Source organism: Streptomyces sp. NPDC020983 (genome assembly GCF_044333485.1).
Taxonomy (GTDB): Bacteria; Actinomycetota; Actinomycetes; order Streptomycetales; family Streptomycetaceae; genus Actinacidiphila.
The window spans coordinates 20,339-77,522 of sequence record NZ_JBIRRA010000017.1; the positions used below are offsets into that span (position 1 = coordinate 20,339).

General features: G+C 74.6%; 47 protein-coding genes and 1 pseudogene (1 of these 48 only partly in view). 33 read left to right on the plus strand and 15 right to left on the minus strand.

Annotation, left to right across the window (positions count from 1 at the left end; genetic code table 11):
- Window positions 1–82: 82 nt before the first annotated feature.
- From ACH4SE_RS31140 to gndA, 10 genes and pseudogenes are all read left to right on the plus strand, one after another.
- A pseudogene (locus ACH4SE_RS31140) lies at window positions 83–697 on the plus strand (extracellular solute-binding protein); the annotation flags it as partial.
- A gap of 219 nt (window positions 698–916) precedes the next feature.
- Window positions 917–2,014 (plus strand): ADP-ribosylglycohydrolase family protein, encoded by a 1,098-nt coding sequence (locus ACH4SE_RS31145; protein WP_398546877.1) that lies wholly within the window; start codon window positions 917–919, stop codon window positions 2,012–2,014.
- Complete coding sequence (locus tag ACH4SE_RS31150; protein ID WP_398546878.1) at window positions 2,011–3,519, plus strand: ADP-ribosylglycohydrolase family protein; 1,509 nt, start codon at window positions 2,011–2,013, stop codon at window positions 3,517–3,519. Before ACH4SE_RS31145 ends, ACH4SE_RS31150 begins: the two co-directional genes overlap by 4 nt.
- Window positions 3,503–4,648 (plus strand): ADP-ribosylglycohydrolase family protein, encoded by a 1,146-nt coding sequence (locus tag ACH4SE_RS31155; protein WP_398546879.1) that lies wholly within the window; start codon window positions 3,503–3,505, stop codon window positions 4,646–4,648. Before ACH4SE_RS31150 ends, ACH4SE_RS31155 begins: the two co-directional genes overlap by 17 nt.
- Before the next feature lie 238 nt (window positions 4,649–4,886).
- Window positions 4,887–6,431: an ADP-ribosylglycohydrolase family protein gene (locus tag ACH4SE_RS31160; RefSeq protein ID WP_398546986.1), complete on the plus strand. Its 1,545-nt coding sequence runs from the start codon at window positions 4,887–4,889 to the stop codon at window positions 6,429–6,431.
- Window positions 6,428–7,348 (plus strand): ribokinase, encoded by a 921-nt coding sequence (locus ACH4SE_RS31165; protein ID WP_398546880.1) that lies wholly within the window; start codon window positions 6,428–6,430, stop codon window positions 7,346–7,348. The genes ACH4SE_RS31160 and ACH4SE_RS31165 overlap by 4 nt, the downstream gene beginning before the upstream one ends.
- A gap of 53 nt (window positions 7,349–7,401) precedes the next feature.
- Window positions 7,402–8,622, plus strand: a complete 1,221-nt coding sequence (locus ACH4SE_RS31170; RefSeq protein ID WP_398546881.1) for a CaiB/BaiF CoA transferase family protein — start codon at window positions 7,402–7,404, stop codon at window positions 8,620–8,622.
- A 17-nt stretch (window positions 8,623–8,639) separates the two neighbouring features.
- A complete protein-coding gene (locus ACH4SE_RS31175) occupies window positions 8,640–9,530 on the plus strand; it encodes an HpcH/HpaI aldolase/citrate lyase family protein (protein WP_398546987.1) in 891 nt (296 codons plus the stop codon).
- A 114-nt stretch (window positions 9,531–9,644) separates the two neighbouring features.
- Window positions 9,645–10,448, plus strand: coding sequence for a thioesterase family protein (locus ACH4SE_RS31180; protein ID WP_398546882.1), 804 nt, complete (start codon window positions 9,645–9,647; stop codon window positions 10,446–10,448).
- A gap of 136 nt (window positions 10,449–10,584) precedes the next feature.
- Entirely contained in the window at window positions 10,585–12,075 is a 1,491-nt protein-coding gene (gndA, locus tag ACH4SE_RS31185) for an NADP-dependent phosphogluconate dehydrogenase (RefSeq protein ID WP_398546883.1), read from the plus strand.
- Window positions 12,076–12,294: 219 nt separating this feature from the next.
- Here the strand turns inward: gndA and ACH4SE_RS31190 are convergent, their stop codons facing one another.
- The gene (locus ACH4SE_RS31190) at window positions 12,295–13,527 is read right to left on the minus strand and encodes an ROK family protein (protein ID WP_398546884.1); all 1,233 of its coding nucleotides are present in this window, start codon (window positions 13,525–13,527) and stop codon (window positions 12,295–12,297) included.
- Between the two features lie 244 nt (window positions 13,528–13,771).
- Here ACH4SE_RS31190 and ACH4SE_RS31195 point away from each other — a divergent pair, with 244 nt between their 5' ends.
- The 4 genes from ACH4SE_RS31195 (at window position 13,772) to ACH4SE_RS31210 (ending at window position 20,102) form a co-directional block, all read left to right on the plus strand.
- Entirely contained in the window at window positions 13,772–15,130 is a 1,359-nt protein-coding gene (locus tag ACH4SE_RS31195) for an extracellular solute-binding protein (RefSeq protein WP_398546885.1), read from the plus strand.
- On the plus strand, window positions 15,127–16,038 hold the full coding sequence (locus ACH4SE_RS31200) for a carbohydrate ABC transporter permease (RefSeq protein WP_398546886.1): 912 nt from the start codon (window positions 15,127–15,129) through the stop codon (window positions 16,036–16,038). The genes ACH4SE_RS31195 and ACH4SE_RS31200 overlap by 4 nt, the downstream gene beginning before the upstream one ends.
- Window positions 16,038–16,934: a carbohydrate ABC transporter permease gene (locus ACH4SE_RS31205; RefSeq protein ID WP_398546887.1), complete on the plus strand. Its 897-nt coding sequence runs from the start codon at window positions 16,038–16,040 to the stop codon at window positions 16,932–16,934. Before ACH4SE_RS31200 ends, ACH4SE_RS31205 begins: the two co-directional genes overlap by 1 nt.
- Before the next feature lie 81 nt (window positions 16,935–17,015).
- A complete protein-coding gene (locus tag ACH4SE_RS31210; protein ID WP_398546888.1) occupies window positions 17,016–20,102 on the plus strand; it encodes an alpha-mannosidase in 3,087 nt (1,028 codons plus the stop codon).
- Window positions 20,103–20,173: 71 nt separating this feature from the next.
- On the opposite strand, the gene ACH4SE_RS31215 is transcribed toward ACH4SE_RS31210, so the two are convergent.
- The 3 genes from ACH4SE_RS31215 to ACH4SE_RS31225 form a co-directional block, all read right to left on the minus strand.
- Complete coding sequence (locus ACH4SE_RS31215) at window positions 20,174–21,037, minus strand: DMT family transporter (protein WP_398546988.1); 864 nt, start codon at window positions 21,035–21,037, stop codon at window positions 20,174–20,176.
- A gap of 235 nt (window positions 21,038–21,272) precedes the next feature.
- Window positions 21,273–22,235 carry an SDR family NAD(P)-dependent oxidoreductase gene (locus tag ACH4SE_RS31220; RefSeq protein ID WP_398546889.1) on the minus strand — a complete coding sequence of 321 codons (963 nt, stop codon included), beginning with the start codon at window positions 22,233–22,235 and terminating at the stop codon, window positions 21,273–21,275.
- A 74-nt stretch (window positions 22,236–22,309) separates the two neighbouring features.
- Window positions 22,310–22,753, minus strand: coding sequence for a hypothetical protein (locus ACH4SE_RS31225; RefSeq protein WP_398546890.1), 444 nt, complete (start codon window positions 22,751–22,753; stop codon window positions 22,310–22,312).
- Window positions 22,754–22,912: 159 nt separating this feature from the next.
- Between ACH4SE_RS31225 and ACH4SE_RS31230 the strand changes: the two genes are divergently transcribed.
- Genes ACH4SE_RS31230 through ACH4SE_RS31240 form a run of 3 tightly spaced genes read left to right on the plus strand, consistent with a single transcriptional unit; the run spans window position 22,913 to window position 26,384 of the window.
- A complete protein-coding gene (locus tag ACH4SE_RS31230; protein WP_398546891.1) occupies window positions 22,913–24,589 on the plus strand; it encodes an FAD-dependent oxidoreductase in 1,677 nt (558 codons plus the stop codon).
- A complete protein-coding gene (locus tag ACH4SE_RS31235; RefSeq protein WP_398546892.1) occupies window positions 24,586–26,031 on the plus strand; it encodes an ATP-binding protein in 1,446 nt (481 codons plus the stop codon). The genes ACH4SE_RS31230 and ACH4SE_RS31235 overlap by 4 nt, the downstream gene beginning before the upstream one ends.
- On the plus strand, window positions 26,028–26,384 hold the full coding sequence (locus tag ACH4SE_RS31240; protein ID WP_398546893.1) for a UBP-type zinc finger domain-containing protein: 357 nt from the start codon (window positions 26,028–26,030) through the stop codon (window positions 26,382–26,384). Before ACH4SE_RS31235 ends, ACH4SE_RS31240 begins: the two co-directional genes overlap by 4 nt.
- Before the next feature lie 280 nt (window positions 26,385–26,664).
- Here ACH4SE_RS31240 and ACH4SE_RS31245 read toward each other — a convergent pair whose 3' ends face one another.
- Genes ACH4SE_RS31245 through ACH4SE_RS31255 form a run of 3 tightly spaced genes read right to left on the minus strand, consistent with a single transcriptional unit; the run spans window position 26,665 to window position 29,953 of the window.
- Entirely contained in the window at window positions 26,665–27,441 is a 777-nt protein-coding gene (locus ACH4SE_RS31245) for an ABC transporter permease (RefSeq protein ID WP_398546894.1), read from the minus strand.
- Window positions 27,438–29,036 carry an ABC transporter permease subunit gene (locus ACH4SE_RS31250; RefSeq protein WP_398546895.1) on the minus strand — a complete coding sequence of 533 codons (1,599 nt, stop codon included), beginning with the start codon at window positions 29,034–29,036 and terminating at the stop codon, window positions 27,438–27,440. The genes ACH4SE_RS31245 and ACH4SE_RS31250 overlap by 4 nt, the downstream gene beginning before the upstream one ends.
- Window positions 29,033–29,953, minus strand: a complete 921-nt coding sequence (locus ACH4SE_RS31255) for an ATP-binding cassette domain-containing protein (RefSeq protein WP_398546896.1) — start codon at window positions 29,951–29,953, stop codon at window positions 29,033–29,035. The genes ACH4SE_RS31250 and ACH4SE_RS31255 overlap by 4 nt, the downstream gene beginning before the upstream one ends.
- 168 nt (window positions 29,954–30,121) lie before the next feature.
- On the opposite strand from ACH4SE_RS31255, the gene ACH4SE_RS31260 reads away from it, so the two are divergent.
- Both ACH4SE_RS31260 and ACH4SE_RS31265 read left to right on the plus strand, forming a co-directional pair.
- Window positions 30,122–31,333, plus strand: coding sequence for a sensor histidine kinase (locus ACH4SE_RS31260; RefSeq protein ID WP_398546897.1), 1,212 nt, complete (start codon window positions 30,122–30,124; stop codon window positions 31,331–31,333).
- A complete protein-coding gene (locus ACH4SE_RS31265; protein WP_398546898.1) occupies window positions 31,330–32,028 on the plus strand; it encodes a response regulator in 699 nt (232 codons plus the stop codon). Before ACH4SE_RS31260 ends, ACH4SE_RS31265 begins: the two co-directional genes overlap by 4 nt.
- Window positions 32,029–32,054: 26 nt before the next feature.
- On the opposite strand, the gene ACH4SE_RS31270 is transcribed toward ACH4SE_RS31265, so the two are convergent.
- The 3 genes from ACH4SE_RS31270 to ACH4SE_RS31280 form a co-directional block, all read right to left on the minus strand.
- Window positions 32,055–33,347: a chloride channel protein gene (locus tag ACH4SE_RS31270; protein WP_398546899.1), complete on the minus strand. Its 1,293-nt coding sequence runs from the start codon at window positions 33,345–33,347 to the stop codon at window positions 32,055–32,057.
- 331 nt (window positions 33,348–33,678) lie between these two features.
- Window positions 33,679–34,866 carry a PP2C family protein-serine/threonine phosphatase gene (locus ACH4SE_RS31275; protein ID WP_398546900.1) on the minus strand — a complete coding sequence of 396 codons (1,188 nt, stop codon included), beginning with the start codon at window positions 34,864–34,866 and terminating at the stop codon, window positions 33,679–33,681.
- A gap of 92 nt (window positions 34,867–34,958) precedes the next feature.
- Window positions 34,959–35,981, minus strand: a complete 1,023-nt coding sequence (locus tag ACH4SE_RS31280; RefSeq protein WP_398546901.1) for a LacI family DNA-binding transcriptional regulator — start codon at window positions 35,979–35,981, stop codon at window positions 34,959–34,961.
- Window positions 35,982–36,123: 142 nt separating this feature from the next.
- Between ACH4SE_RS31280 and ACH4SE_RS31285 the strand changes: the two genes are divergently transcribed.
- Genes ACH4SE_RS31285 through ACH4SE_RS31300 form a run of 4 tightly spaced genes read left to right on the plus strand, consistent with a single transcriptional unit; the run spans window position 36,124 to window position 41,583 of the window.
- Complete coding sequence (locus tag ACH4SE_RS31285; protein ID WP_398546902.1) at window positions 36,124–37,422, plus strand: ABC transporter substrate-binding protein; 1,299 nt, start codon at window positions 36,124–36,126, stop codon at window positions 37,420–37,422.
- 14 nt (window positions 37,423–37,436) lie between these two features.
- A complete protein-coding gene (locus ACH4SE_RS31290) occupies window positions 37,437–38,393 on the plus strand; it encodes a carbohydrate ABC transporter permease (RefSeq protein ID WP_398546903.1) in 957 nt (318 codons plus the stop codon).
- Complete coding sequence (locus tag ACH4SE_RS31295) at window positions 38,393–39,211, plus strand: carbohydrate ABC transporter permease (RefSeq protein WP_398546904.1); 819 nt, start codon at window positions 38,393–38,395, stop codon at window positions 39,209–39,211. The genes ACH4SE_RS31290 and ACH4SE_RS31295 overlap by 1 nt, the downstream gene beginning before the upstream one ends.
- Window positions 39,208–41,583: a glycoside hydrolase family 3 N-terminal domain-containing protein gene (locus ACH4SE_RS31300; RefSeq protein ID WP_398546905.1), complete on the plus strand. Its 2,376-nt coding sequence runs from the start codon at window positions 39,208–39,210 to the stop codon at window positions 41,581–41,583. The genes ACH4SE_RS31295 and ACH4SE_RS31300 overlap by 4 nt, the downstream gene beginning before the upstream one ends.
- A 215-nt stretch (window positions 41,584–41,798) precedes the next feature.
- Here the strand turns inward: ACH4SE_RS31300 and ACH4SE_RS31305 are convergent, their stop codons facing one another.
- Entirely contained in the window at window positions 41,799–43,562 is a 1,764-nt protein-coding gene (locus ACH4SE_RS31305) for an FAD-dependent oxidoreductase (protein WP_398546906.1), read from the minus strand.
- 326 nt (window positions 43,563–43,888) lie between these two features.
- Here ACH4SE_RS31305 and ACH4SE_RS31310 point away from each other — a divergent pair, with 326 nt between their 5' ends.
- From ACH4SE_RS31310 to ACH4SE_RS31350, 9 genes are all read left to right on the plus strand, one after another.
- The gene (locus ACH4SE_RS31310) at window positions 43,889–45,016 is read left to right on the plus strand and encodes a SchA/CurD-like domain-containing protein (protein WP_398546907.1); all 1,128 of its coding nucleotides are present in this window, start codon (window positions 43,889–43,891) and stop codon (window positions 45,014–45,016) included.
- Window positions 45,017–45,111: 95 nt separating this feature from the next.
- Entirely contained in the window at window positions 45,112–45,573 is a 462-nt protein-coding gene (locus ACH4SE_RS31315) for a cupin domain-containing protein (protein ID WP_398546908.1), read from the plus strand.
- Window positions 45,570–46,835, plus strand: coding sequence for a beta-ketoacyl-[acyl-carrier-protein] synthase family protein (locus ACH4SE_RS31320; protein WP_398546909.1), 1,266 nt, complete (start codon window positions 45,570–45,572; stop codon window positions 46,833–46,835). Before ACH4SE_RS31315 ends, ACH4SE_RS31320 begins: the two co-directional genes overlap by 4 nt.
- Window positions 46,832–48,094, plus strand: a complete 1,263-nt coding sequence (locus tag ACH4SE_RS31325; protein WP_398546910.1) for a ketosynthase chain-length factor — start codon at window positions 46,832–46,834, stop codon at window positions 48,092–48,094. Before ACH4SE_RS31320 ends, ACH4SE_RS31325 begins: the two co-directional genes overlap by 4 nt.
- Window positions 48,095–48,149: 55 nt before the next feature.
- Window positions 48,150–48,407 carry an acyl carrier protein gene (locus tag ACH4SE_RS31330; RefSeq protein WP_398546911.1) on the plus strand — a complete coding sequence of 86 codons (258 nt, stop codon included), beginning with the start codon at window positions 48,150–48,152 and terminating at the stop codon, window positions 48,405–48,407.
- A gap of 3 nt (window positions 48,408–48,410) precedes the next feature.
- Window positions 48,411–48,881, plus strand: a complete 471-nt coding sequence (locus ACH4SE_RS31335) for an SRPBCC family protein (protein ID WP_398546912.1) — start codon at window positions 48,411–48,413, stop codon at window positions 48,879–48,881.
- Between the two features lie 109 nt (window positions 48,882–48,990).
- Window positions 48,991–49,332 carry a TcmI family type II polyketide cyclase gene (locus tag ACH4SE_RS31340; protein ID WP_398546913.1) on the plus strand — a complete coding sequence of 114 codons (342 nt, stop codon included), beginning with the start codon at window positions 48,991–48,993 and terminating at the stop codon, window positions 49,330–49,332.
- A gap of 183 nt (window positions 49,333–49,515) precedes the next feature.
- Window positions 49,516–49,947, plus strand: coding sequence for a hypothetical protein (locus ACH4SE_RS31345; protein ID WP_398546914.1), 432 nt, complete (start codon window positions 49,516–49,518; stop codon window positions 49,945–49,947).
- Window positions 49,948–50,131: 184 nt separating this feature from the next.
- The gene (locus ACH4SE_RS31350; protein WP_398546915.1) at window positions 50,132–50,842 is read left to right on the plus strand and encodes a class F sortase; all 711 of its coding nucleotides are present in this window, start codon (window positions 50,132–50,134) and stop codon (window positions 50,840–50,842) included.
- Window positions 50,843–50,911: 69 nt separating this feature from the next.
- Here ACH4SE_RS31350 and ACH4SE_RS31355 read toward each other — a convergent pair whose 3' ends face one another.
- The 4 genes from ACH4SE_RS31355 to ACH4SE_RS31370 form a co-directional block, all read right to left on the minus strand.
- Window positions 50,912–51,910 (minus strand): methyltransferase, encoded by a 999-nt coding sequence (locus ACH4SE_RS31355; protein WP_398546989.1) that lies wholly within the window; start codon window positions 51,908–51,910, stop codon window positions 50,912–50,914.
- Between the two features lie 178 nt (window positions 51,911–52,088).
- A complete protein-coding gene (locus ACH4SE_RS31360; RefSeq protein WP_398546916.1) occupies window positions 52,089–53,306 on the minus strand; it encodes a nitrous oxide reductase family maturation protein NosD in 1,218 nt (405 codons plus the stop codon).
- Between the two features lie 252 nt (window positions 53,307–53,558).
- Window positions 53,559–54,911 carry a cellulose binding domain-containing protein gene (locus ACH4SE_RS31365; RefSeq protein WP_398546917.1) on the minus strand — a complete coding sequence of 451 codons (1,353 nt, stop codon included), beginning with the start codon at window positions 54,909–54,911 and terminating at the stop codon, window positions 53,559–53,561.
- Between the two features lie 192 nt (window positions 54,912–55,103).
- Window positions 55,104–56,699, minus strand: coding sequence for a cellulose binding domain-containing protein (locus tag ACH4SE_RS31370; RefSeq protein WP_398546918.1), 1,596 nt, complete (start codon window positions 56,697–56,699; stop codon window positions 55,104–55,106).
- A gap of 220 nt (window positions 56,700–56,919) precedes the next feature.
- Between ACH4SE_RS31370 and ACH4SE_RS31375 the strand changes: the two genes are divergently transcribed.
- Window positions 56,920–57,184, plus strand: the 5' portion of a protein-coding gene (locus ACH4SE_RS31375; protein ID WP_398546919.1) for an AraC family transcriptional regulator. It continues 848 nt past the right edge of the window; 265 of the gene's 1,113 nt are visible here — the first part of the coding sequence; the start codon lies at window positions 56,920–56,922; its stop codon lies beyond the right edge, outside the window.

Consider the following 57,184-nt stretch of genomic DNA (forward strand, 5'->3'; position numbering starts at 1 on the left):
GCTGCCCGGGGCCCCCCCCCCGGGGGGGGGTCCCCCCCCGGGGGGGCCCGGGGGCGCCCCGGGGGGGGCCCGGGGGCCCCCCGACTCCGCCTTCCCCGAACTGGTGCGCCGCCAGGTGCACGACGACCACTCGGCCCCGGCGAGCGCGCTCGGCATGAGCGGCGGCGACGCCCTCCCGGGCTTCTTCGCCGGCCGCTACGCGATGCTGCCGCTCAACCTGTCCTACCGCCAGCAGATACAGCAGCAGGCGCCCAAAGGCTTCGACTGGGTGACGCTGCCGCTGCCGGTCGGCGCCGGAGCGCCGGACGGCGGGCGCGCGCAGGGCGTCAGCCCGCAGACGCTGTCGGTGGCCGCGAGCTGCAGGCACAAGGAGGCGGCCGCCGCCTTCATCGACTTCATGACGCAGACCCCGCACCTGGTGCGGCTGGCCCGCGGCGACTGGATGGCCCCGACCGGCAGCGACGCGCTGCGCGACCCGTCGCTCACCACCGACGCGCTCGGCTGGCGCACGGGCATGGCGGCGGCCGCCCACCTCGTGGCGTCGCCCGCCCTGGGGCGGCGCGGATACCCGGAGTGGTCCGACAAGGTGGCCACGCCCGCGCTCCAGCAGTTCTACAGCGGTGCCATCGGCCTGGACGGGCTGCGCGGCAAGCTCGTGCGCGACGGCAACCGCGTCTTCGACCGCTACCGCACCTGACGCCCCGCCGCCCGCGGGGCCGTGCCGTCGTCCCCGCGGGCGGCACGGCCCCGCACCGGACGGCGGTGCGCGCACCCGCCAGGAAGGAGCACCGGCCCGTCCTCCCGTCCCCCGCCCCTTCCCGTGCACCGCCCCACTCCCGGCCGCCACCCGCGGGCGCGGCCGGCGCACGGCGCGCACCGGCACCACCCCGCAGGAACCACCTGGAAACGGCACGACATGAGCACAACTCCCCCGCCCACCGCCGCCCCCGGCACCTATCCCCTCTCCCCCACCCCACCACCCGCCGGACCCCGGCAGCCCCCGCCGCTGCCCGGCTCCCCCCGCGACCACGCGCGCGGCGCGCTCACCGGCCTCGCCGTCGGCGACGCGCTGGGGGCGCCGGCGGAGAACATGAAACCGTCGCAGATCCGCAGGCGCTGGGGCCGCATCGAGGACTTCGTCACCGACGACCCCACGGGTACCGACGACACCGAGTACGCGATCCTGTCCGGCCTGCTGCTCGGCCGGTACGGCTCCGCCCTCACCCCCGCCGACGTCGAGACCGCCTGGCACGTGTGGATCGCCGACCGCGACGAGGGCGCCTTCCGCGGCGCCGGGTTCAGCGAGCGCGGCACCCTGGAGAACCTCCGCCGGGGCCTGGCCGCGCCGATCACCGCGCAGCACCGGCACGCGTGGAGCGACGGCCTGGCGATGCGGGCGGCGCCCTGCGGGGTCTTCGCCGCCGGGCGCCCCGCGGAGGCCGCGCGGCTGGTCGCGATCGACGGCACGGTCAGCCATGAGGGCGAGGGAATCTACGGCGGCCAGGCGGTCGCCGCCGGGATCGCCGCGGCGATGGGCGGCGGCGACACCGCGGCCGTGATCACCGCCGCGCTGTCGGTGGTGCCCGAGGACTCCTGGACCGCGCGCTCGCTGCGCCGGGCGGTCACGGTCGCGAGCCGGCTGCGGCGGGAGCCGCGGCTGGCGGTGCTGGACCGCGAGCGGGCGCTGCGGGCCGCGGTCGTCATCGGCGGCTACCCGTGGACGGACCTGGCGCCCGAGGCGGTCGGGCTCGCCTTCGGGGCGTTCGCGCTGGCCGGCGGCGACTTCACCGGCTCGGTGCTCACGGCGGTGAACATGGGCCGGGACGCCGACACCACCGCCGCGGTGGCCGGCGCACTCGCCGGCACCCTCGGCGGCTGGTCGGCGATCCCCGACCGCTGGTCGAAGGCCGTCAAGGAGGTACGCGGCAGCTGCCTGCCGGCGATGGCCGGCTACCACGTCCTCGACATCGCCGACCTCCTCTCCCCGGACACGCCCGCCCCGGCGGCGTCATGACGGCCCCTCACCGCCCCGCCGGGGACAGCCCCGCTGCGGCGCCCTCCGCGGACGGCCCGGCCCCCACCCCACCGCCGTCCGGCGCCCCCGCCCGCACCACGCCCGGCGTGCAGCCGGACGGCCCAGCCCCCGCCCGCACCACGCCCGGCGCGCCGCCCTCCGCGGGCGGTGCGCCCACCGCTCCGGCGGCCGGCGGCGCGGCCGCCGCGTCCGGCCGCGGCGCACCGCCCGGGCCCGCCGCAGGCACGCAGCGCACCCCCGCTCCCGCGGCCGCCGCGACCGGCGGCGCGGTGCTGCCCGCCGCGAGGGCGGGAGCGGCGCCGGAGGAGGACGCGCGCTCGCGCGTGGAGGGCATGCTGCTCGGGCTCGCGGCGGGGGACGCCGCGGGGTGGCCGGCGGCGCGGCACCGCGCGGTGCGGATGCCGGAGTGGACGCGGCGCCTCACCCGCGAACTGGACACCTTCGCCGAGCAGAACGAGACGACGACCCTGCCCGTACCGATCGCCCTCAACCAGCCGCCCGAGCCGCTCCGGCTCGGCCCCTCGGACGACGCCGAGTGGGCGGCCTTCACCGCCGAGGCGGTCGTCGCCTCGCGCGGCGCGCTGCTCAGCGACCTCAGCCGGGACCGGCGGGTGCGCGCCTCGGTGGACCTCGCGTGGATGTCGCTGGCCGCCGAGATCTCGTCGGCGGCGGCCCGCGCACCGGAGGTGGAGTCCGCGCAGATCCCGCTGCGCGCCCGTATCTCCGTACGCGCGGGGCTGGGCAACCTCGCGACCGGCCTGCGCCCGCCGGCCTCCGGGCACGACAACCCGCACTTCTTCGACGACGCGGCGTGCGTACGGGCGTGCGTCCTCGCCGTCGTCCACCCCGGCGACCCGGAGGCGGCCGCCGGCCTCGCCGAGTTCGACGCGCGCTACACGCAGGACGAGGACGGGGTGCACGGCGCCCGCGCGATGGCGGCGGCGGTCGCGCTCGCGCTCGCCGGCGCCGGCGCCGCGGAGTGCGTGGCCGCCGCGCAGGCGCAGCTGCCGGCGGGTTCGGAGATCGCGCGCAACGCCGAGCACGCCGTGGACCTCGCGCGGGCGGCGGCCCGGGAGGCGGCGGGCGGGCGGGCGTTCGGGCTCGTGCCGCTGCTGGAGCACCAGATCATCGACCACGTCTACAGCTACGGCATCGCCGCCGCCGACACCGTCCCCGTCGCGCTCGCGCTGGTGCTCGCCGCGGACGGCGCCGCGGTCGAGGCGGTGCCCGCCGCCGCGTGCCTGTCGCGGGTCGCGGACTCCGCGCCCGCGCTCGCCGGCGCGCTCGCGGGCGCCATGGGCGGCGCGGGCTCGCTGCCCGGCTCCTGGCGCGCGGCGTGCCGCATCCTGGCGGGCTGCGCGCTGCCGCGCCTGGCGGGCCTGGACCTCATGGAGCTTGCCGGCCGGCTGGCCGCCATCGAGCCGGCCGTGCCCGCCGCCACCCCCTCCCCGGAAGGACTCGCCTCGTATGCAACCGACGCTTGAGGACCGCATCACCGGCTGCCTGGTCGGCGCCGCCGTGGGCGACGCGCTGGGCGGCCCGGTGGAGGGCTGGACGCCCGAGCAGATCGCCGAGCGGCACGGCGGGCGGGTCCGCGGCATCGTCGGCCCGTTCCACGCCGACTGGCGCACGGCCCGGCCCATCGCGCCCTACCACAAGGGCGACGGGCACGTCACCGACGACACCCTCATGACGCACGCGCTGGTCCGGGTCTACGTGAAGGTGCGCGACCACCTGGACGCGTACAGCGTCGCCGAGCACCTGGTGCCCGACCTGATCGGGACGCCCCGCTGGGTCCCGGAGCTGGAGGCCGAGGCGCTGCCGCTGCAGCGCATCTTCCTCGCCGAGAAGTGGATCGTGGCGCGGCTGCACTACGGCCACGTCGACCCACGGGAGGCGGGCGTCGGCAACATCGTCAACTGCGGTGCGGCGATGTACATGGCGCCGGTCGGCGCGGTCAACGCGGGCAACCCGGCGGGGGCCTACGCCGAGGCGCTGGAGGTCGCCGCGCCCCACCAGTCCTCCTACGGGCGGGAGGCCGCGGGGGTCTTCGCGGCGGCCGTGGCGGCGGCGTTCCTCCCGGGCGCGACGGCCACCAGCGTCGTCGACGAGGCGCTGGCCCTCGCCAAGGACGGTACGCGCGCCGCGATCGAGGCGGTGTGCGAGGCCGCGGTGGCGTACGACGACTGGGAGCGGGCGCTCGGGCCGCTGCGCGAGGCCGTCGCACCCTTCGACACCGTCGGCCCGCACTACCGCGAGCCCTCGCTCGGCGCCCGCCGCCCGTCACGGCTGCACGCCATCGAGGAACTGCCGGTCGCGCTCGGCATGCTGCTGGTCGCGGGCGGCCGGTACGAGCCCGCGGTGCTCGGCTCCGTCAACTACGGGCGCGACTGCGACTCCATCGCCACCATGAGCGGCGCCCTCGCGGGAGCGCTCGGCGGCAGCGCGGCCGTGCCCGAGCGGTGGAGCACCGGCGTCTCCCGCGCCAGCCGCCTCGACCTCCGCGCCCCCGCCGCCGACCTCGCCGCCGTCACCCGCGAGGTCTTCCTCCGCGACACCGTGCGCCGCCGCACCCACGAGGCGGCCTTCACCGCGCTGACGGAAGCGGGGTGAGCGGCGTGGTGCGGCTGACGTGGACGCGGCCGGAGGACCCCTGCGGCCGGCCGGGGAACGCGGCGCGGGGGGCCGCCGGCGTACCGGGCGGCGCGGCACGGCCGGCCGGCACCGGCCGCCGGACCCGCCGGGCCGCGGCCGCCCGTCCCGGGGCGCACGGCACCGCGCCGGGGCCGCCCCGCCACGCCGGCGCCCGCGAGGCGGCCTCCGCCGCCCCGGCGGAAGGGCGGTGAGCGGCATGCTGCGGCTGACGTGGGTGCAGCCGGAGGACCTCGTCGGGCACGAGCTGCGCCAGGCCGCGGAGGACGGGCGGGACGCCGCCGACGTCCGGCGGCGGTGGCTCGCGGCCGGCGGTCACGAGGCCCCGCCCCGCGCCGGGGCCTCGCCCGCACCGGCCGGCCCGGCGCTGCGCGCCTTGGCGGAGTCGCTCCTCGACGAGCTGGCCGCACGTCCCAGCCCGCTGGCCGCCGACGAGCCGACGGACCTGGACGCGATCCACGCCCTGGCCCCGGCGTGGCGCCCCGCGCCCCCGTCGCCGGACGGGCCCGGCCCGGCCGCGGGGCCCGCGGCGGTTTTGTCCGGCGGGCGCGCCGTCCAGGGCGCGGACCGGGGGGCGCCGGTGCGGGCCCGCACCGGGCACCCGGGTCCTGTTCCCGCCGGCGGCGGGCCGGGGGCGGGACGCCCCGCACCGCCGGAATCCCTCGTGCCCCGGCTGGAGGCCGCGTGGCTGGGACGCGCCGCGGGGTGCCTGCTGGGCAAGCCCGTGGAGAAGCTGCCGCTGGAGGGGATCCGGGAGATCGCGCGCGGCACGGGCAACTGGCCGCTGCGCACCTGGTTCACCGGCGTGGGCCTTGATCCCGTGATCGCGGCGCGGTATCCGTGGAACCGGCGCAGCGCGCCCACCTCGCTCGCCGAGAACATCCGCGGCATGCCGGAGGACGACGACCTCAACTACCCGCTGCTCGGCGTGCTGCTGCTGGAAGCACACGGGCCCGGCTTCCGCACCGCGGACGTCGCCGCGCTGTGGCTCGACGAGCTGCCCGCGGGGCGGACGTTCACCGCGGAGCGGGTCGCGTACCGCAACCTGCTGGAAGGGGTGGAGCCGCCGCTCACCGCGCTGCGGCGCAATCCCTTCCGGGAGTGGATCGGCGCCGTGATCAGGGCCGACGTCCACGGCTGGACGCATCCGGGCGACCCGGCGGGCGCCGCCGACGCGGCGTGGCGCGACGCGGTGCTTACGCACACCGCCAACGGCGTCCTCGGGGCGATGTTCGCGGCCGCCGTGATCGCCGCGGCGGCGGGCGGGGGCGCGGACGTGCACGCGTGCCTCGCCGCCGGGCTCGGCGTCCTGCCGCCCCGCTCGCGGCTGGCGGCCGCCGTGCGGGCCGGCGTGGCGGCCGCACGGGCGGAGCCGACCGGCACACCCGAGGGCTTCGCGGGCGTGGTGGACACGCTGCACGCCGCGTACGGCGGCCACCACTGGGTGCACGTCCTGCCCAACGTCGCCCTGCTGGCCGCCGCGCTCACGCACGCGGGCGGCGACTTCACCGGCTCTGTCACCCGCGCCGTCAGCGGCGGCTGGGACACCGACTCCAACGGCGCGACAGCCGGTTCGGTCGCCGGCCTGCTCGCGGGTTCCCCCGCGCGGCTGCCCGCGCGCTGGACGGAGCCGCTCGGCAACCGGCTGTCGACGACCGTCGCCGGTCTCGACGGCATCGGCTTTGACGCGCTCGCGCGGCGGACGGCCGCGCTCGCGGACCTCCCCGGAAAGGACAGCTCATGACCGTCACGAAGGCCGCGGTCGCGGTGCTCGGCAGCGCGAACATGGACCTGGTCGCGTACACGAAGGTCGCGCCGCGGCTCGGCGAGACCGTGACCGGCGAGTCGTTCCGGACCGTGCCGGGCGGCAAGGGCGCCAACCAGGCGATCGCCGCGGCCCGCGCGGGCGGCGCGGTCACCATGATCGGCGCTGTCGGCGACGACGACTTCGGCGTACGGCTGCGCGCCGCGCTGGACGCCGCGGGCGTCGGCACCGGCCGGTTGCGCACGGTGCCGGGGCCGAGCGGCATCGCGCAGATCACCGTGGACGGCGCGGGCCACAACGCGATCGTCGTGGTGCCCGGCGCCAACGGCACGGTCACGGCGCTGACGCCGCAGGACGAGGCGGCGATCGCCGCGGCCGGCGCGCTGCTGCTCCAGCTCGAACTGCCGCTGTCCGGCGTCCTCGCCGGGGCCCGCGCGGCCCGGGAGCGCGGGGTGCGCACCGTGCTCACGCCCGCACCGGCGCAGCCGCTGCCCGACGAACTGCTCGCCCTCACCGACCTGCTGGTGCCCAACGAGCACGAGGCCGCCGCGCTGAGCGGCGAGGGCGACCCGCGGGCGGCGGCCCGCGCCCTGCTGGACGCGGTGCCCGAGGTGGTGGTCACCCTGGGCGCGGCGGGCTGCCTGCACGCCGTACGCGGCCGGGAGCCGCTGGCGGTGCCCGCGCTGGCGGCGCAGGCCGTGGACACCACCGCCGCCGGCGACACGTTCGTGGGCGCCCTCGCCGTCGCGCTCGGCGAGGGCCGGCCGGCGGACGGGGCGCTGCGCTGGGCGACCGCGGCGTCCGCACTGTCCGTCGAACGGCACGGCGCCTCGTCCTCCATGCCGCGGCGGGCGGCCATCGACGCCCGCGCCGCCGCGGGAAGCCCGGTCCGCTGACCGGCGCCCCGCCCCCGTACCGGAACCACCGCACCAGAACCGAGGTACCACCCGTGCACCACCCCGATCCCGGCCGACCGGCCCCGTCCGCCGGTCCGCTGACCGGCCTGCGGGTCGTCGACCTCGCCACGCTCTTCGCCGGTCCCACCGCCGCGACGCTGCTCGGCGACTTCGGCGCCGACGTCATCAAGGTCGAGCACCCGCGCAAGCCCGACCCGTGCCGCGGCCACGGTCCCGCCAAGGACGGCGTCGGCCTGTGGTGGAAGCAGCTGGGCCGCAACAAGCGGACCGTCACGGCGGATCTCGCGACGCCCGGCGGGCGCGACGTGCTGCTGCGGCTCGCGGCCACCGCGGACGTCGTCGTGGAGAACTTCCGCCCCGGCACCCTGGAGAAGTGGCGGCTCGGCTGGGAGGAGCTGTCGGCCGCCAACCCGCGCCTGGTGCTGGCCCGTGTCACCGCCTTCGGCCAGTCCGGGCCGTACGCCCGCCGGCCGGGCTTCGGCACCCTCGCCGAGGCGATGAGCGGCTTCGCCGCGGCCACCGGTGAACCGGACGGCCCGCCGACGCTGCCGCCGTTCGGGCTGGCCGACTCGATCGCCGGGCTCGCGACGGCCTACGCGGTCATGACGGCGCTCGCCGGCCGCGACCGCACCGGGGCCGGCCAGGTGGTGGACATGGCCATCGTCGAGCCGATGCTCGCCGTGCTCGGCCCGCAGCTCCTGTGGTACGACCAGCTCGGCTACGTGCAGCCGCGGCTCGGCAACCGCTCGAACAACAACGCGCCCCGCAACACCTACCGCACCGCGGACGGCCGCTGGGTCGCGGTGTCGTCGTCGGCGCAGTCGGTCGCCGAGCGGGTGCTCCGGCTCGTCGGGCACCCGGAACTCACCGAGGAGCCGTGGTTCGCGACGGGCGCCGGGCGCGCCGCGCACGCCGACGAGATCGACAAGGTGGTGGCGGACTGGATCGGGCGCCGCACCCGCGCGGACGTCCTCGCCGCCTTCGACGAGGCGCAGGCCGCGGTGGCCCCCGTGTACGACGTGCGGGACGTCGCCGCCGACCCGCAGCTGCGCGCCCTCGGCACGGTCACCGCTGTCGACGACCCCGAACTGGGACCGCTGCGCATGCAGAACGTGCTCTTCCGCCTCTCCGGGACGCCCGGCGCGGTGCGCTGGCCCGGCCGCCCGCACGGCGCCGACACCGACGAGGTGCTGGCCGAACTCGGCCTGACCGCACCGGAGATCGCCGCGCTGCGCACGGAGGGCGCGCTGTGAGCGGGCCGGAGGTGACGGTGCCCGCGCCGGGCGGCGGACCGGACGCGGCGGCCGCCCGGGAGGAGGACCTCGCGCTGACGTGGCTCTACGCGCCGGGCGACCGGCCCGAGGTGGTGGCCAAGGCGCTGCGCTCGGGCGCGGACGTCGTGATCGTCGACCTGGAGGACGCGGTGCCGCCCGGCCGCAAGGACTACGCGCGGGCCGCCACGGTGGAGCTGCTGGCCGGGCCCGCGCGCGGGCGGCCGCCCGTCCATGTGCGGGTCAACGCGCTGGACGGCCCGCTCGCCGGCCCGGACCTGGCGGCGCTGGCCGGACTTCCGGGCCTCGGCGGGCTGCGGCTGCCGAAGGTCGGCACGCCCGCGGACGTCGCCCGGGCGGCCCGCGCCGTACGGGCGGCGCGGGCGGACGCGCCGCCCCTCTACCCGCTGCTCGAATCGGCGCTCGGCGTGGAGAACGCCTTCGCCGTCGCCCGCGCCGACCCGGCCGTACGCGGCATCGCCCTCGGCGAGGCCGACCTCCGCGCCGACCTCGGCCTGACGGACGAGGAGGCACTCGCCTGGCCACGTGTCCGCACGGTCGTCGCCGCCCGCGCAGCGGGACTCGCGCCCCCGGCCCAGTCCGTCTACCCCGACGTCCGCGACCTGGCGGGCCTCGGCGAGTCCTGCCGCCGGGGCCGCGCACTGGGCTTCCTCGGCCGCGCGGCGATCCACCCCCGCCAGCTGGCCGTCATCGCGCGGGCGTACGTGCCCTCCGCGCGGGAGGTGGAGCAGGCCCACGAGACCCTCGCGGCGGCCGCCGCGTCCCCCGGCGCGCTCGCCCTTCCCGACGGCCGCTTCGTCGACCCCGCGGTCGTCGCCCTCGCCCGGCGCACCCTCCGCCTCTCCGCCCGCGCGGAGCCGGCGGACTGACCCGCGTCCCGCGCCGCGGGGCCGCCGCGCGGTTCCCCGCGCCCCGGGTGTGCCCGTGGGGCGGACTCCCCGCTCGCTACGATCGGGCACACGCCGGCGCGGGAGGGAGCGGGGATGGACGGGGAGGGGTTCTACCGGGATCTCGGGGACGGGCGGTACGCCAGCACTTCGTGGACCGCGGGGCCGTGGAGCCCGAAGGCCCAGCACGCGGGTCCGCCCTCCGCCCTGATCGGGCGGGCGCTCGAACGGCACGGGGCGCGGCCGGGCACGCGGATCGCCCGCGTGACGATCGACCTGCCGCGCCCGGTCCCGGTCGCCGAGCTGGACGTCGAGGTGCGGACGGTCCGCGCGGGAGGCCGGGCGGAGCTGCTGGAGGGGCGGATCACCGCCGGCGGCACGCCGGTGCTGCTCGCCAGGGCGTGGCGGCTGGTGGCCGCCCCCGCGGACACCCCGGCGCTGGCCCCCGTGCCGCCCGTACCGCCGGTGCCGGGGCCGCAGCCGCAGCAGGTGATGGCGGGCGCCTACCTGGACGGCTACGTCTCCGCGATGGAGTGGCGCTTCCCCCCGGGCGCTCCCGGCGCGCCGGAGCCCGGCTTCGACACGCCCGGGCCGGGCACGGTGTGGGCGCGGCAGCGCGTACCCCTCGTCGCGGGCGAGGAGGACACCCCGCTGACGCGCGCGCTCACGCTCGCGGACAGCAGCTGGGCCGTGGCCTTCGAGCTGGACCACCGCAAGGACCTGGTGATCAACACCGACGTCACGCTGCTGCTGCACCGTGACCCGGTCGGGGAGTGGCTGTGCCTGCGCTCGGCGACGGCGGCCGCACCGGGCGGATCGGGACTCGCGCACGGCGAGTTGCACGACGCGTCCGGCGACTGCGGCCGGATCGCGCAGACCCTGCTGGTCGCCGCGCGCTGAGCCCGAGGGGCCCCGGCCCCCGGCCGGGCCTTGTCCATTCGGGAGGTTTTGTCCGCCATAATCGCGAGCAGGAGCACGTCAGCGACAGGGCGTACGGCGACCCGGCGGATCGGGCACGACGGCAGAGGGTGGACCCATGGCCTCCACGGAGCAGGCAGCGGGCGGCGGCACGCCCGCCAGGAGCGAGGGCAAGGCACAGATCGGGGTGACGGGCCTGGCGGTCATGGGCCGCAACCTCGCGCGCAACCTCGCCCGGAACGGCTACGTCACCGCGGTCCACAACCGCACCGCGGCCCGTACCCGCGCGCTCGTCGAGGAGTTCGGCGACGAGGGCGGTTTCGTCCCGGCCGAGAGCCCGGAGGAGTTCGTCGCCTCGCTGGAGCGCCCGCGGCGGGTCATCGCCATGGTCAAGGCAGGCGCCCCCACGGACGCGGTGATCGAGGAGTTCGCCGCGCTGCTGGAACCCGGCGACATCATCGTGGACGCGGGCAACGCGCACTTCGCGGACACCCGCCGCCGCGAGCAGGCCCTCCGCGAGCGGGGCATCCACTTCGTCGGCACCGGTGTGTCGGGCGGCGAGGAGGGCGCGCTGCACGGCCCGAGCATCATGCCCGGCGGCTCCGCCGAGTCCTACGAGGCGCTCTCCCCCATGCTGGAGGCGATCGCCGCGAAGGCCGCCGACGGCTCACCGTGCGTCGCCCACATCGGCCCGGACGGCGCCGGGCACTTCGTGAAGATGGTGCACAACGGCATCGAATACGCCGACATGCAGCTCATCGCGGAGTCCTACGACCTTCTGCGGCACGCCCTCGACCTGCCGCCCGACCGCATCGCCGAGGTCTTCCGCGGCTGGAACCAGGGACGCCTGGACTCCTACCTCATCGAGATCACCGCGCAGGTGCTCGCCCACACCGACGCGGACACCGGCAAGCCGTTCGTCGACATCGTGCTCGACCAGGCGGAGCAGAAGGGCACCGGGCGGTGGACGGTGCAGACCGCGCTCGACCTCGGGGTGCCGGTGGGCGGCATCGCCGAGGCGGTCTTCGCGCGCTCCGTCTCCGGCCACGCCGACCTGCGGGCCGCCGCGCGCGAGCTGCCCGGGCCCACACCCACGCTGCTGGACAGCGCCGCGTACGACCGCTTCGCGCAGGACGTCGAGCAGGCGCTGTACGCGTCGAAGATCGTCGCCTACGCGCAGGGCTTCCACCAGATCGCGGCGGGCAGCGCGGAGTACGGCTGGGACATCGACCAGGGGCGCGTGGCGGCCATCTGGCGGGCGGGGTGCATCATCCGCGCGGCCTTCCTGGACCGGATCCGCGCGGCGTTCGACAGCCGGCCCGACCTGCCGACGCTGCTCGTCGACGACCACTTCTCCGACGCCCTGCGGGGCGCCCAGAGCGCGTGGCGGCGCGTGGTGAGCACGGCCGCCGAACTGGGCGTGCCCACCCCGGGCTTCGCCGCCGCGCTCGCGTACTACGACAGCCTGCGGGCGGAGCGCCTGCCCGCGGCGCTCGTCCAGGGGCAGCGGGACTACTTCGGCGCCCACACCTACCACCGCGTCGACCGCCCCGGCACCTTCCACACCCTCTGGGCCTCCCCCGACCGCCAGGAGATCACCCCCTCCTGACCGCCCCCCGCGGGCCGCCCGGCGGCGGCCTGCGGCCTTCCGACCACCGGGGACTGCCGGGCCCCTGCGCGCACAGGGCATCCGCGGGGGCGCGGGAACCGCGCGCGGCCACGACGCGCGCACGGGCGGCCCACCGCACGCGGCGGCCGCCTCAGGGGCGCGGGGAACGGCGCGGGCACCCCCGCCGGCGGAGGGCCCCGCCGGCCGGAACCGGCCGCCTCACGGCTGGGTGAGCATGCGCCACCCCGGCGCGTAGTTCCCGTGCAGGATGAGGGACGCCGCCCCCACCGCCCCGACCGCGTCGCCGATCACGCTCTTCTCGACCTCGATCCTTCGGATCACCCGCGCGACGGCCGTCGCGTTGACGGCCGCGTCGATCTCCTCGCAGAGGATGTGCTCGATCCCGCGGATCGACTCCCCGCCGAGCACCACGCGCGAGACGTCGAGCAGGGCGACCGCCCCGCGTGCGGCCTGACCGAAACGGCGGCCCGCGCGGCGCACGACGTCGAGGGCCGCGGGGTCGGCGGCCCGCGCGGCCTGCCGCAGCAGCTTCCAGTCGCGGTGCACCGCGTCCGCCGCGCCGGTGACGCCGATGCGCCCGGCGGCCTCGGCCCCGTGCCGCCGCACGAGGTCGCCGATCACGCCGGCGGGACTGACGTACGGGCCGACGCAGTTGCTGCCGCCGCAGTCGCAGGGCATCCCGTCCGCGGGGATGGCGATGTGGCCGAATTCGCCCGCGTTGCCGGAGTCGCCGTGCAGCACGGTGTTGTTGAGGACGATCCCGGCGCCGACACCGGTGCCGAGGTAGATGAACAGGAAGCTCCCGGCGCGTCTGCGGCCGCCTATCCAGCGCTCCCCTATGGCCGCGGCGGTGGCGTCGTTGTCCATGGCGACGGGCATCCCGGTGGCGTCCTCGAACATCGCGCGCAGCGGCACGCGCCCCCAGCCGGCGAAGTTGGGCGGGGAGACGACGGCGCCGGCGGGGCCGTCGACCGGGCCGGGCGCGGCGATACCCGTGCCGAGCAGCCGGGCGGGGTCGACCTGGGCCTTGGCGGTGAGCCGGTGGGCCGCCGCGGCGATGCGCGGCACGACCTCCTCGGGCAGGGCCCCGTCCGGGAGGCCGACCCGGCGGGTGGCGAGCACCTCGCCCGCGAGGTCGACGACCACCACCACCGCGGCGTCCGGGTCGAGCTGCACGCCGACCGCGTAGGCGCCGTCGGGCCGCGGGGAGAGCAGGGTGCGTCGCTTGCCTCCGCTGGAGGGGGCGTAGCCGGACTCGGAGACGAGCCCGGCGTCGAGCAGCCGGCGGACCACGTTGGAGACGGTCTGGCTGGTCAGGCCGGTGAGCGGGGCGAGTTCGACGCGGCTGACAGGTCCCGCGGTGCGGATCGCGTCGAGCACCACGGCCTGGTTGTATCCCCCGACCCGCGGGAGGTTCGTCCCCTGTGTCACTGCGCCCCGCCTTCCTTCGCGCGCCCCCCGGCGCCGCCTCCCCAGGCGGCCCGCGGCGAAGTTTACCTGTCGCATCCGTTGACTTACTCCATCCATTGGATTTAGCTTCGCCGTCATGCCAGGGCCCCGGCGCCCTGCTGATCGGGGGCGGGCCCCACCGGGCTGCCTCCGGTGCGGTCCGCGGTGCAGCGGGCCGAAACGGGCCCTTCACCGGAGGTCAAGCGTGCGAACGAGACGTCGAACGGTGATTGCCGCCGCGGTCCTCGCCACCGTGGGTGCGGCAACGTTGTCAGGGTGCGGCTCCGGCTCCGGGAGTTCGAGCACGACGATCAAGGTCGTCTACCAGCAGCAGCTCAACAACAACAACCACGTCCAGGCGGACTTCCTGGGCCCGATGGTCGAGCAGTTCGAGAAGGCCAACCCCGGCACCACCGTCAAGCTCGTCCCGGTGACCGCGAGCGAGAACGACTACTACACCAAGATCCAGCTGATGATGCGCTCCCCCGCGACAGCGCCCGACCTGGTCTACGAGGACACCGCGACGATCAACTCCGACGTGGCGAGCGGCTATCTCAGGCCGCTGGACGACTACCTGAGGACCTGGCAGGACTGGAGCTCCTTCGCCGCCCCCGCGAAGGCGGCGATGAAGTACTCGGACGGCAAGACCTACGGGGTCCCGGACAACACCGACACCCGCGGCCTGTGGTACAACAAGCAGCTCTTCGCCCGGGCCGGCATCCCCGTGCCGTGGCAGCCGAAGACCTGGGCGGACGTGCTGAGTGCGGCCCGTACGGTCAAGTCCCGGCTGCCCGGGGTGACGCCGCTGAACGTCTACACCGGTGTCGCGGCGGGCGAGGCGTCCTCGATGCAGGGCTTCGAGATGCTGCTGTACGGCACCCCGGCCGCGGGGAACGCGCTGTACGACAGCACGCAGGGCAAGTGGGTGGTCGGCAGCAAGGGCTTCAAGGACGCGCTGGACTTCCTGCACACCGTGTACGGCGAGGGCCTCGGCCCGTCCCCGCAGCAGGCGCTGGGCGCCAACATCCAGGCGGCCGTGGGCACCGAGATGATCCCGCAGGGCAAGCTCGCCATCGATCTCGACGGCTCCTGGATGCCCAACAACTGGATCCGCACCGGCCCCAAGCCGTGGCCCCAGTGGCAGACCACGATGGGCACGGCCGCCATGCCGACGCAGAACGGCCAGGGCAGCGGCAGGGTCAGCATGTCCGGCGGCTGGGCCTGGTCGATCCCGGCGAAGGCCAAGAACCCCGACCTGGCCTGGAAGTTCACCCGCTTCCTGGAGGGCAGGGCCAACTCGGCGCAGTGGAACACCGTCAACGCCACCATCGCGGTGCGCACCGACGTGGCCTCCGACCCGGCGTACCTCAAGGCGCTGCCCAGCAACGAGTTCTTCACCGCACTGGTACCCGACACCTACTACCGGCCGGGGCTGCCCGCCTACACCCAGGTCTCCAGCGCGATCCAGAAGGCCATGGAGGCGGTGACGACCGGCCAGTCCTCGGTCGGCAAGGCCGCGTCCGCCTACGACGGCGACGTGAAGACCGCCGTCGGCGCGGACAAGACCGTCCAGGGCGCGCAGTGACCGCCACCGCCACCGCGGCCCCCGCCGCCCGGCCGCGCCGCGGCCGGGCGGTGTCCGGCCTGCTGCGCGGGTTGCCGCTGCTGCCCGCGCTGGTGCTGCTCGCGGTGTTCATGGCCGGGCCGATCGCCTACTGCGTCTACTACGCCTTCACCGACATGCAGCTGACGGGCTCGGCGGGCACCTCTTTCGTCGGCCTGGACAACTTCAGCCGTGCCTTCCACGACCCGGACTTCACCAACGCGGTGGAGCTGACGCTGGTCTTCGTGGTCGGCTCCGCCGTCGTCGGGCAGAACACGCTGGGCCTCGCGCTCGCGGTGCTGATGCGGAAGGCCTCCCGGCCGGTGCGGGCGGTCACCGGCACGGTGGTGACCGCCGCGTGGGTGCTGCCGGAGGTGGTGGCGGGCTACCTGATGTACGCGTTCTTCTTCCAGCAGGGCTCGCTCAACGCCATCCTGCACGGGCTCGGCCTGCCGCGGCAGAACTGGCTCTACACGCTGCCGATCCTGGCGGTGTGCCTCGCCAACGTCTGGCGCGGCACCGCCTTCTCCCTGCTGGTGTACTCGGCGGCGCTCGACGACGTGCCGCAGGAGCTGGTGGAGGCGGCCGAGGTGGACGGCGCCGGGCCCTGGCAGCGGCTGTGGCGGGTGACGCTGCCGGTGATCCGCCGCTCGGTCATGACCAACCTGATGCTGATCACCCTCCAGACGCTGTCCGTCTTCGGGCTCATCTACACCATGACCCGCGGCGGGCCGGGCAACAGGACCGAGACGCTCCCGGTGTTCATGTACCAGCAGGCCTTCACCAGCAGCCTGATCGGCTACGGCACGGCGGTCGCCCTGGTGCTGCTGGTGGTGGGCGCGCTGTTCTCCGTGGTCTACATCCGCCTGCTGAAGGTCGAGGAGGACTGATGGCCGTCACCGAACGCCTGCGGACGCCACGGATCCGGCCGGTCGCCCGCCGGCAGGCCGCGCAGCGCACCCGGGAGCGGCGGCGCCGCGGCGGCCGGGCCGCGGTCGACGCCGGCCTGCTGGTCTTCTCGGCGCTCTACCTGGTGCCGCTGCTGTGGATGCTGCTGGCGTCGCTCGACGCGCACGCCGACTTCCGGCTGTCGGTGCCCTCCCCCACCGGGGAGAACTTCCACCGGATCCTCGACAACGACACCACCTACCGGCCGATGCTCAACGGCCTGCTGCTGTGCGGCGGCGGCACCGTGCTGTGCGTGGTGTGCTCGGTGCTGGCCGCCTACCCGCTGTCGCGCTTCCGGTCGCGGATGCGGCGGCCCTTCCTCTACACCGTCCTCTTCAGCACCGGGCTGCCGATCACGGCGGTGATGATCCCGGTCTACAGCATGTTCGTGCAGGTGAACCTGATCGACTCGATGCCGGGCACGACGCTCTTCCTGGCCTCGGCGGCGCTGCCGTTCGGGATCTGGCTGATGAAGAGCTTCATGGACGGCGTGCCGCTGGTCCTGGAGGAGGCCGCGCGGATCGACGGCGCGGGAACCCTCCAGGTGCTGTGGCGGATCGTGCTGCCGCTCATGCGGCCCGGCGTGACGGTGGTGACGATCTTCACCTTCATCGGCATGTGGGGGAATTTCTTCGTCCCCTTCATCCTGCTGCTCTCCCCGGAGAAGCTGCCCGCGTCGGTGAGCGTCTTCACCTTCCTGAGCGCGCACGATCAGACGCAGTACGGCCGGTTGTCCGCGTTCTCCATCGTCTACTCGATCCCCGTCGTGATGCTCTACCTCGTCCTCGCCCGCAGGCTCGGCGGCGGCTTCGCCCTGGGCGGCGCCCTCAAGGGCTGACCCGGGGCCCGCCTCCTCCGCCGGCCCGAAGCACCTGCCCGTACGACCTCCGAACCGCCCGACGCACCGGAAGGCTCCGCCATGCATTCCGACCCCACCATCATCGAGCAGCGGCTGGACCGCGTGCTGAACCAGCGGCTTCGCCCCGCGGTGCACGCACGGTGCGTGCCGCTGGCCGTCGAGGTGTGGCACGCACCCGGCGAACCGGTCACGGTCGCCGAAGGACTCGCCGCCGACTACGCCCCCGCGCGGGTCGGCGACCGCTGGGGGCCCGCCTGGTCGACCAGCTGGTTCCGCGTCAGCGGCCGGATCCCGGAGGAGTGGGCGGGACTCGCCGTGGAGGCGGTGGTCGACCTGGGCTTCGGCTTCACCGACCCGGGCTTCTCCGCCGAGGGCCTGGTCCACCGCCCCGACGGCACCGCGGTCAAGGCGCTCAACCCCCGCAACAGCCACATCCCGGTCACGGCGGCCGCGGCGGGCGGCGAACAGGTGGCCTACTACGTCGAGGCCGCCGCCAACCCGCTGGTGATGCAGTCCGGGCCCGAGCTGCTGACCTTCCACCCGACGCAGGTCGGCGCGCGGGCACCGTGGCTGACCGGCGGTCAGGGCCCGGCCGGTGAGCCGCTCTACCAGCTGCGCCGGGCGGATCTCGCGGTCTTCGACCGCGAGGTCTTCGAGCTGGTCCACGACCTGGAGGTGCTCGGCCAGCTCGCGGCGGAGCTGCCGGAGCAGGCGACCCGGCGCTGGCAGCTGCTGGCCGCGATCGAACGGGCGCTGGACGCGGTCGACCTCCAGGACGTCGCGGGCACCGCCGCCGCGGCCCGCGCCGTGCTGGCCCCGGCGCTCGCGGCGCCCGCGGGTCCGGCCGCGCACCGCATCTCGGCGGTCGGGCACAGCCACATCGACTCCGCGTGGCTGTGGCCGCTGCGCGAGACGGTCCGCAAGGTGGCCCGTACGGTCTCCAACGTCACGCAGCTGATGGACGAGCACCCCGGATTCCGCTTCGTGATGTCGCAGGCGCAGCAGCTCGCGTGGCTCAAGGAGCACCGGCCGGACGTCTTCGCCAGGGTGAGGGAGAAGGTGAAGTCCGGTCAGTTCCTGCCGGCCGGCAGCCTGTGGGTGGAGCCGGACACCAACATCACCGGCGGCGAGTCGCTGGTGCGGCAGTTCGTCCACGGCAAGCGCTTCTTCCTGGAGGAGTTCGGCGTCGAGACCGAGGAGATGTGGCTGCCGGACACCTTCGGCTACAACGCGGCGCTCCCGCAGCTGATGAAGCTCGCCGGGGTGCGCTGGTTCCTGACGCAGAAGATCTCCTGGAACACCACCAACGTCTTCCCGCACCACACCTTCTGGTGGGAGGGCATCGACGGCACCCGGATCTTCAGCCACTTCCCGCCCGTCGACACCTACAACAGCGACCTGTCCGGTGCCGAGGTCGCCCGCAGCGAGCGGAACTTCCGGGAGAAGGCGCGCACCGACCGCTCGCTCGTCCCGTTCGGCTACGGCGACGGCGGCGGCGGGCCCACCCGGGAGATGATGGCGCGCGCCGACCGGCTGGCGGACCTGGAGGGCTCCCCGCGGGTGGCGGTCGAGGCGCCGGCGGACTTCTTCGCGAAGGCGTTCGCCGAGCACACCGACGCGCCGGTGTGGGTGGGCGAGCTGTACCTGGAATTCCACCGCGGCACCCTGACCAGCCAGCTCGCCACCAAGCAGGGCAACCGGCGCAACGAGCACCTGCTGCGCGAGGCGGAGCTGTGGGCGGCGACGGCAGCGGTGCGCCACCGGGTCCCGTACCCGCACCGGGAGCTGGACCGGCTGTGGAAGACGCTGCTGCTGCACCAGTTCCACGACATCCTGCCGGGCACCTCGATCGCCTGGGTGCACCGGGAGGCCGAGCAGACGCACGCGGAGGTCACGGCGGCGCTGGAGGAGCTGATCGGGCGGTCGCTGGCGGCGCTGGCCGGGCCCGACGAGGGCGGCGAGGGCGGCGAGGGCGGCGAGGGCGGCGAGGGCGGCGAGGTGGTCTTCAACGCGGCCCCGCACGCCCGCGGCGGCGTTCCCGCGCTGGGCGCGGCGCCCCGCTCCGCGCCGCCCGGGCGCACCCCGCCGGTCCCGGACGGCGACGGCTTCGTCCTGGACAACGGCCTGATCCGGGTCGCGGTCGACGCGCGCGGCCTGGTCACCTCCGTCCACGACATCGCGGCCGGCCGCGAGGCGCTGGCGCCGGGCGCACCGGCCAACCTGCTGCAGCTGCACCAGGACTTCCCCAACCGGTGGGACGCCTGGGACCTGGACGCCTTCTACCGCAACACGGTGCGCGACCTCACCGACGCCGACGAGGTCACGGCGGTGGACGGCGGGGTGCGGGTGGTCCGCACCTTCGGCGCGTCCCGGATCGAGCAGCTGCTGACGCTGGAGCGCGGCGCGCGGCGGCTGGACGTGGCCACGGTCGTGGACTGGCGGGAGCGGGAGAAGGTGCTCAAGGCCGCCTTTCCGCTCGACGTACGGGCCGCGCACTCCACGGCGGAGATCCCGTTCGGCCAGGTGGAGCGGCCCACGCACGCCAACACCAGCTGGGACGCCGCGAAGTTCGAGGTGTGCGCGCACCGCTACCTGCACGTCGGCGAGCCCGGCTGGGGCGCGGCACTGGTCAACGACTCCACATACGGGCACGACATCACCCGCGACGTGCGCCCGGACGGCGGCACCACCACCACCGTGCGGCTCACCCTGCTGCGAGCCGCCCGCTTCCCCGACCCGGACGCCGACCAGGGCGTGCACACGCTGCGGTACGGCCTGGTGGTGGGCGTGGAGCCGGACGACGCGGTGCGCGAGGGCTACCACCTGAACCTTCCGGAGCGGACGGTGCCGGGCACCGCGGTGGTGGCGCCGCTGGTCGCCCTCGACGAGGAGGGGGTGGTGGTCTCCGCGGTCAAGCTCGCCGACGACGGCTCCGGTGACGTGGTCGTACGGCTCTACGAGGCACGCGGCCGGCGGGTGTCCGCGGTGCTCACCCCGTCCTTCGCGCTGGGTTCGGCGGTGGCGGCCGACCTGCTGGAACGGCCGCTGCCGGACGACGGCAGCCACGAGGTGGCGGGCCCGGGGGTGCGCCTGCGGCTGCGGCCCTTCCAGATCGTCACCCTGCGCCTGGCGGTGCGGCGGCCGTGAGCCCGCCCCGCGGGCCGCGCCGGGCGGAGGGGGCCCGGCGCGGCCCGGGGGGCCGGGCCGCCCGCGGCCTTTCAGACGTTGAGCTCCCCCGTCAGCGGGACCGCCCGGGACAGGTGCAGGGTGCCTGCCGTGACCAGGGCGACGCCGGCCAGCTCGGGCAGGATCCACCAGCCGGTGCGGATGTGCTCGGCGAAGATCAGGATCCCCAGCAGCAGGCTGACGGTCGCGTCGCCGAGTGTCAGCGCGGGCTGCGAGGCCGCGATGGAACCCGCCTGGAGCGCGTTCTCCAGCAGGAAGACCGCCGTCACCCCGCACACCGCGAAGCCGTACGTCTGCCACGCCGCCAGGAAGGCGCCGAAGCCGTCGTCGGAGAAGGTGTTGGCGGCCGACTTCATGAGCGCGGCCGTCAGGGCGTTGCCGACCGCGGCGGCCGAGCCGAGCAGCGCGGCACGTGCCGCGCCCGAGCGCCGGTGCCGGGCGGCCGCGACCGCGCAGCCGATCGCCGACAGGCACAGCACCAGGGCCGGGGTCCAGCGCGCCATCGGCGCCTGCGGTCGCCCGCCGTCCGGTGCCGCGCTCGCGAGCGCGACGACCAGCCCGGCGACCATGCATCCCACCGACACCCAGCCCGCCCTGGGCAGTGTGCGGTGCAGGACGGGCAGCGCGATCAGCAGCGCGAAGGGCAGCTCCAGGATGAACACGGGCTGCGCGAGCGCGAGCGGGCCCGCGACGAGGGCGAGCGCCTGGAAGAGGGCGGCCCCGACCACACCGCCGATGCCCAGCAGCCACACCGGCTGGCGCACCAGGTCCATCATCAGCCGGGGCTTGAGCGCGTCCCCGGCCGGCACCGCCAGGGCGGCCTTGCGCTGGAAGACCGTCCCGGTGGCGTTGCTGGCCGCCCCCAGGAGCGCGAAGAGCACGCAGAGCACCAGCAGGGTCGGCCTCCGGTGGCGTCGGGCCCGGCGCGGGGGCGCCGCCCGGGCGCGGGGGTCCGCGGCCCGGCGCGGACGGGTTGACCGCCCCAGCATCCAGCGCTCCGGACCCGGCCCCCGTCACCCGCCGGGCCGACGGGCGCGCCCTTCACCCGTTCGGCCGCCGCGGGCCGGGGGCCGCCGCAGGCCGCCGTACCCCGGCCCGTACCGCCGCAGGTGCGGGCCGGGGGCCGTCTGGTCAGGCCGCGAAGGCGTCCACGCCGGTCAGCTCGGCGGACAGGGCCCACAGCCGGGCAGCCTGACCGGGGTCGACGGCGTAGTCGCGGACGCCGTTGCGGGTGCCGTCCTCCCGGGCGGGCGCGGCGATGTCGACGTCCTCCAGGTAGACCCCGCCGAGGCCGTCGAGCTGCGGCGACGTCGCCGCCCACACCTGGGTGGCCGCGCCCTCCTGCGGCGACTTGAACATCCCCGGGTTGAGCACCTTGCCGTCCTCGTCGATCCAGCCGCGCTCCATCATCTCGGCCTTGGACAGATGGCGCTGGAGCGGGGTGAGGATGCCGCCGGGGTGCAGGGCGAAGGCGCGCACGCCGCGCTCACGGGCGAGCTCGTCGAGGTGCACGGCGAAGAGCACGTTGGCGGTCTTGGCCTGCCCGTAGGCCTGCCACTTGTCGTAGCCCCGCTCGAACCACAGGTCGTCCCAGCGGATCGGCGAGTTGTGGTGGCCGCCCGAGGAGACCGCCACGACCCGGCCGCGGCCCCGCTCGACGGCCGACCACAGCCGGTTGACCAGGGCGAAGTGCCCGAGGTGGTTGGTGGCGAACTGCGCCTCCCAGCCGGGGCCCACCCAGGTCTGCGGGCAGGCCATGACGGCGGCGCTGTTGATGACGATGTCGAGGTCGCGGCCGGTGGCCAGGAAGCGGTCCGCGAAGGCGCGGACGCTGTCGAGGTCGGCGAGGTCCAGCTCGTCGATCTCGATGCCCGGCAGGCCGGAGAGCGCCTCGCGGGCGGTCTGCGGACGGCGCGCGGGCACCACCACGTTCGCACCGGCCCTGACGAGCGAGCGGGTGGTCTCCAGGCCGATACCGGAGTAGCCGCCGGTGACCAGCGCGAGCTTGCCGGTCAGGTCGATGCCGTCGAGGACCTCGTCCGCGGTCGTGCGGGCGCCGAAGCCCGAGCCGATCGGTTTCTGCGGTGTAGTCATGCCGTCGAGGCTAGGAGCTGGAGTGCACTTCAGCGCAAGCGCGGCCGGGCGGCGCGGCGCGCGGGCCGTACGGCTCAGCAGCCCGGCCGGACGGCGTCGGCGAACAGCCGGCCGTCCGGATCCGGGGGCAACCAGGACAGTGAGAGCCGCCAGCCGCCCTTGAACAGCGTCGTCAGCCAGAAGGAGCCGTCGTCCCTGCTCCCCCGCACCCGCCAGCCGTCCCGCGCCAGGTCGGCGACCACCCGGGCGGTCTGCTCCCGCGAGGCCGTCATCGGCTGCGTGCGGCTGATCACGCACTGCGGGGGCGGCGGTCGGCCGTGCGTCCACTTCTCGTCGACCAGGACGATCACCCGGTCGTTCTCCAGCAGCCCCTCGCGCGCGTAGGCCGCGCCGATCTCCCGTTCGGCCTCGCTCTTCGCCAGCGGCGGCCCGGCGGCCACCGCCGCCGCGCCGTCCGCCGCCGTGACGGCGGCGCACAGCACCGCCACCGCGGCCGCCGCCGCGCTCCCCACCCGCATCGCGTCCCCCCTGACGTCAGGGCGGAAGATTACGCGCTCGGCGATCACCTCGCACGCCGGGTGACCTCGCACTGCGGAGGTCCGATGATCACACTAGGCTGATCGGCGGACCTGTGCGGAGCGAAAACGCGCAGGCCGCGGACGGGGACGGGGATGCCCATGACAACGCCGGAGAGCACACGCCGATCCGTACTGCTGACCGTCGACGACGATCCCGGGGTCTCCCGGGCGGTCGCCCGCGACCTCCGGCGGCGCTACGGCGAGCGCTACCGGGTGGTGCGGGCGGAGTCGGGCGAGTCGGCGCTCGACGCGCTGCGCCAGATGAAGCTGCGCGGCGACCTGGTCGCGGTGATCCTCGCGGACTACCGCATGCCGCAGATGAACGGCATCGAGTTCCTCGAACAGGCCATGGACGTCTACCCCGGCGCCCGCCGCATCCTGCTCACCGCCTACGCCGACACGGGCGCGGCGATCGACGCGATCAACGTCGTCGACCTGGACCACTACCTGCTCAAGCCGTGGGACCCGCCGGAGGAGAAGCTCTACCCGGTGGTCGACGACATGCTGGAGAGCTGGCTGGCCTCCGACCACCGTCCGGTGCCGGAGACCAAGGTCGTCGGCCACCGCTGGTCGGCGCGCTCCTCCGGCGTGCGCGAGTTCCTGGCCCGCAACCAGATCCCGTACCGCTGGTACCTGTCCGACCAGGCCGAGGGGCGGCGGCTGCTGGAGGCCGCGGGGCACGACGGGATGCGGCTGCCGCTGGTCATCGCGCCCGGCGGCGACGTGCTGGTCGAGCCCTCGGACCAGGACCTCGCCGCGCAGGTGGGGCTCGCGACGACCCCCGCCGAGGAGTTCTACGACCTGGTGGTGGTCGGCGCCGGGCCCGCGGGCCTGGGCGCGGCGGTCTACGGGGCGTCGGAGGGCCTCAACACGGTGCTGGTGGAGCGCACCGCGACCGGCGGGCAGGCCGGGCAGAGCGCCAGGATCGAGAACTACCTGGGCTTCCCCGACGGCGTCTCCGGTGCCCAGCTGACCGACCGGGCGCGCCGCCAGGCCACCCGCTTCGGGGCCGAGCTGCTCACCGCGTGCGAGGTCACCGGCCTGGAGGTGAGCGGGCCGACGCGCACCGTGCGGTTCGCGGACGGCTCCGCGGTCTCCGCGCAGAGCGTCATCCTCACCACCGGCGTGGCCTACCGGATGCTGGACGTGCCCGGCATCGCCGAACTCACCGGCCGCGGCGTCTACTACGGCTCCGCGCTGACCGAGGCCGCGGGCTGCGAGGACCAGGACGTCTACATCGTCGGCGGCGCCAACTCCGCGGGCCAGGCCGCCGTCTACCTCTCGCGCGGCGCGAAGTCCGTCACGCTGCTGGTGCGCGGGCCCTCGCTGGAGGCGTCCATGTCGCACTACCTGATCCAGCAGATCGCCGCGGTCCCCTCCATCTCGGTGCGCACCGGCACCGTGGTGGAGGCCGCCCACGGCGACGACCACCTGGAGGGGCTGACGCTGCGCGACACCGCCACGGGCGTCACCGACATGGTGGACGCCCAGCGGCTGTTCGTCTTCATCGGGGCCGCGCCGCGCACCGACTGGCTGGACGGCACCGTCCGCCGGGACGCGCACGGCTTCGTGCTGACCGGGCCGGACCTGGCCGCGGAGGGCGAGCGGCCCGCCGGGTGGGAGCCGGAGCGGCCCCCGTACCACCTGGAGACCAGCGTGCCGGGGGTCTTCGCGGCCGGCGACGTCCGGGCGGAGTCCGCCAAGCGGGTGGCGTCCGCGGTCGGCGAGGGCGCGATGGCCGTCATGCTCGTACACCGCTACCTGGAGGGGCTGTGACCTCGACGCTGCCGTGCAACCCGGAGGAACTGCGCTCGCTCTTCCTCTTCGAGCACCTGTCGGACGAGCAGCTGGACCGGCTGTGCGCCTCGGGCCGCATCGACTCCGTCGGGCCCGGCCCCGTCTACGCCGAGGGCGACCCGGCCACGTGCTTCTACGTGCTGCTGGAGGGCACGGTGGTGACCTCGCGGCGCGTCGGCACGGACGACGTGGAGGTCAACCGCACGTCCATGAGGGGCGTCTACGCGGGTGCCTTCCAGGCGTACCTGGGCGACCGGGTGCCGCAGCTCTACACCAACTCGCTGCGGGTGACCGAGCCGTCCCGCTTCTTCGTGCTGTCCGCCGACGAGTTCGCGGGCATCGTGCGCGAGTGGTTCCCGATGGCGGTGCACCTGCTGGAAGGACTGTTCTTCGGCAACCAGACCTTCCAGCAGGTCGTCAGCCAGCGCGAGCGGCTGCTCGCGCTGGGCTCGCTGTCCGCGGGTCTGACGCACGAGCTGAACAACCCGGCCGCCGCCGCGCTGCGCGCCACCTCCGCGCTGCGCGAACGGGTGGCCGGCATGCGCAGCAAGCTCAAGGTCCTGGCCGGCGGCCCCTACCGGCAGTCCGACCTGGACACCCTGATCCAGGTGCAGGAGCGGGCCGTCGAGCGGATCGCCAAGGCCCAGGAGCTGAGCCCGCTGGAGACCTCCGACCAGGAGGACGCGGTCGCCGACTGGCTGGACGAGCACGGCATCCGCGGCGGCTGGGACCTCGCCCCGGTCTTCGTCCAGGCCGGGCTCGACCAGGAGTGGCTGGAGCAGGTCGCGGCGGCCGTGGACCCCGAGCTGCTGGAGAGCGCGGTGCGGTGGCTCAACTACACCGTCGAGACCGAGCTGCTGATGAACGAGATCGAGGACTCCACGACCCGGGTGTCCGGGCTGGTCAACGCGGCCCGCCAGTACTCGCAGCTGGACCGCGCGCCCTTCCAGGTGGTCGACATCCACGAGCTGCTGGACAGCACGCTGCAGATGCTCGCCGGGAAGATCGGCCCCGGCGTGCAGGTGGTCCGGGAGTTCGACCACACGCTGCCGCGGATCCCCGCCTACCCCGGCGAGCTGAACCAGGTCTGGACGAACCTGATCGACAACGCGGTCTCCGCGATGGAGGGCTCCGGCACCCTCACCGTGCGCACCTCGCGGGACCACGGCAGGCTGGTGGTGGACTTCCTGGACACCGGACCGGGGGTCCCCGCGGAGATCCGGCAGCGGATCTTCGAGCCGTTCTTCACCACCAAGCCGGTGGGCCAGGGCACCGGGCTCGGGCTCGACATCTCCTGGCGGATCGTGGTCAACAAGCACCACGGCGACCTGGACGTCGCGTCCGAACCCGGCAGCACCCGATTCCGGGTACGTCTGCCGCTCACCGCAGACTCCCCCGACACCGAGGAGGCCGCCTCATGACCACCCCACCCACCCCGGGCATCGACCCGTCCGTGCCGCCGAGCGGCGACGGCTGCGCCGACTGCGACCAATCCGGCGGCTGGTGGTTCCACCTGCGCAGGTGCGCCACCTGCGGCCACATCGGCTGCTGCGACAGCTCCCCGGCGCAGCACGCCGGCGCGCACGCGGCGGCCACCGGCCACGACGTGATCCGCTCGTACGAGCCGGGCGAGGACTGGTTCTGGAACTACCGCACCGAGAGCTACGTCGAGGACGGCCCGGACCTGGCCCCGCCCCAGCACCACCCCACCACCCAGCCCACTCCCGGCCCCGCCGACCGCGTCCCCTCCGACTGGCGCTCCCGGCTCCACTGAGGCCGTGCGGGAGGCCGCCGCGTCCCGCCTCTCCGAGGTCCTGGCGCGGCCTCCCGCGAGGAGGGCTGTTCGCGCCGTTCCGCCCGCCCTGGTCCGCCGCCTGCGTGCCCGTGCGGACGCATGCCCTTCCGGGCAGGCGCTTCCGGGGCCGCGGGACCGTGTCTCCCGTGCGGCCCGCCCTGCGGGAGCGGGCCCGGCCCCTGCCCCGCGGAAGACCCGCGGGGCTCCTGGCGGGGCAGTCCGCTGCGCAGGGGGCGCACAGGCCGGGACGGGGGGCGGGTCAGGCGTCCCGCGCCCGGAGGGCGACAGCCCCGGCGGCCAGCCCGGCCGCGGCCCAGGCCGCGAGGACGCCCAGCCCGGCGTAGGGACCGATCGGGGTCCGTGCCCCGGGGAGCGTGCTCTGCACCGCGAGCCCCGCCGTCATCGGGCCCACCCGCTGGAGGCGCTCGTACCAGTCGGGGTCGGACACGACGGACGCGACGATCGGGAAGAGGTAGAGCAGGCCGAGCACGGCCCCCACCGCGGCGGCGGAGTCCCGTACCGCGGTGGCCAGGCCCAGGGCGAGCAGCCCGACCAGCACCAGGTACGCCACCGAGCCGGCGGCGGCCCTGAGCACCGGGCCGTGCGCGGCCGAGAAGCCGGTGAAGCCGTGCCCGGGCAGGATGAGCAGACCGGCCAGCAGCGAGCCGGCCACGGCGACGGCCCCCGCGGCCAGCACCGTGCCGCTGAGCACCGCCGCCTTCGCCGCGAGGACCGTGCCCCGGCGCGGCACCGCGGTGAGGGTCAGCCGGATCATCCCGGTGCCGTACTCCGCCCCGACGAGCAGCACGGCGAGCACCGCCACCCCCGCCTGGCCGGCCTGCACACCGGCCAGCGCGGCCTTCGCCGGGTCCTGGCCGCACTCCGCCCCGGCCGCGACCCCGCAGTGCACCGCCGCCGCGCTCGCGGCGCCGACGGCCACGGTGCCGACGGCGATCGCGGCCGCCAGCCACAGCAGGCCGGGCAGCGTGCGGACCTTGGTCCACTCGGCGTGCACCGCCTGCCGCAGCGCGCTCACGCGTCCCTCCGGCGCAGCCGCACGGCCGCGAGGCCGACCGCGGCGGCGGCGTAGCCGCACAGCACGGCGAAGCCGGCCCACGGGGCCAGCGGGAAGTACCCGGCACCGGGCGAGTAGTCGGCGGCGACCTGCGCGTACTCGTGGGAGCTCTGCTGGACGGCGAACGCCGCGGCCGGGGTGACACGGGTGAGCCAGCGGGACGGGCCCGCGGGCAGCATCCCGGACACCGCGAGGATGTACGGCAGCACGATCGCGACCACGACCGCGGTGACCGCGCCCGTGCCGCGTCGCAGCAGCGTGCCGACGGCGAGCGCCAGGACGCCGGTGACGGCGAAGAGCCCGGCGGTGCCGACGACGATCCGCAGCTCGGTGCCCGCGGACAGCTGGTGCACGGCGAAGTGCTTGTGCTTCTCCACCGCCCCTACGAGCGGTACCGCGACCAGCGCCGCGGCCAGGCCGGTGCCGAAGCACAGCCCGCCGGCCACGACGACCTTGGCCACGAGCACCCGGCCGCGCCGGGGGGCGGCGGCGAAGGTGGTGCGGATGAGGCCGCGGCGGTATTCGGCGGTGACGGACATCGCGGCGACGACGGTCACCACCACCAGCCCGGCGAAGGCGCCGACGAGGCTGTCCTCCACCGACTTGCCGGGCTCGTCGCGGCCGCGCACCACGGGCGCGACGTCGCCGCTGCCGGTGAGCGTGTACGTGCCGCCGGACTGCCGGTAGCCCAGGCCGGGGTCCTTGAGGGGGCCGGCGTCCGCACCCAGGGTGTCGCCGGTCCACGTGCCTCCCACGGTGCCTCGCACCGTGACGGAGTCGAAGGCGGCCGTCGCGGTGCTGGGACCGCCGTCGACCGAGGCTCCGCTGAGCGAGCGGGAGGTGACGAGGTATTCGGGCGAGGTGCTGAACAGCCCGATCTGCACGGTGTCCGGCAGTCCGGGCAGCCGTGCCGCGCCGATCCGGGTCCAGTGGGTGCCGTCGGCGGAGTCGTACCCGGTGAGGGTGTCGCCGCTGCGGGTCAGCCGCACCCAGCGCGGGGTGGCGGCGGTGGCCCTGCCGGGCATGCCGGCCGTGTCGTGCGTGTAGTCGTACTGCAGGCGTATCCCGTGCGCCCCGGTGAGCGCGACGGCGGCGTACGCCGAGCCCGGCTCCGTACCGTCCTTGACGATGACGCCGGCCTTGGCCCAGGGCTGGACGCCGGAGGCGAGACCGCCGCCGGCGGAGTCCGGGGAGGCGTGGCCCTGAGGGGCGTAGCGGCCGGTGAGCGAGGTGATCCGGGCGGTGACGGAGCCGTCGCCGGTGAGCGGGCGGTGGACGAGGGTGAGGGCGTCGCGGACCTCTTCGCCGCCGGGGCCGGTGGGCAGGGTGTGGTCGCAGGTGCCGCCGCCCGGGCCGCTGCACACCATGCTGCTGCCGGCCGCGCCGAGCAGGCCTACACCGACGGTGACGACGGCGGCGGCGATCAGCCCGGCCACCCAGCCGCGCACCGTCCGGAATTTGGTGAACTCGGCGTGCAGCAGCCGCCGGAAGCCGTCCCGGCCGGGGGTCTGCGGGGAGCGGTAGGGGGTGGTGGTCCCGGGTGCGGGCGCGGTCACAGCGCACCTCCGGAGCGGAACTCGACGGCGTCGCGGGTCAGTTCCATGTACGCCTCCTCCAGCGTCGCGCGGTGTGCGCTCACTTCGGAGAAGGGCAGTTCGGCGCGCCCGAGCAGCGCGGTGACCTGCTCGCCGGCCAGTCCCGTGACGGTGAGTGTGTCGCCGCCGGTGGCCGCGACGGTGGCGCCGGCCTGCGAGAGCAGGGTCATGGCACGCACCCGCTCGGTCGTGCGCAGCCGGACGCGGTCGCCGGAGGCGGACGCGATCAGCTCGGCGACCCCGGTGTCGGCGATGACCCTCCCGCGGCCGACGACCACCAGGTGGTGCGCGGTGTCCTGGAGTTCGCTCATCAGGTGGCTGGAGACCAGCACCGCGCGGCCTTCGGCGGCCAGCGAGCGCAGCAGGCCGCGGATCCACACGATGCCTTCGGGGTCCATGCCGTTGAAGGGCTCGTCCATGATGATCACCGGCGGGTCGCCGAGCAGCGCGGCGGCGACCCCCAGCCGCTGGCGCATGCCCAGCGAGAAGCCGCCGGCCTTGCGGCGGGCCGCCCCTTCCAGGCCCGCCTGGGCGATGACCTCGTCGACGCGGCGGGCGGGCAGGCCCTGCGAGTGCGCGAGCCACAGCAGGTGGCCGCGGGCGCTCCGGCTCGGCTGGAGCGCTCCGGCGTCCAGCAGCGAGCCGACGTGGGCGAGCGGGTTGCGCAGTTCGCGGTAGGGGCGGCCGCTGATCAGCGCGGTGCCGGAGTCCGCGGCGTCGAGGCCGAGGACCACGCGCATGGTGGTGGACTTACCGGCGCCGTTGGGCCCGACGAAGCCGGTGATCCGCCCGGGGGTGACGGTGAACGTCATCCCGTCCAGTGCCGGTGCCGTCCCGAACCGCTTGTGCAGTTCGCGGACTTCGATGGTTGCTTCCATGGAGGAAGAGGCTAGGAAGCCCGGAGCCGCGGCGCGTCACGCGGTGGAGCGGTCCTCGGCGTACCGTCGCAGGGGTACACCGCGGGGGTGGTGTCCCCCCTGAGATGTACGGCCGGGTCCCTGGTCAGGAGGACGCGCGGCGGGCGGACTTGCGGGGAGAATGCCGGTGTGAGGCCGAAGGACACCACGTGGGTCGGGGAGTTCGCGGCGTCGCCACGGGCTCCGGCGGTGGTGGCGGCGCTGCTGGCCGCTGCCGCCGTGACGGAGGCCGCGGTGCGGGTCGCGGTGACGGGCGGCCACGGGCGCTCGCCGGCGTTCGCGCTGCTGGCGGTGGCGCTGCTGGCGCTCGCGACGACGGCGCCGCCCGTGCTGCTGTCCACGCAGACGGCCGCGGTCGCGGGGGCGGCGGCCGCGGTGCTGTCCCTCACCGCGTTCGGTACGTTCACGGCCGCGGGGGCGGTGGCGGTGCCGCTGGCGCTGCACCGGCTGGCGGCGGGGGCGCCGGCGGGCCGCGGTGCGCGGGTGGCGCTCGCGGTGGCGCTGGCCGCGCCCTTCCCCGTCGTCGCGCTGTGCGACCCGCGGCTCGCCGGGGAGGTGCGGGTGCTGGCGCTGCTGGCCGCCTCCGCGGCGCCGGCCGCGGCATGGGCGGGGGCCGCGCGGGCGGCGCGGGCCGAGGCGAGGGTGCACAGCACGGCCCGGCAGGTCACCGCGCGGAGCCTGCTGGAGCACACCGCACGGGGCGAACGCGCCCGCATAGCCCGGGAGTTGCACGACGTGGTGGCGCACCACATATCCATGATCGCCGTCCAGGCGGAGACGGCACGGCTCGCCACGCCCGGGATGCCCGCGGCAGGGGCGCAGCGGTTGTCGGAGATAGGCGACACCGCCCGCGCGGGTCTGACCGAGATGCGCCGGCTGCTCGGTGTGCTGCGGCAGGACGCCGAGGTGGAAACCGCCGAGCGCCGTCCGCAGCCGGGGCTCCAGCAGCTCACCGAGCTGGTCGACGAGGCGAGGAACGCCTCCGGCGCGGGCGTGCGGCTGATCGTCTCGGGCCCGGCGGCGGCACTGGACCCGGGGGTGGAGCTGGCGGCCTTCCGTATCGTCCAGGAGGCGCTGACCAACGCGCGGCGGCACGCCCGCGGCGCGGCGGTGGACGTCGAGGTGCACTACACGGCCGACGCCCTGCGGCTCCGGGTGCGCGACAACGGGCCGGGGGCCGGCGCCGTCCCGCCGCCCGCGGAGGGGGCGGGCGGGCACGGCCTGCCCGGGATGCGCGAGCGTGCCGCGGCCGCGGGCGGCACACTGCGCTGCGGTTCCGGGCCGAGCGGCGGCTTCGTGGTCGAGGCGTCGCTCCCGGTGGCGGCGGGGGTGCTGCGGTGAGCGCCGCTCCCCCGCCGCCGGTGCGGGTCCTCGTCGCGGACGACCACCAGGTGGTGCGGACGGGCTTCGCGGCGCTGCTGGACACCCAGCAGGACTTCGCCGTCGTCGGCACCGCGTGCGACGGCGCCGAGGCGGTCGCCGCGTGCGGCGAGCTGGCCCCGGACGTCGTCCTGATGGACGTCCGGATGCCGGTGATGGACGGCATCGAGGCGACCCGCCGGCTGGCGTCCGCCGGGCCCGGGGCGCCGCGGGTGCTGATCCTGACCACCTTCGACCTGGACGCGTACGTCTACGACGCGCTGTGCGCCGGAGCGAGCGGCTTCCTGCTCAAGGACGTCACGGCGGAGCGCCTCTTCGAGGCGGTGCGGGTCGTCGCGGAGGGCGAGGCGCTGCTCGCTCCGGGCGTGACGCGCCGGCTGATCGCCGAATTCGCCCGGCTCCGCCCGTCCGCCGTCCCTGGGGCGCCCGCGGGCCCGTCCGCCGAGCTGTCCGCGCTGACCCCGCGCGAGACGCAGGTGCTGCGGCTGGTCGCACAGGGCCTGTCCAACGCGGAGATCGCCGTGCAGCTGACGGTGACCGAGGAGACCGTCAAGACGCATGTGAGCCGCGTCCTGACGAAGCTGGGGCTGCGCGACCGCACCCAGGCCGTCGTCATGGCCTACGAGACGGGCCTGGTCACGCCGTCGGCCCGGTGAGGCGCGGCGGTCCGGCCGTCCCGGGCTCAGCCCTCGCCGGTGCGGGTGGAGGTGCGGGGGCGGAAGGGCGGGACGGGCGGGCCCTCGGGAAGGAGCTGAACGATCACGAAGGCGGTCACGGCCGCCAGCACGACCACCGGCAGCGAACCGGTGTGCCCGAGCAGCAGCGCCACCAGCACCACCGTGCTCACCGGCAGCCGCATCGCCGCCGCCGTCGCCGCGGCCATCCCCGCCGCGGTCGCGGGCACCACGCCGAAACCGGGCAGCGGTGCGAGCAGCACCCCGGCGGCGGCCCCGAGGAAGAGCGCGGGGAAGATCGGCCCGCCGCGCAGGCTGCCGAGGCTGATCGCGTAGCCCGCGGACTTGAAGGCCAGCACCGCGACGAGCGCGCCCACCGACCAGGCGTGCGGGTGCGCGGCCAGGTCCGGCAGCGTGGACTGCCCGGACAGCGCCACGTCGGTCGGCGGGCGGCCGGTGGCACCGGTGTAGGCCGCGGCGCAGCAGCCCATGGCGAGCGCGGCGAGGAGCGTGTTGCGCAGCGGGTGGGCCGCGACGAGGATCGCGGTGTGCCGGCCGGCCAGCATGACGTAGTGGATCACCACGGCGATGAGCGCGGCCATCAGCACCGACCACACCACGTCGCCGGCGTCCAGCAGCGGCGGCGCCGGGAGGCCGATCTCCAGGCTGCCGGTCTTCAGGCCGGTCCAGTGGCCGAAGCCGGTGAAGACGACCGCGCCGACGCCGCTGGACAGCAGTGCGGGCAGCATGACGGCGAAGAGCCGGGGCCCTCCGACCCCGGCGACCTCCATCAGCATGACGGCGGCGACCAGCGGGTTGCCGAAGATCGCGGCGATGGCCGCGGCGGCGCCCGCGGCGCCGAGGAGCGCGGTGCCCTCGTGCGTGGCCGGGGCGCGGGCGAGGTCGCGGAAGAGCAGCGCGAGGCCGCTGCCGAGTGCGATGAGCGGCGCCTCGGGCCCGAGCACGACGCCGAAGGGCAGGCAGCACAGCGCGGCGAGGACGACGCCGGGCAGCGCTGCCGTGGTGGGGGTACCGGAGTGCAGGCCGGCCACCGGGACGTGGCCGCCCCGGCCGGGAAAGCGCAGCACGACCAGCGCCGTGCCCGCGCCCGCGACGGCGGCCCCGGGCAGCGACCACCACCAGGGCGCCCGGTCGTAGCCGAGGCCGTGCGGCCAGCTGGTCCAGACGAGGTGTTCGAGCTCGTGCAGCCCGGCCAGGAACCAGAAGGCGACGAGGGACACCGGGATGCCGATCAGCCCGCTGAAGACCAGCGCCCGCCGGTACTGCGGCCGGCCCAGCATGTCCCGCAGCGCGTCGGCCTCCTGCGGCTGGCCGCCGGCCTGCCCGCCGGGCGCGGAAGCGGGCGGGGCCGGGGTCTGCTCGCTGATGGGTCGCCTCCTGGCTCGGCGCCCGCGGCGCGCGGGGACCGTATACGAACGGGACGGGCCGCGGGCGCGGTCGGGCAGGCGTACGGACGGGGCGGGCCGGGCTGCGGGCGCCCCGCTGGGCGGTCAGCGCACACTAACCGCGCGGCCCCCGCGGACCCTCCGTGGCACGCGGCAGCGCGCGGAAAACCGCCCGGTGGGCGGCGGGCACGCGGCCGCGGACCGGTACGGCGACCCGCGGCCGCGGTCATGCCACCCGTTGCAGGGCCACCACCGCGACGTCGTCACCGAGGCGGCTGCCGACGTGCCGGGCCAGGTCCGCGGTCAGGGCGGGCAGGAGGTCGGCCGGGGCGAGGTCACACCAGTCGGCGAGCCGGTCGGCCAGCGGGTAGAAGGCGCCGTCGCGGTCCCGGGCCTCGATCACGCCGTCGGTGTAGAGCAGCAAGACGTCGCCGAGCGCGAAGTCGTAGGTGTCCGGCGGCTGGGTCTCCGGCGCGAGGTCTCCGAGGCCCAGCGGCACGACGGGGTGTGCGCAGTCCAGCGGCAGGACCTCGCCGTGGTGCAGCAGGACGGGCGGCGGGTGGCCGCAGTTGGCGATGCTGATGCGCCCGCCGCCGGGGGCGACGTCGACCATCACCGCGGTCACGAAGCGCTCCGGGAAGCCGGAGGCGGCGGGAGCCCCCGCGGACTCCGGGTCGTGCGCGGACGGCGGCGGGGGCGGCGGTTCGAGCGGGAGGCCCGCGGAGGCGGTGAGGTCGGTGAGGTCGTCACGCAGGCTCTCGTCGAGGACGGCGGGCAGCGCGCGCAGCGGGGTGCGGTGGCGGGCGGCGTGGCGGAAGGCGGCCAGCAGCATGCCGGTGACCTCGACGGCGGCCATGCCCTTGCCCTGGACGTCGCCCACCATCACGCGGATGCGGCCGCCGCCGAGGTCGGCGGCCGCGTAGAGGTCGCCGCCGATGGCGGCCTCGGCGTCGGCGGCGAGGTAGGTGGAGGCGATGGCGAGCGGGCCGAGCCGGGTCGGCAGCGGGCGCAGCAGGGCCCGCTGGGTGACGGCGGCGACCCATCTCACCTGGGCCAGCTCGCGTTCACGGCGCTGCCGGACGACCGCGGCCAGCACGGACGCGCCGCCGATGAGGGTGGTGGTGGCCATGACGACGGGGAAGTTCACCGCGTCGAGCTGGCCATTGTCCCAGGCCGCGACCGCCAGGCAGGGGAAGGTGGCCGCGACCAGTGCCAGCACGGCCCACGGGCCGAGGAAGACCGCCGACAGCGCGGGCACCCCGACCATGAGCCCGCCGATCCGGATCCGCGTCCCGCCGGCGATGTCCACGGCCAGCAGCAGCGCGAGCAGCACCAGCCCGGCCGCCATCCGGGCCGTCGTCGATCGCGCGACCTTCGGCAGGTGCGGTTCGCCGGGCGCGCCGCGAACGGTCATATGCCCAAAAGTACCGCTAAAATCCGCAGGTCAGCCATCCGCCGCAGATCAGCCGGCCGCCGGAGCGGCCCGCGGAGGGCGGCCGCGGCCGGTCAGGCGGGCGGCGGGGCGGTGCTGCGGCGGATGACCAGGCTGGTGGCGAGCTCCATGCGGGTGGTGGACGCGCTGGCGGGCGCCGCCCGCAGCCGCAGCATCATCCGCGAGGCCTCCTCGGCCATCCGCCGCAGCGGCTGGCGCACGGTGGTCAGGGCCGGGCGGGACCACTGGGCGACGGCGACGTCGTCGTAGCCGACCACCGACAGGTCGGCGGGGGTGCGCAGGCCGTGCGCGCCGGCCGCCTCGAGGACGCCGATGGCCTGCAGGTCGCTGCCGGCGAAGATCGCCGTGGGCCGGTCGGAGCGGCCCAGCATCCGCATGGCCTGCTCGTAGCCGCCCTCGACGTGGAAGTCACCGAAGGCGATCAGGTCGGGGTCGATGTCGAGGCCGGCGGTCGTCATGGCGGAGCGGAAGCCGTCCAGCCGGGCGAGCGAGCACATCATGTCCTCGGGCCCTGTGATTATCCCGACACGGCGGTGTCCGAGCTCGATCAGATGCCGGGTCGCGGCGAGGCCGCCGGACCAGTTCGCCGAGCCCACCGACGGCACGTCGGGCTCCGGGTCGCCAGCCGGATCGATGATCACAAAAGGGATCGAACGGCTCCTGAGCTGCTGCTTGAACTCGTGCGGCAGCGCGGAGAAGACGAGGATGACGCCCATCGGGCGGCGCCGCAGGACCCCCTCGATCCACTCGTTGTCCGGTGAGTGGCGGGTGCCGCTCTCGGTGAGGACGACACTGCCGCCGATCTCCTTGGCGACCTTCTCGACACCCAGGATGAGCTCCATGGCCCAGATGGCGTCCAGCTCGTGGAAGACGATCTCGATCAACGGCGCCTCGGATCCGCCACGGGTCGTCCGGCGGTATCCGTGCAGCTCCAGGAGTCGTTCAACTTTCAACCTTGTAAGTGCCGAGACGTCCTGACGCCCATTCAGCACTTTCGAAACTGTCGAGACGGAGACCCCGGCAGTTTCGGCGACCTGGGCGAGCGTGACCCGACCCTCGTCCACCTCTTCATCCATAAGAGCGCAGCGTACGACACATCTGCGCGTAACGCTTTGATAACCCGCAGCCCGAGGGTTGACCGTTTCGCAGCCGCACCTTAGCGTCACATCGCGCAGCAATTTTCGGCGAGGATGCCGAAACATTTCGAAAGGCTGGACGATGAAGAAGAGATGGCTTCCCCGTGCTGTGGCCGGCAGCGTGGTACTCGCCCTCGGGCTGACGCTGGCCGCGTGCGGCGGTGGCAGCTCCAGCAGCAGCAGCTCTGGCAGCTTCACGGTGCTCGTCTACGGTGACGCGAGCAACAAGGTCGAGAAGCAGATCGTCGACACCTTCAACAAGACCTCCAAGGTCAAGGCGAAGCTGCAGACGATTCCTGGTGCGGACTACCAGACCAAGCTGCAGACGATCATCAACACCAAGCAGGCCCCGGACGTCTTCTTCAACTGGGGCGGCGGCAGCATCGCGCCCTTCGTCAAGGCCGGCCTCCTCCTCCCGCTCGACGACATGATCGCCAAGGACCCGGGCCTGAAGTCCAACTTCCTGCCCTCGGTCTTCAACGGCGCCGTGGTCGACGGCAAGTCCTACGGCGTCCCGATGCGTGGCACCCAGCCGGTCATGCTGTTCAACAACAAGAAGGTCCTGGCCGACAACGGCCTGACCGCGCCGAAGACCTGGGACGAGCTGCTCAACGCCGTCAAGGTCCTCAAGGGCAAGGGCATCACCCCCATCGCCCTCGGCGGCGGCGACCAGTGGCCGACCCTCATGTGGTACGAGTACATGTACGACCGCATGGCGGGCCCGGGCCTGTTCGACAAGGCCCTCGGCGGCGACAAGTCCGCCTGGGACACCCCCGAGAGCCGGGCCGCGCTGGCCAAGCTCAAGCAGCTGATCGACGCCGGTGCCTTCGGCACCAACTACGACTCGGTCAAGTACACCGACGGCGGCTCGGTCGCGCTGGTCGCGCAGGGCAAGGCCGGCTTCGAGCTCATGGGCTCGTGGTACTACTCGCAGCAGCAGCAGGACAACCCGGACTTCGCCAAGAGCGACCTGGGTTACGCCACCTTCCCGACCGTCGCCGACGGCAAGGGTGACCAGACCGACATCGTCGGCAACACGAACAACTACTACTCGGTGCTGAAGAAGACCAAGCACGCGGACGCCATCGCGCAGTTCCTGAAGCTGCAGTACAGCGACGAGTTCGTGAAGGCCCACGTGGCGATCGGCAACCTGCCGACCACCACCAACACCACGAACTTCCTCAGCCAGGCCGCCGACCCGGCCTACGCGAAGTTCCAGTACGACCTGGTGAAGGCCGCGCCGTCGTTCCAGCTCTCGTGGGACCAGGCCTACCCGCAGTCGGCCAGCAACGCGATGCACACCGCGGTGCAGCAGTTCTTCGACGGCAAGCTCGACGCCGACGGGTTCATCAAGGCCATGCAGGCCCTGCCCACGTCCTGAACCGGGATCCAGAAATGACCACCACTGATTCACCCAGGGTGGAGAAGCGCCGGCCCGTACTCCGGGCCGGCGCCGGCTGGCCGGGCCGCAAGTCCGGCGTCTCCGTGGCCCGCCCAGGCTTTGCCTGGGCGGCGCCCGCCACTCTGTTCTTCACCCTCTTCGCCGTCGTCCCGCTGATCATGGTCGCGGTGCTGTCCTTCGCCGAATGGGACGGCGTCGACGCGCTGTCCTTCACCGGCGTGGACAACTGGAAGACGCTGTTCCACGACCACGTCATGCTGCAGAGCATCTGGCTCACGCTGCTGACCACGGTGCTCGGCGTCGTCGTCCAGACCCCGCTGAGCATCCTGCTCGGCGTCTGGGCGGCCGGAAAGCAGCGCAACCGGGCGGTACTGTCCGCGATCTACTTCATCCCGCTGCTGCTGTCGGCGACGGCCATCTCCATCCTGTGGCGCGCCCTGCTCGACCCGAACTTCGGCATGCCCTCCCAGGCCAAGTGGCTCTTCGGTGACGGCAACCTGTTCGGCCACCAGAGCACGGCCATCGGCGTGCTGATCTTCGTCGGCGCGTGGCAGTACACGCCCTTCCACACCCTGATCTACCAGGGTGCGGCCCGGGCGATCCCGCAGGTGCTCTACCAGGCCGCGGCGATCGACGGCGCCGGGCGGTTCCGGCAGTTCTGGTCCATCACGCTGCCGCAGCTGCGCACCACCATGGTCACCTCGATGATCCTCATGGTGGTGGGCGGCATGACCGTGTTCGACACGGTGCTGATCCTGACCCAGGGTGGTCCCGGCACGGACACGACGACGACGCCGTACTACTCGTACGTCAAGGGGTTCAAGGACTTCCAGTTCGGCTACGCCTCGGCCATCGCGCTGATCCTGGTGGTCATCGCCACGATCATCTCGCTCGTCATCGTCAAGTTCTCCGGTTACGACAAGATGCGCAGCTCGACGGAGGGACTGTGATGAAGCGCCGTCCCAATTACCTCGCCGGTTTCGGCTCGCTCGTCTGGCTGGTCCTGATCGGCCTGCCGCTGTACGTGATGCTCGCGGCGACGCTGCAGAGCCGTTCGGACTACTCGTCCAACGGCCCGCTGTCGTGGCCGAAGCACTTCACGCTGGACAACTACACCCAGGACTTCTCCAACGGGTTCGGGCACTACTTCCTGAACACCGTCCTGGTCACGGCCGCCGTGGTGGCGATCGTGCTGGTGCTGATCCCGCCGCTGTCGTACGCGATCGTGCGGAGCCAGGGCAAGGCCACCACCGGTGTCTTCCGGCTGTTCCTGCTGGGCCTCGCGATCCCGTCGCAGGCGGTGATCGTGCCGATGTTCTACCTCATCACCAAGGCCGGTCTGTACGACAACCTCATCGGCGTCATCCTGCCGACCGCGGCGTTCTCCCTGCCGGTCTGCGCGCTGGTCCTCACCGGCGTGATGCGGGAGATCAACTCCGAGCTGTACGAGGCCATGGCCATGGACGGCGCCTCGCCGACCCGGACGTTCTTCCAGCTGGTGGTGCCGCTGTCCAAGAGCGGTCTGTCCACCATCGTGGTCTTCTCCGCCCTCCAGGCGTGGAACGGCTTCCTTTTCCCGCTGGTGCTCACCCAGACCGATCCGTCGAAGGTCATCACCCTGGGCCTCTTCAACTTCCAGACCGAGCACGGCATCGACGTCCCCGGCCTGCTGGCCGCGGTCGTGCTGTCGATGCTGCCCATCTTCATCGTCTACCTGTTCGCCCGCCGTGCCCTGGTCCAGGGACTCATGGGCGTCGGAGGAAAGTGACCGGCACCGTGGCCGAAGAGACTAAGTCCGCTACTCCGCCCTGGAGGAACACCTCCCTCGCCCCGGAAGCCCGGGCCGATGCGCTGATCGCGGCGATGACCCTCCAGGAGAAGGTCGCGCAGCTGTTCGGGATCTGGGTGGGTGCGTCCGACGAGGGCGGCGAGGTCGCCCCGTACCAGCACGAGATGGAGGAACCGGTCACCCTCGAGAGCCTGCTGCCGCAGGGTCTCGGCCAGCTGACCAGGTCGTACGGGACGGCGCCGGTCGACCCGGCGCTCGGCGCGCTGTCGCTGCTGCGCACGCAGCGGAGCATCGCGGCGGCGAACCGTTTCGGCATCCCGGCCGTCGCGCACGAGGAGTGCCTGGCCGGTTTCGCGACCTGGGGCGCGACCGCCTACCCCGTACCGCTGTCGTGGGGCGCCAGCTTCAACCCGGAGCTGGTCCGCTCGATGGCGGCCCGGATCGGGCAGGACATGCGCTCCGTCGGCGTGCACCAGGGCCTGGCCCCGGTGCTCGACGTGGTGCGCGACGCCCGCTGGGGCCGGGTCGAGGAGACGATCGGCGAGGACCCGTATCTCATCGGCACGGTGGCCACCGCATACGTCCAGGGCCTGGAGTCCACCGGGATCGTCGCGACGCTCAAGCACTTCGTCGGCTACTCGGCCTCGCGCGCCGGGCGCAACCTCGCGCCCGTCAGCATGGGCACCCGGGAGCGCGCCGACATCATGCTGGCGCCGTTCGAGATGGCGATCCGGGAGAGCGGCGTCCGGTCGGTCATGCACGCCTACACCGACACCGACGGTGTTCCCTCGGCCGCCGACCCGGACCTGCTGACCGGGCTGCTCCGCGACACCTGGGGCTTCACCGGCACGGTCGTGGCCGACTACTTCGGCATCGCCTTCCTCCAGATGCTGCACGGCGTGGCCGGCAGCCTGGGCGAGGCGGCCGGTGCCGCGCTCAACGCCGGCGTGGACGTCGAGCTGCCGACCGTCAAGGCGTTTGGCGAGCCGCTGCTCAAGGCGATCGCCGACGGCCAGGTGCCCGAGGCGCACATCGACCGCGCGCTGCACCGCGTGCTGGTGCAGAAGGTGCAGCTCGGCCTGCTGGACCCGGACTGGGACCCGGTGCCCGCCGTCCTGGCCGACCAGGACCTGGAGGACACCGCGGCGCTGCGCGGCACCGTGGACCTCGACTCAGCCGAGAACCGGGCGATCGCCCGCGCGATCGCCGAGCAGAGCATCGTGCTGCTGCGCAACGAGGGCGGCACGCTGCCGCTCGCGCGCCCCGCGAAGATCGCCGTCATCGGCCCCAACGCCGAGGTCCCGACCGCGGTGCTGGGCTGCTACTCCTTCCCCGTGCACGTCGGCAGCCAGCACCCCGAGGTGCCGGTCGGCATCGAGCTGCCCACCCTGCGCGACGCGCTGGCCGAGGAGTTCCCGGACAGCGAGATCGTCACGGCCCGCGGCTCGGACATCGACACCGACGACACCAGTGGCTTCGACGAGGCCGCGCGGCTGGCCGCCGAGGCGGACATCGTTGTCCTGGCGCTGGGCGACCGCGCCGGGCTCTTCGGCCGCGGCACCAGCGGCGAGGGCTGCGACGCCGAGTCGCTGACCCTGCCCGGCGTGCAGCAGCAGCTGCTCGACACGCTCCTCGACGCCGGCACCCCGGTCGTCGTCACCATGCTCGCGGGCCGGCCGTACGTGCTGGGCCGCGCGGTGGACGAGGCCGCGGCGATCGTGCAGACGTTCTTCCCCGGCGAGGAGGGCACGCGGGCGGTCGCCGGCGTGCTGTCCGGCCGCGTCGCGCCGTCCGGCAAGCTGCCGGTCAGCATCCCGCGGCAGCCGGGCACCCAGCCGTCCACGTACCTGGTGGCCAAGCTCTCGCACGCGAGCGAGACGTCCAACATCGACCCGACGCCGGCCTACGGCTTCGGTCACGGTCTGACGTACACCAGCTTCCAGTGGGGCGACCTGGAGGTGCCGGAGCTGGAGACCGGCACGGACGGCGAGCTCGGCCTGTCGTTCACGGTTCGCAACACCGGCGAGCGGGCGGGCACCGAGATCGTGCAGCTCTACCTGCACGACCCGGTCGCCTCCGTGGTGCAGCCCGTGCAGCGGCTGATCGGCTACCGCCGGGTGGACCTGGAGCCGGGGCAGTCCGCCCGGGTCGAGGTCACCGTGCCCGCCGACCTCGCGTCCTTCACCGGGCGCGACGGCCGCCGCATCGTGGAGCCGGGCGAGCTGGAGCTGCGGCTCGGCGCGTCCTCAACGGACCAGCGGCTGACCGTGGTCGCGACCCTCACCGGCCAGGTGCGGGAAGTGGACCACACGCGCAGGCTGCACGCCGCGTTCAGCACCACCGTGGCCTGACGGCCCGGACCCCGCGCACGACGCGCGAAAGCGGCGGCGGCCGCCGGCTCCCACCGGCGGCCGCCGCCGCTTTCGCATGCCCTGGGGCTGCCGAGGCTCCGCGGGCTGCCCCGTGAGGCGCCGTGCGCGGTCCTCCCGCGTGCCGTGGCCTGCCGCGCGGCTCCCCGCGCCGCCGGGTGGCCGCCCCGCCGGCCGGTGGGAGGCGCCCCGGACGCTCAGGCCAGCCTGAGCACTTCGCGCAGGACCGCGGTCAGTTCGGCCTCGGGGTCGGGGGAGGCGCCGTCGGCGCGCCAGGCCACGAAGCCGTCGGGGCGGACCAGTACGGCACCGTCCTCGGAGGTGGTGTGCGCGGCGGCCCAGTCGGTTCCCGGAGCGGTGACCAGGTCGGCGGCGGGGACGGAGCCGAGGCGGTAGCGGTGCAGGGGGACGCCGAGGCGGCCGGCGGCACGTTCGGCGGCGGCGTGCCAGCCGGCGTCCGAGGCGGCGCCGCTGAGGAGGACCGGCGCCCGCTCGTAGAGGTCGAGCGTGGACAGCCGCTCGCCGCAGCGGGTGACCCACAGGTGCGGGGCACGGGTACCCGGGTCGCCGGTCCACAGCCGCGGGCCGGCCCCGCCCCGCGGGAGTGCGGGGCCGCCGGGGACCGGCTGCTCGCCGGGGCGGGCGGGGGCGTGCGGTACGACGGGACCGCCGGTGCCGCCGGGGCCCGCGGGCGGGGCGGGCGGCTGCGGCACCACCGGGCGGTCGGGGTCGACGCCGACGACCGCGCCGGCGGGGTAGCGGTAGCCGAGCGCCACGGTCAGCACCCCGCTCTGCCGGCCGCCGCCCGCGGGGAGGGCGTCGTAGCCGGGGTGGCTGTGCTCGGCGGAGCGCTCGGAGGCACGGGCGCTGGTGGCGACGGCGACCGGCCGCCGCTCCTGCCCGTAGGTCTCCAGCAGGCCCGGGCCGGCCCAGCCGCCGAGCACCGCGGCGAGCTTCCAGGCCAGGTTGTGGGCGTCCTGGATCCCGGTGTTGGAGCCGAAGGCGCCGGTCGGCGACATCTCGTGGGCCGCGTCGCCGGCCAGCAGCACCCTGCCCTGCCCGTAGCTCTCGGCGACGCGCTCGGCGGCGTGCCAGGGGGCTTTGCCGGTGATCTCGATCTCCAGCCCCGGCACCCCGACGGCGGTGCGGATGTGGGCGGCGCACCGCTCGTCGGTGAAGGCGTCCAGCGGCTCGCCGTCCTCGGGGTGCCAGGGCAGGTGGAAGACCCACTCGTCCTGGTTGTCGACGGGCAGCAGCGCGCCGTCCGCATCGGGGTTGGTGAGGTAGCAGGCGATGAAGTGCCGGTCGCCGACGACCTCGGCGAGGCGCTTGGCGGTGAAGGTGACGCTCACGTTGTGGAACAGCTCGCCGGCGCCGGTCTGGCCGATGCCCAGCGCGCGCCGCACGGGGCTGCGCGGCCCGTCCGCGGCGACGAGGTAGCCTGCGCGCACCGTCCGGGTGGTGCCGCTCTCGCGGTCCAGGATCTCCGCCGTCACCCCGTCCGCGTCCTGGGTGAAGGACGTCAGCTCGGTGCCGAAGCGGATGTCGCCGCCGAGGGCGCGGGCGTGCTGGAGCAGCACCGGCTCCAGGTCGTTCTGGCTGCACAGGCACCAGCTCGACGGGCTGAGCGCGGCCAGGCCGCCGCCGGGGTCGATCTCCCGGAACAGCCAGCGCTGGCTGTCGCCGGTAAGCGACTCGGCCTGCAGGATGCCGTGGTTGCGGGCGAGTACGCAGGCCGCCTCGCGGATCGCCGGCTCGATGCCCGCGGTCCGGTAGAGCTCCATGGTGCGCACGTTGTTGCCGCGGCCGCGCGGGTGGTGCGAGGTCGCCGTGTGCTTCTCGACGAGCAGGTGGCGCACGCCGAGCCGGCCGAGGAAGAGGGAGGCGGACAGCCCCACCAGGGATCCGCCGATGACGAGGACCGGTACGTGCTCGGTGCGGTCGGTGGACGTCGGTTGCATGTGTTGCTCCTGCCTGTACGGGCGCGGGGCGCGGCGGCGGTGGGGCCGCCGGTGCTGCGCGCCGGGGGGCGCGGCCCAGGGCCCGGCACGCCGTCGTCCGGTCCCGCCTCTCTCCTTGCCCGGTCAGCGGCCCGCGCGGTTGCGGCGGCGGCGCATTCGCCCGCATGGACCGCAGATCTCGCGGCGTTGGCGGCACCGGCGCACGATCGGAAAACCAGGGGACGGCAGATCGGCAGTCGGACACGGCCGCGCGGCAGCCCACCCGCGACAAGCCCAAACGCCCAACCCGCCGCCAGGACCGGCGGCACCGTGAGGAGAAGTGGAAGATGACGACCCTGTCCGGAGAGCCGGGAACGGCGGGCGCCGCCGTCAAGGCCGGTGGCACCGAGTCCGCGACACTGCGCGTGGTGCTGATGCTGGACGTCAGGAAGGGCGCGCAGCAGGCCTTCCTGGACGCGTACCAGCTGCTGCGCGACCAGGTCGCGTCGGTACCCGGCCACGTCCGTGACCAGCTGTGCCAGTCCATCGAGGACCCGTCGCAGTGGCTCATCACCAGCGAGTGGGAGAGCGCCGCCCCCTTCCTGTCCTGGGTGGAGAGCCCGGAGCACCGGGAGATGGTCAAGCCCATGCACGAGTGCGTCAACGACACCCGGTCGCTGCGCTACGAGGTGCTGCGCGAGACGTCGGCGGACGGCCACACCGGCAGCCGCGCCCCGCGCCCGGAGCGGGCGGGCGACGGCCGGGTCCGGCACGCGATCACCTTCACCGTCCGGCCGGGAAGCGAGGAGGTCGTCGCGAAGCTGCTGAGCGAGTACGCCTCGCCGTCGGCGCGCGTGGACTCGGCCACCCGGCTGTGCCGGACGTCGCTGTTCATGCAGGGCAACCGGGTGGTGCGGGCGGTCGAGGTGCGCGGCAGCCTGTCCGCGGCGCTGCGGCACGTCGCGCAGCAGCCCGAGGTGCGGGCGGTCGAGGAGGCCATCAACCCCTACCTGGAGGAGGAGCGCGACCTGACCTCCCCCGAGTCGGCGCGCGCGTTCTTCGGCCGGGCGGCGCTGCCGGCGGTGCACGAGGCGGTGGCCGAGGCCGAGCGCACCGGCAAGGTGCGGCGGTACGCGCTGCAGTACCCGGTGCGCGGCGGCAGCGGCGCCGCGGTGGCGCGGGTGCTGGCGCGGTCCGACGAGCTGGCCGCGGCGGACCCGACCGGCCCGCTGGTGCGCAGCACGGTCTTCCAGCGCGACGACGTCGTCGTGCGGGTCGTCGACCTGGCGGCGCCGGCGGACGCGGACCTGGCGCTGACCACCGGCACCGCGGACCGCGACCTGGCCGCGGAGCTGGCCCGGCAGCTCGAACTGCCCGGAGCCGTCCGCGACCTCGGTACGGACCAGGGGCGCGCGGGCCTGCTGGCGCACTGCCAGATGACCCTGCTCACCGACCGCCACTCGCAGGACGTGTGACGGCCCGGCAGTCCCGCTCCACCGCCCCACCGCAGGCGGCACGGCCGCGGATCCCCCCGCGGCCGGCCGCCGTGACACCACTGGAGGCACCCCTCATGACCGCTCAGCCACACCGGATCGTGCACGTCGACGACGTCGAGCCCAACCGGCGCCGTGGCGGTGATCTGCGCGCCATGCTCACCCCCACCGTCTGCGGAGCGACCAGCGGCTTCATGGGCCTCGCGATCATCCGGCCCGGTGAGCGCGTCGCCGAGCACTACCACCCCTACTCCGAGGAGTTCGTCCTCGTCGTCGAGGGAGAGCTCGAGGTCGACCTGGACGGTACGGCGTACGCGCTCTCCCCCGACCACGGGCTGCTGATCCCCAAGGACGTGCGGCACCGCTTCCGCAACGTCGGTACCGGCACGGCCCGCATGGTCTTCCACCTCGGCCCGCTGGCGCCGCGCCCGGAGCTCGGCCACGTCGACACCGAGGACGCCGCGGGCAACCCGCTGCCCGTCGACGGCCCCATGGCCGGCGCCGGACGCCCGCCGGAGGCGGCGGGAGCGGTCAAGTGACCAGGCGGGTCGCGGTCACCGGTATCGGGGTGGTCGCCCCGGGCGGGGTGGGAGTCCCCGCCTTCTGGGACCTGCTCTCGTCGGGGCGTACGGCGACCCGGCGCATCTCACGCTTCGACGCCACCGGCTTCCGCTCCCGAATAGCCGCCGAGTGCGACTTCGACCCGGCCGGCGTCGGTCTCGACCCCGTACGCCTGGCACGTGCCGACCGCTACGTGCAGTTCGCGATGGCCGCGGCGGACGAGGCGCTGCACGACGCGGGACTGGACCCGGAGGCCGGGGACCCCTGGCGGACCGCCGTGTCGCTGGGCACCGCGGTGGGCGGCACGACCCGCCTGGAGCACGACTACGCCCTGGTGAGCGCCGGCGGCGACCGCTGGGACGTGGACCCGGCGAAGGCCGAGGCGCATCTGCACCGGGCGTTCACCCCGAGCGCGCTGGGCGCCGAGGTCGCCGAGCAGATCGGCGCGCGCGGCCCGGTCCAGACGGTCTCCACCGGCTGCACCTCGGGCCTGGACGCGGTCGGCTACGCCTTCCGGACCATCGAGGAGGGGCGCGCCGACATCTGCATAGCCGGCGCGTCGGACTCGCCGATCTCCCCGATCACCGTGGCGTGCTTCGACGCCATCAAGGCGACCTCGCCGAACAACGACGACCCGGCGCACGCCTCGCGCCCCTTCGACGCCGACCGGGACGGCTTCGTCCTCGGTGAGGGCGGGGCGGTGCTCGTCCTGGAGGAGCTGGAGCACGCGCGGGCCCGCGGCGCCCACGTCTACTGCGAGGTCACGGGCTACGCCACCTTCGGCAACGCCCACCACATGACCGGCCTCACCCGCGAGGGCCTGGAGATGTCGCGGGCCATCGACCACGCGCTCGCGCACGGCAGGACCGAGCGCACCGCCGTCGACTACGTCAACGCGCACGGTTCGGGCACCAAGCAGAACGACCGGCACGAGACGGCCGCGGTCAAGCGCTCGCTGGGCGAGCACGCCCGCAGGACGCCGATGAGCTCCATCAAGTCGATGGTCGGGCACTCCCTCGGTGCGATCGGCGCGATCGAACTGGCCGCCTGCGCGCTGGCGATGGAGCACGGTGTGGTGCCGCCCACGGCCAACTACGAGACCCCGGACCCCGAGTGCGACCTCGACTACGTGCCGAAGGTCGCGCGCGAGCGCCGGCTGCGGACGGTGCTGTCCGTCGGCAGCGGCTTCGGCGGCTTCCAGTCCGCCGTGGTCCTCAACCGGGAGGAGGCGAGCCGATGACCGGCACGACCGCGGGAAGGACCGGCCGCCGGCGCCGTACGGTGATCACCGGGCTGGGCGTCGTCGCCCCCACCGGCGTGGGCGCCGACGCGTACTGGAAGGCGGCCAAGGAGGGCGTGAGCGCGCTCGGCCCGGTCACCCGGGAGGGCTGCGAGGCGCTGCCGCTGGCCGTCGCGGGCGAGGTGCCGGGGTTCGACCCGTCCTCGCTCGTCGAGGAGCGCTTCCTGGTGCAGACCGACCGCTTCAGCCACTTCGCGATGGCCGCCGCCGACATGGCCCTGCGCGACGCGGGCCTGGACGCGGCGGGCGCCACGGAGTACGGCATCGGCGTGGTGACCGCGGCCGGTTCCGGCGGCGGCGAGTTCGGCCAGCGCGAACTGCAGCAGCTGTGGGGCCGCGGACCGCGCTACGTCGGCCCCTACCAGTCGATCGCCTGGTTCTACGCGGCCAGCACCGGCCAGATATCCATCCGCGGCGGCTTCAAGGGCCCCTGCGGGGTCGTCGCGAGCGACGAGGCGGGCGGGCTCGACGCCTTCGCGCACGCCGCCCGCGCGATCCGCGGCGGCACCGACGCCATGGTGGTCGGCGCGACCGAGGCACCGCTCGCGCCGTACTCGGTGGTGTGCCAGCTGGGCTACCCGGAGCTGAGTCTGGCGGTCGACCCGCAGCAGGCGTACCTGCCCTTCACCGACCGGGCGTGCGGCTTCGTCCCCGCCGAGGGCGGTGCCATGTTCGTCGCCGAGGAGGAGGACACGGCCCGCGAACGCGGCGTCACCGCACGGGCGGTGATCGCCGGGCACGCCGCGACCTTCACCGGCTCCGCGGACTGGGCCGCCTCCCGCGAGGGCCTGGCACGCGCGATCCGCGGCGCGCTCGCCGAGGCGGACGCGGCGCCCGAGGAAATCGACGTGGTCTTCGCGGACGCGCTCGGCGTGCCCGCCGCCGACCACGCCGAGGCCCTCGCGCTGGCCGACGTGCTGGGCCCGCACGCGGCCCGCGTCCCGGTCACCGCCCCCAAGACCGGTACCGGGCGCGCCTACTGCGGCGCCGCGGCACTGGACGTGGCCTGCGCGGTGCTGGCCATGGAGCACGCGGTCGTGCCGCCCACCCCGAACGTCACGGACGTCACGGGCGGCCTCGACCTGGTCACCGGCCACGCCCGGCCGGCCGACCTGCGCACCGCGCTGGTGCTCAGCCGCGGCCTGCTCGGCTCCAACTCGGCGCTCGTGCTGCGGCACGGCGCGGACGCCCGGCTGTGACCACCGCCCCCACTCCCCCGATCCCGACCCGACACCCTCACGCAAGGAGCCGCTCATGAACACCGAGATCACGTACGCGGAACTGGCCGCGCTGATGGAGCGCCGCGCCGGCGTCGTCGTCGACCCCGCCGACCTGGAACTCCAGTCCGACACCCCGTTCGCCGACTTCGGCCTGGACTCGCTGGGCCTGCTCGGCATCGTGGGCGCGCTGGAGAACGAGCACGGCGCCACCATCCCGGCCGACGCCGACGCCTGCCGCACGCCGCGCGAGCTGGTGGACGTCGTCAACGACGTGCTGAAGGCGAGGGCCTGAGCCATGGCCGCACACACCGAGAACGAGATCGTCATCGGCGCCCCGCTGGACCTCGTCTGGGACATGACGAACGACCTGGAGCGCTGGCCGCAGCTCTTCAGCGAGTACGCGTCGGTGGAGATCCTCGAGCGCCAGGGCCGCAGGACCACCTTCCGGCTCACGATGCACCCGGACGAGAACGGCACGGTGTGGAGCTGGGTGTCCGAGCGCGAGCCGGTGCCCGAGACCCGCACCGTGACCGCCCGCCGGGTGGAGACGGGGCCGTTCGACTTCATGGAGATCTTCTGGAGCTACCACGAGGTCCCCGGCGGCACCCGGATGCGCTGGGTCCAGGACTTCGCGATGAAGCCGGACGCCCCGGTGGACGACGCGGGGATGACCGCCCGGATCAACGCCAACTCGGTGGTCCAGCTCGAACTCATCAGGGACACCATCGAGAAGCGCGCCCGCGAAGAGGTCCCGGTCGCCAACTGACGCCGCGTCCGGGCGGGTCCGCCCGCCCGGGCCCCGCGGTGCCCCCCCGCACCGCGGGGCGGCACACCGGCAGCACACCCAGCAGCCCGCCAGGAAAGGACGTACCGCCGTGCACCGCGCCCTGATCGTCGCCCGGATGGCCCCCGGCTCCGCGGACGACATCGCCGAGGTCTTCCGCACCTCCGACCGCGGCGACCTGCCGCGGCTCATCGGGGTGAGCAGCCGCAGCCTGTTCCAGTTCGGCGACCTCTACTTCCACCTGATCGAGGCGGACGGCCCGCCCGGGCCGAAGGTGGCCGAGCACGCCTCGCACCCCGAGTTCCAGGACATCAGCCGCCGGCTGTCCCCCCACGTCAGCGCGTACGACCCGGAGACCTGGCGGTCCCCGAAGGACGCGATGGCGCGGGAGTTCTACCGCTGGGACCGCGCCGCGGTCGGCCAGGGCGTCTGAGCCGCCGGATCCGTCGTCCGGACGGCCGAATCCGCCACCCGGAGGGCGCAAGGACCACCCCCTTGCGGCCCTCTCCGGTGGCGCGCGGGGTGCGTGGGGCTGACGGTGAACACGTCGCACCTGCGATTCGCTTCGGCCGACCGCCTGTCGGCCGGCGCAGGCGTGACGGAAGGAAAACCTCACATGCGCACTGCCCGCACCCTCTTCGCCGGAGCTGCACTTTCCGCAGTCCTCGCCATCGCCGCCCCGGCCGCCCACGCGACGGGTGCCCTCAACGCGTACGACCCGAGCAGCCACGGTTCGTCGCACTCCACCACCCACGACAACTCCCAGTCGGCGACGGAGAACAGCAGCGACTCCGCCATGACCGGCTCGGACAGCACCTCTTCGGACAGCACCGCCTCCGACAGCACCGCCTCGGACGACGCCGCCCAGCAGGGCGACGCCGGCTCGTGGCACGGCAAGCACCCGCACGGCGGCGTGCACACCGGTGGCGGCGGCATGGCGCTGTCCGGCGGCGGCATGGCGGCCGGCTCGGTGCTGCTGCTCGGCGGCCTCGGTGCCGGCGCGGTCGCGCTGCGCCGTCGCCGCCCCACCGTCGGCGGCCTGGTCTGAACCGCCCACCGGTGAACGGCTGATCACCGGCTGAACGCTCCTCAGCCGTCTCCTGCCGTGGCCACCGTCGCTCCCCCGCGGCGGTGGCCACGGCATATCCGGCCCTGCGCCGGCTTCCGCTCGCGAGCCGCGGCAGGGCCGCACGGAAGGCCCCCGAGGAAGGCCCGAGGAAAGGCACCGCCCCATGTCCCAGCAGTACCCGCCGCCGCCCGCGGGCGCGGCGGACGCCCCGCCGCTCCGCGCGCGCCCCCGCATGCTGCGGTGGGCGCTCGCCTCGGCGGCGATCGGCGCCCTGATGATCTACAACTCGGTCGACTCCGCGGGCCGCGGCCTGCCCGCCCCGCCCGCGTCGGCCGCGGCGCCGCCCAGCGCCGGCACGAACGGCCAGAGCGCCATCGCGCCGGTGCCGACGGTCGCCGTGCCGCCGCTGCCGGCCTCCGCACCGACCCGGCTGGTCGTCAAGGGCATCGGTGTGAACGCGCCCTTCACCGCCCTGCACCTGGACCCGTCGGGCAACCTCGGCGCGCCCCCGGCCGGCGAGAAGAACCTCGTCGGGTGGTATGCCGACGGCCCCAGCCCGGGCGAGCGCGGCCCGGCGATCGTGGCGGGGCACGTCGACACCAAGACGGGTCCCGCGGTCTTCCTGATGCTGCGCCTGGTCAGGCCGGGCGACCCGGTGGAGATCACCCGGGCGGACGGGACGGTGGCGGTCTTCACCGTCGACTCCGTCGAGCAGTTCTCGAAGGGCGACTTCCCCGACCGGCGGGTCTACGGCGACACCCCGGACCCGCAGCTGCGGCTGATCACCTGCGGCGGCAGCTACGACCGCAGCAAGCGCGACTACACCGACAACGTGGTGGTCTTCGCCCACCTGACGTCCTCGCGCCGGGCCTGACCCGGACACGCCGGCGGCCGGCCCGTGAACCTCGGGGCCGGCCGCCGGCGTACGCGCACGCGGGCCGGGTCAGGAGCCGCCGACCACGCTCTCGAAGGCGTGCAGGTACGGGCCCACCGGACGCACCTCGCCGACCGCGAGGCCGGCCTCCGTCATCCGCGCGACCATGCTCTCCCTGGTGTGCTTCTGCCCGCCGACGTTGAGCAGCAGCAGCAGGTCCATGGCGGTGGTGAACCGCATGGAGGCGCTGTCGTCCACCAGGTTCTCGATCACCAGCACCCGGGCGCCGGGGCGGGCGGCGGCGACGACGTTGCGCAGCGTCCTGCGGGTGCTGTCGTCGTCCCATTCGAGGATGTTCTTGATGACGTACAGATCCGCCTGCACCGGGATCTCGTCGCGGCAGTCGCCGGGCAGCAGGGTGGCCCGGTCGGCGAGCGCGCCGCCCTCACGCAGCCGCGGGTCGGCGCCCGCGACCACCTTGGGCAGGTCGAGCAGGGTGCCGCGCAGCTGCGGGTGCCGTTCCAGCAGCCCGGCCAGCACGTGGCCCTGGCCGCCGCCGATGTCGGCGACGGACGCGACGCCGGTCAGGTCGAGGCTGTCGACCACGTCGCGGGCGGACTGCATGCTGGAGCGGGTCATCGCCTTGTTGAACACGGCGGCGGATTCGGGCGCGTCGTCGTGCAGGTACTCGAAGAAGCGCTTGCCGTACAGGTCGGTGACGACGTCGCGTCCGGTGCGCACGGCGTCGTCGAGCCGCGGCCAGGCCTCCCAGGTCCACGGCTCGGTGCACCACAGCGCGATGTTGCGCAGCGAGTCGGGCGCGTCCTCGCGCAGCATCCGCGACATCGCGGTGTGCGCGAAGCGGCCGTCGCCCTGCTCGGCGAAGACGCCGTAGCTGCCGAGCGCCCGCAGCAGCCGGCCGAGCGGCCGGGCCTCGGTGCGGACGGCCGTGGCCAGCTCCTCCGCGGTGGCGGGCTCGTCGCCCAGCGCGTCGGCGACGCCGAGCCGCGCGGCGGCGCGGATCGCGGCAGCGCAGGCGGCACCGAACACCAGCTCGCGCATGCGCATCACGGACTGGTCGGGGGCCTGCTGCGGGGCCTCGGGCGGGGACTGCTGCGCGCCGGCGGTGGCCGGGGGCGCGGCGGCCGGTCGGGTCATGGTCATGGTCGGCCCTTTCGGTCGTACCGGGTCGGGGGCGGGATCGGCCGCGGCCGCGGTGCGCGCGGCGGACCTGCGGGGCATACCGTCAGCACCGGCCGGCCGGCTGGGAGACGGCGCAGGAGTTGGCGCTGAAGGTGTTGCCGGAGCCGTTGGTGTCACGGTCGGCGATGTCGGCGGGCACGTTGCCGGTCAGGGTGTTGTCGTCCACCTGGTTGCCGCGGTTCGCGACGCCGACCTCGCTCGGGAAGAGCACCACGCCGCCGGACATGGGCGAGGCGCCGGAGTTGCCGCTGATGGTGTTGCCGGTGACGCGGGTGTCCTCGGCGCCGGTGAGCAGCACGCCGGTGCCCTGGATGTCGGGGAGCCGGCCGTTGGAGGCGCAGAACTTGTTGTTCTCGGTGATCCGGTTGGCACGGATGTCGAGGTCGCCCGCCTTGGGGTTGTTCTCGTCGCCGACGACGAAGACGCCGCCGCAGTTGCCGGAGACGGTGTTGTCCTCGACGGTGAGGTCGCGCGCCCGGCGGACGGTGACGCCGATCCGGTTGCCGTTCAGGCTGTTGCCGGAGATGACGGTGCCCCGGGTGTCGAGCGCGCCGCCCTCCGCGCTGACCAGGTTGGCCACGAAGATGCCGGACTGGCCGTTGCCGACGGCCCGGTTGTCGCTCAGCACCGCGCGGGTGGACTTCTCCTGGCTGATGCCCTGGGCGCCGTTGCCCTGCACCAGGACGTGCCGGACGACCATGTGGTCGGTGCCGGAGGCGTCGATGCCGTTGGCGCGGAATCCGGTGACGTCGAGGGCCTCGATGCGGACCGCGGTGAGCGGCTTGTCCGCGGCGCCGGTCACGCACACGCCGTGCCCGGCGGCGGCGCACGCGGCCTGGGTCGTGGTCCCGCTGACCGCGGTGCCCTCCTTGGGCCGGGCCGGGGCGGGGGCCTGCGCGCCGGCCTGCTTGCCGGTGTCGGCGCCGGTGGTGGAGGTCGTGGTGTTCGTGTGGCTGCCCGACGCGCCGCTCGCGCCCGTGGACCCGGCGCCCTGGCCGGCCGGGGCGGTGATCGTGACCTGGCCGCGCACGGCGCCCCTCAGCGTCACGTTCCGCGTGATCTGCACGCTCTCCCGGTAGGTGCCGGGCATCACCAGCACGGTGTCCCCGTCGGCGGCCGCGTCGACCGCCTCCTGGACGGACTGGCCCGCGCGCACCACGTGGAGCCTCCCCTCGGCGTGGGCGGGCGCCGCCACGGCGCCGGCGCCGAGCGCCGCGGCGGCCATGACTCCCGCCAGGTATGTGCTGTGCCGTACGAGCATCGCTTCGACCTGCCTTTCTCGACCCGGCAGAGCGACAGCGCTGCTCGAGGTCCCAGGGCCTGCTTCGGATCGCGCCCGCCGTCTCGCCCCCTCGTCGGTGGGCGGCACGGACGCGTTTCGAAGCTATGGGCGCCCTGGTCGGCACGCCATTTGTGCGCGGGCATCCGGGGACGCCGGAGGGCCGCCGGGCGCGCGGCGCGCACGGCGGCCCTCCGGTGCCGGGCCGTCAGCCGGCCGCGGTCACGGGCGCGGTCACGAGGCGGTGCAGACCGGGGTGCCGAGATCCTGGGCGGATCCGTTCAGGGTCATCCCCCACGAGGTGCTCGCGGACGGTGCGAGGGTGCCGTTGTAGGAGACGTTGCGCACGGTCGTCGCGGGTGCCGACGCGTCGACGGCGGCGTTCCAGACGCTCGCGACCTGGACCCCGGAGGGCAGTGTCAGCCGCACGGCCCAGCCGCCGGTCTGCTTCGTGCCGGTGTTCTGCACCGTCACGTCGGCCTGGAAGCCACCGGGCCAGGAGTTGCTGACGTGCACGGCGGCGGTGCACCCGCCGGAGGCGGGCGTCGTGGTGGGCGGGGTGGTCGGGGGCGTGGTCGGCGGGGTGGTGGGCGGTGTCGTGGGGGGCGTCGTCGGGGGCGTGCTGCTGCCGCCGCCGGTGGTGTAGGTGGCGGCCGTGTACGCCGCCGAGCACTGCCCGGAGCAGGAGGCCGGCAGCGAGAAGTCGTACGTCCGGCCGCCGAAGACGTAGGAGTCGGTGACGTCGCGCACCCGGATGCGGAAGTCGGTGCCGCCCGCGGTGATCGGGTCGAGGATGAAGGACTGGCCCATGTCGCCGTTCATCTTCGCGTCGTGCCAGGCGCCCGCCGAGTAGTACTCGACGCCGTGGATGCCGTTGGGCAGGTGCGAGACGGAGACCGCGCCCCAGTAGCGCTGGGCGCCCTGCAGGAAGCCGATCTTGATGTCGCCGGTGTAGTTCGGCGCCTCGACGTAGTGCCAGGACACCTTCCTGTTGTTCCAGTGGTCGGCGAGCCCGCTGACCGCGCTGCCGTTCTGCGTGAAGTGGCCGAGCGACGCGGTGTCGAGGTCCAGGTGGTTCGGGTCGTCGCGGCACCACGCGTTGGGGTCGGCGCAGCTGTCGGCGACCAGCATCGTGAGGGTGGCGCCGTCGTACTGGTCCGGGGTCCAGCTGCCGCCCCGGCAGAAGGGCTGGCCGGCGGCGCCGTCGTTGGTGCCGGTGCAGTAGTCGCCGATGGTCACCTGCACGTAGCGGCCGCAGTTGTGGCCGTTGTCCCAGGCGCCGATGATCGAGCTCTGCGAGGCGGGCACCGGGCGCTGGTACATCGTGTAGTCGCCCGGGGTGTCGAAGACGTTGAGCGCGACGAAGTCCGGGATGTCGAGCACCGACTGGGGCATGCCGCAGCCGCCGTAGGGCTGGCCGAGGCCGTCGAAGTGGGTGGCGTTGCCGGTGACGTCGGCCTGGACGGCGGACGTCGCCGCGGGGGCGGGCAGCATCGTCAGGACGGACACCAGCGCCGCGGTGACGGCGGCGGCGAGCGCCGCGGCCAGTCTGCGGTGCGGCCGGCGGCGGTGCGCGGGTACGCGCATGGGACGGCTCCTTGACGTGGGGGGAATGGGAGCGCTCCCATAGTCACCGCGCCGCCCTGCGGCGTCAACGGTCCGCGGAGCGCGGAGACCCGGGCCGGCCACGCTCTCCTGAACCGCGTAAGCCCCCGGCCGTGGCGCACGGTCCCCCGCCGCGGGGAGGGCGGCGGGGGACCGTGCGGACGTGCGGCGGCCTCAGGAGATCGTGCAGGCCCTGCCGTTGAGGGTGAAGGCGGCCGGGACGCCGTTGGTACCGGACGTCGAGGAGGCGCTGAAGCCGAAGGCGACGCTGCCGCCGGCCGGGACCGCGCCGTTGTAGGACGCGTTGGCCACGGTGACCTGCTTGCCGCTCTGCGACGCGACACCGTTCCAGATGTTGGTGATCTTCTGGTCACCGGGGAAGGCGAAGGCCAGGCTCCAGCCGCTGAGCGCGGACCCGCCGTTGGTGATCGTCACGTTGGCGTTGAAGGCGCTTCCCCAGTCGTCGACGTGGTAGTTCACCGCGCACGAACCCGCGGGCGGCGTCGTAGGCGGCGTCGTCGGAGGGGTGGTGGGCGGCGTGGTGGGCGGGGTCGTCGGAGGCGTCGTCGGAGGGGTCGTGCCGCCGCCGCTCCTGGCCTTGTCGGTGTCGGAGTGCGCGGTGAAGTAGCTCAGCACCGGATCGCCGTGCATCACCCCGTAGTTGCCGTCCTTGCTGCTGTTCATGTACCACCAGAAGGCGTCCGCGTCGCCGTTGCCCGCCTCCATCGTGCTGTAGATGGCCGGCCAGTACGTGCTGCGGGTGCTCGCCGAGGTGTTGAACTCCCCCAGGAAGAAGGGCTTGCCGGCCCCGGTGTGGGCGTCGGTGATGTACTTCGCGACGAGCGCCTGGGTCGCGCTCACCGACAGGTTCGCCCAGCCCTCGGTCGGGTAGATGTGCGCGGAGCAGAAGTCGATGTACTGCGACTGGCATTCGTACGTGTACGGCACGCCGTTGTCGCTGCCGTAGCCGTACGCGCTGCCCTGGCCCTCGATGCCGTTGTCGATCATGTGGTGGCTGTCGATGGCCCTGATGTGCGCGCCGACCTTGTCCTCCCACGCCCGGAAGGTCGCGCCCACCGTGTTGTCGGCCGGGTTGACGTCCTGGTAGCGCGGCTCGTTCATCAGCTCCCAGGAGAAGATGGTCGGGTCGTCCTTGTAGGCCACGCCCGTGTAGTGGTTGACCCGGTTCAGGGCGTAGTCGACGGCGAACTCGTAGTCGGCCAGGCACCCCGGGCACTTCGCGGAGTCGAAGAAGTAGCCGGAGTTGGCGGTGGAGACGCCCTCCCAGCCGAGGACGGCGTTGACGCCCCCGTAGGCCGTCCAGTAGTTCTCCAGCACCGGGACGACCCGCAGGCCGTGCTGCGCGGCGGAGTGGAGGATGTAGTCGAACTCCGCCCACTCCTGCTCGTTCATGGTGTTCTTGGCCGGCTCGAAGCCGTGCCACTGCTCGTGGTCGAACATCCAGGTGCGGACGACGGTGACGCCGTCCGCGGCCATGTTCGCCATCTCGCTGTCGATGGCGGCCTTGTCCATGTACTGCGTCTCGGTGTCACCCGAGCCGCTGCCGAAGGTGAACAGATCGTAGGAGTTGGCGCCGGCGAAGTAGGCGGTCTTGCCGTCGACGCAGAAGTGCGTGCCGCACCGCTGGACGAAGCCGGTGGTCGCGGCGCGGGCGGGGCCCGGCGCGGCGATGGCGAGGAGCGCGGCCATCAGTGCCGTCGTCACCGCGGCGAGGGCCGCCAGCCGGAAGCGTCGTGCTGGGAGTGTCATGCATTCTCCTCGGAATGTCCGGACGTTCCCTGACAGGAAGGCTGCTCGGATGACAGCGGAGCCGGATGGCGACTCTCGTCTGTACCGGTTAAGCGAGACGAAGATACTGAGGCGTGCCGGAAAGTCAAGGGATCCGCCGGGCCGCGCCCGCAGGAGACGGGCCGTACACGGGCACGCCGGCGGTCTGCGTGGACGTCTCGACGCGGGGTAGCGTCCCGGAGTGGACGTACTGAGCGATGTGGTCGCGGCGGCCCGGACCGGGCGGCCGCGGTCGTCACTGGGGCGCTACTGCGCGCCCTGGGCACGGGAGTTCGCCCCCGCACCGGACACGGTCGCGGTCCACGTGGTCCTGCACGGGGCGTGCGTGCTGCGCGTCCCGGCCCAGGACGCGGACGGCGGGGCGTTCGCAGCGGTCGCGGCCTTCGACGGCCCGCACGCGGAGGGCCGCCCTCCTCCCGGGGCCCGGCGGCCCGCGGCCACCGCAC

Coding starts and splice junctions, on each gene's coding strand:
- ACH4SE_RS31145 (WP_398546877.1), top strand. CDS start 917: ATGAGCACAACTCCCCCGCCCACCGCCGCCCCCGGCACCTATCCCCTC.
- ACH4SE_RS31150 (WP_398546878.1), top strand. CDS start 2,011: ATGACGGCCCCTCACCGCCCCGCCGGGGACAGCCCCGCTGCGGCGCCC.
- ACH4SE_RS31155 (WP_398546879.1), top strand. CDS start 3,503: ATGCAACCGACGCTTGAGGACCGCATCACCGGCTGCCTGGTCGGCGCC.
- ACH4SE_RS31160 (WP_398546986.1), top strand. CDS start 4,887: ATGCTGCGGCTGACGTGGGTGCAGCCGGAGGACCTCGTCGGGCACGAG.
- ACH4SE_RS31165 (WP_398546880.1), top strand. CDS start 6,428: ATGACCGTCACGAAGGCCGCGGTCGCGGTGCTCGGCAGCGCGAACATG.
- ACH4SE_RS31180 (WP_398546882.1), top strand. CDS start 9,645: ATGGACGGGGAGGGGTTCTACCGGGATCTCGGGGACGGGCGGTACGCC.
- gndA (WP_398546883.1), top strand. CDS start 10,585: ATGGCCTCCACGGAGCAGGCAGCGGGCGGCGGCACGCCCGCCAGGAGC.
- ACH4SE_RS31205 (WP_398546887.1), top strand. CDS start 16,038: ATGGCCGTCACCGAACGCCTGCGGACGCCACGGATCCGGCCGGTCGCC.
- ACH4SE_RS31210 (WP_398546888.1), top strand. CDS start 17,016: ATGCATTCCGACCCCACCATCATCGAGCAGCGGCTGGACCGCGTGCTG.
- ACH4SE_RS31220 (WP_398546889.1), bottom strand. CDS start 22,235: ATGACTACACCGCAGAAACCGATCGGCTCGGGCTTCGGCGCCCGCACG.
- ACH4SE_RS31225 (WP_398546890.1), bottom strand. CDS start 22,753: ATGCGGGTGGGGAGCGCGGCGGCGGCCGCGGTGGCGGTGCTGTGCGCC.
- ACH4SE_RS31230 (WP_398546891.1), top strand. CDS start 22,913: ATGACAACGCCGGAGAGCACACGCCGATCCGTACTGCTGACCGTCGAC.
- ACH4SE_RS31240 (WP_398546893.1), top strand. CDS start 26,028: ATGACCACCCCACCCACCCCGGGCATCGACCCGTCCGTGCCGCCGAGC.
- ACH4SE_RS31255 (WP_398546896.1), bottom strand. CDS start 29,953: ATGGAAGCAACCATCGAAGTCCGCGAACTGCACAAGCGGTTCGGGACG.
- ACH4SE_RS31270 (WP_398546899.1), bottom strand. CDS start 33,347: ATGCTGGGCCGGCCGCAGTACCGGCGGGCGCTGGTCTTCAGCGGGCTG.
- ACH4SE_RS31275 (WP_398546900.1), bottom strand. CDS start 34,866: ATGACCGTTCGCGGCGCGCCCGGCGAACCGCACCTGCCGAAGGTCGCG.
- ACH4SE_RS31280 (WP_398546901.1), bottom strand. CDS start 35,981: ATGGATGAAGAGGTGGACGAGGGTCGGGTCACGCTCGCCCAGGTCGCC.
- ACH4SE_RS31285 (WP_398546902.1), top strand. CDS start 36,124: ATGAAGAAGAGATGGCTTCCCCGTGCTGTGGCCGGCAGCGTGGTACTC.
- ACH4SE_RS31290 (WP_398546903.1), top strand. CDS start 37,437: ATGACCACCACTGATTCACCCAGGGTGGAGAAGCGCCGGCCCGTACTC.
- ACH4SE_RS31295 (WP_398546904.1), top strand. CDS start 38,393: ATGAAGCGCCGTCCCAATTACCTCGCCGGTTTCGGCTCGCTCGTCTGG.
- ACH4SE_RS31305 (WP_398546906.1), bottom strand. CDS start 43,562: ATGCAACCGACGTCCACCGACCGCACCGAGCACGTACCGGTCCTCGTC.
- ACH4SE_RS31310 (WP_398546907.1), top strand. CDS start 43,889: ATGACGACCCTGTCCGGAGAGCCGGGAACGGCGGGCGCCGCCGTCAAG.
- ACH4SE_RS31315 (WP_398546908.1), top strand. CDS start 45,112: ATGACCGCTCAGCCACACCGGATCGTGCACGTCGACGACGTCGAGCCC.
- ACH4SE_RS31325 (WP_398546910.1), top strand. CDS start 46,832: ATGACCGGCACGACCGCGGGAAGGACCGGCCGCCGGCGCCGTACGGTG.
- ACH4SE_RS31330 (WP_398546911.1), top strand. CDS start 48,150: ATGAACACCGAGATCACGTACGCGGAACTGGCCGCGCTGATGGAGCGC.
- ACH4SE_RS31335 (WP_398546912.1), top strand. CDS start 48,411: ATGGCCGCACACACCGAGAACGAGATCGTCATCGGCGCCCCGCTGGAC.
- ACH4SE_RS31345 (WP_398546914.1), top strand. CDS start 49,516: ATGCGCACTGCCCGCACCCTCTTCGCCGGAGCTGCACTTTCCGCAGTC.
- ACH4SE_RS31350 (WP_398546915.1), top strand. CDS start 50,132: ATGTCCCAGCAGTACCCGCCGCCGCCCGCGGGCGCGGCGGACGCCCCG.
- ACH4SE_RS31355 (WP_398546989.1), bottom strand. CDS start 51,910: ATGCGCATGCGCGAGCTGGTGTTCGGTGCCGCCTGCGCTGCCGCGATC.
- ACH4SE_RS31360 (WP_398546916.1), bottom strand. CDS start 53,306: ATGCTCGTACGGCACAGCACATACCTGGCGGGAGTCATGGCCGCCGCG.
- ACH4SE_RS31365 (WP_398546917.1), bottom strand. CDS start 54,911: ATGCGCGTACCCGCGCACCGCCGCCGGCCGCACCGCAGACTGGCCGCG.
- ACH4SE_RS31370 (WP_398546918.1), bottom strand. CDS start 56,699: ATGACACTCCCAGCACGACGCTTCCGGCTGGCGGCCCTCGCCGCGGTG.